The following is a 57,671-nucleotide window of genomic DNA, read 5'->3' as shown; positions in this document are numbered from 1 at the left end:
AAGCTTGCCTAGCGCAGACTCACCCACATTCGGGATATCTGCAGTGATCTCTTCTGGACCTAATTTAGTATCACGGGCAACACACTGTAGTTCTTGAATATGGATAGTCGTTAGACGATCTTCTTCAACTACGCGCTCTGATAACAAGATTGAATCTTCGAAGTTGTAACCGTTCCATGGCATGAATGCCACGCGAAGGTTTTGACCAAGGGCTAAGTCACCTAAGTCAGTCGAAGGACCATCTGCTAACACGTCACCACGAGTAACCGGTTCGCCAACCATACAAGTTGGTTTTTGGTTAATACATGTATTTTGGTTTGAACGTGTGTATTTGGTTAAGTTGTAGATGTCGATGCCCGCTTCACCAGGAATGCGTTCTTCTTCATGTACATTTACAACGATGCGACTTGCGTCAGCATACATTACTTCACCACCACGTTTAGCAACGATAGTTACACCAGAATCTTTCGCTAGTGTTAACTCAATACCAGTACCTACTAACGGCTTATCCGCTTTCAATGTTGGTACTGCTTGACGTTGCATGTTTGAACCCATCAATGCACGGTTAGCATCATCGTGTTCTAGGAACGGGATAAGTGCTGCCGCTACAGAGATCACCTGTTGTGGTGATACATCCATATACTGCTGGTCCATGCGACCCATAAAGGTAGATTCACCTTTGTGACGACATGGGATAAGTTCATCAACAAACTCATTGGTTTCAGTTAAGTTTGAGTTCGCCTGTGCGATAACAAACTGACCTTCTTCAATGGCTGATAAATAATCAACTTCATCAGTTACAACACCGTCTACCACTTTGCGGTAAGGTGTTTCTAAGAAACCGTAGTCATTTGTACGTGCGTACGTAGATAACGAGTTAATTAGACCGATGTTTGGACCCTCAGGAGTCTCGATTGGACATACGCGACCATAGTGAGTTACGTGAACGTCACGTACTTCAAAGCCTGCGCGTTCACGAGTTAGACCGCCCGGACCTAATGCAGAGATACGACGTTTATGCGTAACTTCTGATAGTGGGTTATTTTGGTCCATAAACTGTGATAACTGAGACGAGCCGAAGAACTCTTTAACAGCTGCCGAAATAGGCTTAGCGTTAATAAGATCTTGTGGCATTATCGCGTCAAGGTCACCTAAGCTTAAACGCTCACGTACAGCACGTTCAACACGTACTAGACCAACACGGAATTGGTTCTCAGCCATTTCGCCAACACTACGTATACGACGGTTGCCTAAGTGGTCGATATCATCAACATCGCCTTGACCGTTACGAATAGCAATTAATACTTTCATAACAGACACGATGTCTTCTTTGCTTAATGTGCCAGGGCCTGTGTCTGTATCGTAACCAACACGGCTATTGAACTTCATACGACCTACAGTAGATAAGTCGTAACGTTCTTCAGAGAAGAACAAGTTCTGGAATAAGGCTTCAGCCGCGTCTTTCGTCGGTGGCTCGCCTGGGCGCATCATGCGATAAATTTCTACTAGTGCTTCTAAACGGCTGCTTGCAGAGTCAATGTTCAAAGTATTTGACATGTAAGCACCGCTGTCCACTTCATTGATATATAACGTATCAATTTTAGTGTAACCAGCTTTAACCAATTCAGCCATTAGCTCTAGAGTTAGCTCGTCATTTGCATTTGCAATAACTTCACCAGTTGACTCATCAACATAGTTTTTAGCTACAATACGGCCAATGATGTACTCATGTGGTACTTCTAATTGCTTAATGCCTTTCTTCTCGATGCTCTTGATGTGGCGAGCCGTAACACGACGACCGCTTTCAACAAATACTTCACCGTCTTCGCTCTTGATATCAAAAGCGGCAGTTTCACCACGTAAACGCGAAGGTACAAGTTCCATAAGAACTTTACCGTTCGTTACTTCAAACGTAGTGTTATCGAAGAACATATCTAGGATTTGTTCGCTAGAATACTCTAGTGCACGTAGGATGATAGACGCCGGTAATTTACGACGACGGTCAATACGTACATATAAGTTATCTTTTGCATCAAATTCGAAGTCTAACCATGAACCACGGTAAGGTATAACGCGTGCGTTATATAATACTTTACCCGATGAATGGGTTTTACCGCGGTCGTTATCAAAGAATACACCAGGGCTACGGTGTAGCTGAGAAACGATAACACGCTCTGTACCATTGATTACAAAAGTACCGGTATCTGTCATGAGCGGAATTTCGCCCATGTAAACTTCTTGCTCTTTAATGTCTTTAACTGTGCCTGGTGCTTCTTTGTCCATAACAACAAGACGCAGTTTCACGCGAAGTGGAGCAGAATAAGTCACACCGCGAATTTGACATTCTTTTACATCGAAAACTGGCTCACCAATACGATAACTTACGTATTGAAGCTCAGAATTTCCCGAGTAGCTTTTAATAGGGAACACAGAACGGAAGGCAGCTTCCAAACCATGATCGCCATCAGCGTCCGGCACTAAGAATTTTTTAAACGATTCTAACTGTGTAGACAGTAAAAAAGGTATATCCAAAACTTGTGGACGTTTACCAAAATCCTTACGGATACGTTTCTTTTCAGAATAAGAGTAAGCCATGGGGTTCCTCAGCTTGCTGATCTTTGACCCGACCTGTTCTTGTAAGAACAGACTTAACTGGCAGCTATGCCAAGATTTTACAACATTTAACTGTTGTTCTAATTAGATCTCACTTTAACACTAGCAAACTATAAAGCGTTGAAAGTAAAGAAAAAATCAGATTTTATTTGAACTAAAAGAGTGCATCACTCTATAGCGCAAAAAGGCCGGTGATTAAATAATCACCAGCCCTTGCCTGATTTCTCAGGCAGCGAACTTAGCAAAAGCTAAATTACTTAACCTCAACTTCAGCACCAGCTTCAGTAAGATCTTTTGCAAGTGCTTCAGCTTCTTCTTTAGATACACCTTCTTTAACAGGTGTAGGAGCAGCTTCAACAAGAGCTTTCGCTTCTTTAAGGCCAAGGCCAGTTGCGCTACGAACAGCTTTGATTGCAGAAACCTTGTTAGCGCCAGCGCCAGTAAGGATTACGTCAAATTCTGTTTTCTCTTCAGCAGCTTCAGCAGCTGGACCAGCTACCATTGCAGCTGCAGCAGTTACGCCGAATTTTTCTTCCATTGCTTCGATAAGAGCAACAACGTCCATTACTGACATTTCAGCAATTGCGTCAAGGATTTGGTCTTTAGATACAGACATTACAAATTTCCTAATAATTAACGGACATTACGTCCAAATAAATTTTACACCGAAAGTGAGATTAAACAGCTTAAAATTAAGCAGCTTGCTCTTCTTTCTGTACACGTACTGCTTCAATTGTTTTACACAATTTGCCAGCAGACGCTTCTTTCATAGCACTCATTAAGCGTGCAACAGCTTCGTCGTATGTAGGTAATGTAGCAAGCATTGCTGCATCAACAACATTTCCTTCAAAAGCGGCCGTTTTAAGCTCGAATTTCTCATTCTTTTTCGCGAAATCTGAAAAGATACGCGCAGCAGCACCTGGGTGCTCTGATGAGAAAGCGATTAAGCTTGGACCAACAAATGAATCAGAAAGACACTCAAAATCTGTTCCTTCAAGAGCACGTTTTGCTAAAGTGTTACGGACAACTTTCATCCAAACACCATTTGCACGAGCTTCTTTACGAAGGGCAGTGATTGCGCCAACTGTTACACCACGAGAATCTGCAACAACTGCAGATAGAGCACCATTGGCTGCTTCGTTGACTTCAGCAACTATTGCTTTTTTGCCTTGAAGATTTAAAGCCATGGGTGTTACTCCTGGTTTAATGGGGATACCGATTATCGGATTCCCCTGTTCTACTCTTCCCTACCAAACAAGGTAGAGATGCTTTTTACGGCGAGAGCCAGAAGGATTAGGAAAAATCTATCTGGGGTCTACACCGTCTACGTAGGTGAATATTAAGGCCTAAGCCACCTACGGTCTTGGACGGAAGCCCAATTTATCGCTTTGCCAAAGGCTTAGCGAAATTATGGACTTCAACCCGAATTCTTTACTTTGCCAATTAATAAATTAATCAACAAAATGGCGCAAAATTATAGTACAAATTTCACGCCATGTAAACACTAATTAAGCTACAACAGTGCTTAAAGTGTTTTGGTCAACAGAAACGCCTGCGCCCATTGTTGTAGAGATAGTTACTTTCTTCAAGTAAACACCTTTAGCTTGAGAAGGCTTAGCCTTCTTAAGTGCAACAATTAGTGACTCAAGGTTTTGTTGTAATTGCTCAGCAGTGAAATCAACCTTACCAATAGTAGTATGGATGATGCCATTTTTGTCATTACGGTAACGTACTTGACCTGCTTTAGCATTTTTAACTGCTTCTGCAACGTTAGGCGTTACAGTACCAGTTTTAGGGTTTGGCATTAGACCACGTGGGCCTAAGATTTGACCTAGTTGACCAACAACACGCATAGCGTCTGGTGATGCAACAACAACGTCAAAGTTCATCTCGCCTTTTTTAACTAGCTCAGCAAGATCTTCCATGCCTACTAATTCAGCACCGGCTTCTTTTGCAGCTTCTGCATTAGCGCCTTGTGTGAATACAGCAACACGAACGTCACGACCAGTACCGTTAGGTAGTACAGTAGCACCACGAACGTTTTGATCAGATTTACGAGCATCGATACCAAGGTTAACGGCAACGTCAACACTTTCTACGAATTTAGCTGTCGCTAACTCTTTTAAAAGAGCAACTGCTTCATTGATTTCGTAATCTTTTGTTACTTCCACTTTTTCGCGGATAGTACGCATACGTTTAGTTAATTTAGCCATTTCTTAGTCCTCTACGTTCAAGCCCATCGCACGCGCAGAACCTGCGATAGTGCGAACCGCTGCGTCCATATCGGCAGCTGTAAGGTCAGTTCGTTTTGTCTCAACAATTTCTTCAAGTTGAGCACGAGTTACTGTGCCTACTTTATCAGTGTTAGGACGGCCTGAGCCTGACTTGATACCAGCAGCTTTCTTAAGTAAGTAAGCAGCAGGTGGCGTTTTCATGTCGAACGTAAATGAACGGTCACCGTAAACAGAGATCACTACAGGAACTGGAGCGCCTTTTTCGATAGACTCTGTACGTGCGTTAAACGCTTTACAGAATTCCATGATGTTTACACCGTGTTGACCTAGTGCAGGACCTACTGGAGGACTAGGATTAGCCATACCAGCGGCAACTTGTAGCTTGATTAGAGCTTCAACTTTTTTAGCCATTATAAATACCTCATTTGGTGGGTCTCAGCCTTGTGCGCGCGAGGACGCGTACTCTAACGGCTTCCCAGTTTAAAAATTGGTTTCGTACTTTTTGCACAGTAAAAATAAATTTTACCTTAATACAAAAAGGCCGCTGATTATAAGTTAATCAGCGGCCTTTTTCAAGCTTCATGCCAAAATTTAAATAAAAATTAGCGAAGCTTTTTTAATCAATTACTTATCTTGCTCAACTTGACCGAATTCAAGCTCAACTGGCGTAGAACGACCAAAAATAAGTACAGATACTTTTACGCGGCTCTTTTCGTAGTCAACTTCTTCAACTACACCACTGAAATCTGCAAATGGTCCATCAGTAACGCGAACAACTTCACCTGGTTCAAATAATGTAGCAGGTTTAGGTGCTTCTGCATTTTCTTGAAGGCGATTAAGAATGCGTTCTGCTTCTTTAGGACTGATTGGAGCAGGACGATCAGACGTTCCACCAATAAAGCCCATTACACGTTCAGTGCTGTTCACTAAGTGCCAGCTTGCGTCGTTCATATCCATTTGTACTAATACATAACCTGGAAAGAATTTACGCTCAGATTTACGCTTTTGGCCAGCGCGCATCTCAACAACTTCTTCAGTTGGTACTAGTATCTCACCAAAGCTCGATTCAAGACCTTCGATTTTAATGTGTTCAGTTAACGTTTGAGCTACACGCTTTTCGTAACCAGAAAAGGCTTGTACTACATACCAACGTAACTTAATTTCTTTGTTCTCGTTCTCATCCGACATGGGATCAGATCTCCAATCCAGTTAAAAAGCCTACAGCGCGGAATAAAATGCCATCTAATCCCCAAAGGATAAGTGCCATAATCACTGTTGCAACCATTACAATTAATGTCGTGTGGGTAGTTTCTTGGCGCGTTGGCCAAATAACTTTGCGTACTTCAATTCGAGCTTCTTTAGCGAAAGCAAGAAAGTTACGTCCCTTAAATGTTTGCGAGGCAATTGCTAATCCGGCCGCTATTGCAACAACAACGCCGATAGCACGTAGTAGTACAGATTGATCTGCATACATGTGATTACCAACAACTGCGCCTGCAAGTAGCGCGATTGCTACTAACCACTTTACTGACTCCATCGCACTTGATGGTGTTTCTACATTCGTGCTCATAATATTATTACCTTAACTACAGACACAACAACCCTACACTACGGTAAGGTTAATCCATTAAAATCTAAACTTAAAAACAGACTTAATTTAAACCGGTTTTTAATCTCAGACTACTCAAACTACAAGTAAAACTGGCAGGGGCGGAGAGATTCGAACTCCCAACCATCGGTTTTGGAGACCGCTGTTCTACCAATTGGAACTACGCCCCTGCAAAGTGGATGCCTATTATACTTACGCAGTCCATTAACACAAGCCTAAAAGATACCCACATTGGAAAATCTCGGCATTGCATTAAAAAATCAATCTTAACATTGATTAAAAAGCAGTTTATGATTGTCTAAATTATAGGGACTCATAATTAGATAGGAAATCTGTGAAAGCAATAAAAACAATCATAAGATATAAAATTATTAGCTTTTTATTATTATTTCATATTAGCTCTTATGCCCTGCCATTGTACTTAGATACATATACAAATGAACAAGGTTTATCACAAAATTCAATTACATGTAGTACCACTGATGAAAAAGGATTTCATTGGTTTGCTACCCAAGGTGGCTTAAATCGATTTGATGGGTATGAATTTAAGCACTATAAATTCAATCCTTCACACCCTAGTATTTCGGGGAATTGGATTACAGACTGCCTGAATTTAGGAAATGGCCACATTTGGTTTGCTACAACAAGTAATGGCCTCAACTTATTAAATACTGAAACAGGAAGTTTTAGTGTTTTTAACCAGTATTCAGCCCCTCCTATTACAAACGAACGTATTTCATCAATTTCTTCTAATTCGCCACAAATCATTTGGATTGGTCACGATAAAGGGCAACTTACTCGTTTAGATACATACACAGGTACTACCGAATTATTTTCTTATCAGGGCACGAATCACTTAAATGTTGTTTTTAAGGATGTGCTTTTTGATGATAAAAAAAACCTTTGGTTAGCAAGTAGTATCGGGCTGATTAAGTTCGATACACAAACACATCGGTTCGAACATATACCTAATAGCCCTAAACAGCTCTGGCAATTAAAAAAAGCAACAAATAGCAAATTTATTATAGGAGGTAAGACTGGTCTAAGTGTTTTTGACTCAAACACACTCGCATTTTATAACTTTGAGCAACTCAAAAATGTTTGGGTTACAGATATACTTTTTGATGATGAAAAAAAATTATGGGTAAGCACTTATGGTCATGGTCTTTATTACCAAGCTACAGATAATTTATTAAGTAGCGAGTTTCATCAACTTACTCACTCTCCAGATTTAAAACATGGCTTAGCTAACGATCACCTATTGTCACTTTACCAAGACCCTCAAGGCATTATTTGGATTGGTACAGACGGCTATGGGTTACATCGCTATGATAAAAGGCAGACTCAGTTTGGTCATCAAAAACATCAAAGTAATAACCCAGCTTCTATCTCGAATGACTTTGTAAGAGCAATACTCAAAGACAGTAACAACTTACTTTGGGTGGGCACGCGCGACGGACTTAATAAGCAAACTGACACAGGCTTTAAACGCTATAAAACAGATAAAAATAAAGATATAGGCTTAACTAATAACAATATATTTAGTCTTTATGAAGATGCTAATAAACGCGTATGGATAGGTACATACGGAGGTGGTTTACTGCTTTACAACCCAATTAATGATAACTTTTCGGCTTTTACTGTGCAAAGCCATCAACTCAGTAGTAACCGTATTTATGCAATCGAAGGTGATCTAAGTGGTAATTTATGGCTTGGCAGTAATGAAGGCTTAACACGATTTAATCCCGATACTTTACAGGTTACAAATTTTAAATACAGCGCAGATAAAAATAGCATCTCAAATAATACTGTTTTTAGTGTTACTTATGACAGCGACAACAACGCTATATGGGCAGGAACCCGCGCAGGGTTAAATAAACTTTCTTTACATGATGAAACATTCATTCATTACAAAAGCGATCTTAAAAAGCCTAATAGTTTAACGCACGACATGGTTACATCCTTGCATTTACAAGATAAAAACACTTTATGGGTAGGTACTTTTGGCGGGCTCAATAAGTTAAATATCCAAACAAACAAAGTAATAAACATTACAGAGTTTGATGGTTTACTTAACGATAATATTTTTGCAATTAAACAAGATACCAGCGGTTACTTGTGGCTAAGCAGCAACCAAGGCCTAACCCGTTACGCTCCTCAAACCCAACAAATGCAGCATTTTTTACCCGCAAACGGTATACAGCATCATTCTTTTATTTTAGGCGCTGCTTTTCAAGCAGATGACGGCGAGCTATTTTTTGGTGGTATTAACGGTTTTAATCAATTTGATCCGTTAAAACTGACTCTAGCAACTCAACCCCCAGAACCTGTTATTACAGACTTACTTATTTATAACCAGTCAGTCGCAACGCAGCAATATATAAAAAACAAGACTCAAACGCCTAAGCTTATAAGCTATACAGACAGACTATTTTTTAAAGAAGAAGATGGTGTTATCGGCTTTAAATTTTCTGCTTTAAACGGTGCAGAGCCCCCTTCTCAATACCAATATGCTTACAAGTTAGCTGGGTTAGATAAGCAGTTTTTATACGCAAGCAAAAACCAGAGGCAAGTTAGCTATTCTCAACTTCCCGCTGGAAGCTATCACTTTATTGTAAAAGTTAAAGATCAATACGGTCAATGGAGTGATGATAAAACAATGGTTGCGCTTACAGTTACTCCACCTTGGTGGAAGAACAATGTTGCCTATGTCACTTACATCATTATCGTATTATTTATAATGTGGTTAATTATAACAGCAAGATATAGGGCTAACGTTGCAGAGCAAGCAAACTTAAAAGAGAAAGAACTTAGCAACTTAAAAACTCAACTATTAGATAATGTTAGCCATGAACTTAAAACACCATTAAGCCTAATATTAGCGCCACTTGAGAGTTTACAAAAAAGCCATAAGGATTCAGACACTCAACAGAAACTAGCTATGATTCAACGTAATAGCTATAAGCTATTAGATCAAATAAACCAACTTTTACAGCTCAGCCAGCGCCCAAGCACTGCAGTGAAACACGTCACACCCTATGCTATAAATCCGGTAGTTGAACAATTAATTGAAGATTTCACCCCTTTATTTAAACAAAAAAATATTACGTTCGAGTTTGAAGATCTAACGCAAAAAACTATTCCCATTAAATTAGAGCTAAATCATACAATTTCTATTATCAGTAACTTATTGAGTAACGCCCAAAAATATACTCCAAACACTGGCAAAGTATTACTTCAGCTATTAACTCAAAAACAAACATTAATCATCACAGTCTCAGATACTGGTGTTGGTATAGATAAAGAGCACCTTGAGACCGTTTTTCAACGATTTACACGCATAGATACGAGAAATCAAAGTGGTAGCGGTATTGGCTTAGCGCTTGTGAAGCAGCTAGTTGAACAATATGGAGGAACTATTGTACTTAAAAGTGAATTAAACAAAGGAAGTTGTTTTACTGTTTCACTCCCAACAACTCAAATAGACGAAACCTCTAACCTTACTGCTCTTGCTGTGTCTAAAAACAATAATTTATGTGCAGTAAAAAGTAATAAGATTCTTATTATTGAAGACAACGATGAAATGCGTGATTTAATAACTTCACTATTTATTAGTAGCTTCACGTGTATAAGTGCAGCTAACGGAGAGCTAGGTTTAGCTTTATGTAAAAACGAAATGCCTGACTTGGTAATAAGTGATGTAATGATGCCTGTTATGGATGGCTATCAGTTTATTAAAGCACTGCGCAGCGACACGGCTATTAGCCATATTCCGGTGTTATTACTTTCAGCAAAGGCAGATACGCATAGTAAATTAAAGGGCCTAGACTTACTTGCTGATGACTATTTGAGTAAACCTTTTGAGCCGCAGCTGTTACTCAGCCGCGTTCAAGGGTTATTAACGATTAGAGAAGTACTTAATCAACATTTAAAACAACAACTACCTGCTTTATCACTAACAACCCAGCTCGACCCACAAGTGGCGCAAAGTAAAGATTATGTATTTACCGAGCGTGTAAAAACGACAGTAAAAGAGCATTATCAAGACGAAGCATTTAGCGTAGAAGAATTTGCAGCAGCGCTCTATCTTAGCCCTCGCGCTTTACAATTAAAAATGAAAGCCTTGTACAACCTAACACCAAGCGATTACATTCGAAATATTCGTTTAGAATTTGCACAAGAGCTTTTAAAAAATAGTGAGCTTGCAATTGGTCTAGTAGCACAGCAAGTTGGCTTTAATTCACAAAGCTACTTTGCCCGGTGCTTTAAAGCAAAATATAATATGTCCCCAAAACAGTTTCGTGAAAATCCTGATAAATTTCGCCTGTGTGACTAAACATTTCGTGCCAGTGCTATTATTAACCTACTGATTTAACTAAATTAACATGAATTTAAATATTAAGGGAAATGCACTGCATTTCCCTTGAGCATATTAATTAAGGACAGTCATATGTTAAAAGCACCACAAAAACTATTATTAACGGCACTATTAACTACCACCCTAAGCGCTTGTCAAAGCACCTCCACAAATGTTACGTCAGGTCAAAATTCACCAGACATAAACACTGTCGCCCAAGAACAATACAATGGGCCTAAAGCTCGTATTGCTGTTGCACGCTTTACGGACAAATCAAACAACTCAAAATGGTGGCGTAAAGAAATAGGCGACGGTATGGCTGATCAATTAACTACAGTTCTAGTATCAACAAATCGCTTTATTGTTTTAGAGCGCCAAGCGCTTGATGCTGTTTTATCAGAACAAGACCTAGCAGCCTCAGGTCGCGTTAGTGCATCATCGGGTGCCGCTTATGGTGAGATTGAAGGCGCTGAAATAGTCGTTATTGCAGCGGTAACTGAATTTGATGACGATAGCTCTGGTGCAAGTGTTGGCAGTGGCGGCTTTATGGGTGATGTATTTAGCTCTGTATCTGCTGGTTTCTCAGGCTCTCATATGGCGATTGATCTTCGTCTAATAGATACACGCACATCACGCATTTTAGCTGCAACAAGTGTTGAAGGTGGCAGTAAAGATTTTGACTTTACTGGAGCCGCAACCAACTTTGGTGGCGCACTTGTTGGCGGTAATATTAGTGGATGGTCTGATACCCCTAAAGAAAAAGCCCTGCGTGAAGTAATTATTAAAGCGGTTGAGTTTTTAGAAACTAAAATTCCAGATACTTACTATCGCTATAACAGTAACAACACTTTAGCACCGGGTTACACTGCGCCGCCACCGGCAGCTGTACAAGCAAAAACAGCCAGCAAGAGCGCTGTAACAGTTGATGTACCAACCCATAGAATGCCACATTATGAAAAAATGGATTTAGCAATGTCGCGCCTAAGCTTGGTTTGTTTGGGTTACCTAAGAAATCAGCCTGACTACGAAGAGTTTGAAACACAAGATGTTGAATATGATCGTAAAACAGTTATCGCGCTTCGTGAGTATCAGCAAGACAAAAAACTCAAAGTAACCGGTTTAGCTGATGAAACAACCAAAAAGTCACTTGATGACAGTGGTTGTATTGCTAAAACGAACAAATCAAGCCTCGAAAGTATAAGCAACATGTTTAAGTTTAATTAATGGCTTTGGCTTGGGTAGCTAATAAAAAGAGCTACCCAAGTACTCACTATTTAGTTAGCACCTTTAACAAGTGGTACTCCGTTATTGCCTACCGGAATATAAACAGTTGTATGATTAGGTGACTCAGCCATTTTTATTTGTGCATTAATAGCTTCATGTTGAATGTAATTAGCTGTTAGTGTTGCGTTAATGATCTTCTGAGCTTGAGCAATCCCTTTGGCTTCTTCAACCCTAATTTCAGCGTCTTTTTTGGCAATCTCTTTTTGTGTTTCTTTTTCCGATAATAGCTGCTGAGCTGCCAATTTTTTCTCAACTGCATTAGCAACAATATCGGGGTAATTAATATTGCCTACTACAACGTTTGCAAGTTTAAACGGCGTTGTCGATAAATAACTTTGCAGGCGCAGAGTCACTTCCTTCGCAATTTTCTCACGATTTGTTTTAAGCTCGCCACTATCGTATTTTTGTACTGTATCGCGCACATACGTTCTAAAAGTTTCACGTACAAAGCGTTTATACCAATTTTCGGCGCCGTACTGCTCTACCACAGTTTTAACAGAGCCACTCTCAATAGCAATAACAGCATGAAAATCAAATTTAATATTTAAATCATCATTCGCTAAGATTCTAAATGTCTCGGTATATGTATTAGGTCGCATATCGATGTTTACCACTTCATTTCGCAGTAATGACATACCGTAATTAGATGGGCCCTTCATTGTTCCTTGATAACCACCTTCACCAAATACACGCGGCTTTTCGAATACGTAACCTTCTTCACCTGCGGGTGTGCTTGGGTTAGTACATGCAGTTAATCCAAAACCAACGACTCCTACAACCAATGCACCTTTAAATAGGTTATTAAACAATGTTTGTGTCCCGGAGTTTCTTGCTCTCATCATCTTTCCTTTAATTACTTTTTAATATTGTATAAACGTCACTTAACAAGCTTGAAGCACCAAACCTAAATGTATTTGCTTGCAGGTAATCATCACCCGTTATCGCGCGTGCAAGCGCTAAATAATCACTGGCATCAGCCACTGTTTTAACACCACCGGCGGCTTTAAAGCCCACACGTTTATCCGAGTTCTTAATGGCTGTTAGCATAATTTTTGTTGATTCAAGGGTCGCATTAATGGCTACTTTACCCGTACTGGTTTTTACAAAATCAGCATCGCCTTCAATTGCAAGCTTCGTGGCCTGTGTTATGAGCGCTTCGGTTTTTAGCTCGCCGCTTTCTATTATTACTTTTAGCTGGGCACGCGACCCACACACTTTTTTACTTTCGCTTACATAGCTAAGTACTGTTTGAACATCGCCCGCTATTAACTTTTTATAAGGGATAACGAGGTCAATTTCGTCAGCGCCGCGCTCTATTGCAATAAGTGTTTCGTTAATTACATCACTCAGTGGCGCATCACCCGTTGGAAAGTTAGTGACCGTTGCAACTTTTACGTGGTTAAGCTCACGTGCTGCGAGTGCTATTTTTGCATCATCAACAAAGTCGCTATAAACACATACAGCGGCAGGTGTGCCCAGCATCGGGTTTATACTATCAACAAGCGCTTGAATGCTTTTGGTGGTATCGCTAGTGTTTAAGCTTGTTAAATCCATCAGTGCGACTGCTAATGCAGCATCTTTTTGGTGTTGTGTCATTAGAGCTCCGTTACTTATGTAATACCAATTTTATTAAAAACATAATCATTTTAGCGTATTAAATAACTCACTAACTACGTTAAAAATTATTTATATAGAACAACTATGTATCATAATTTTAGCCTTGTTATTGAGCTATTTTCTTGTCGCTATAATAGATCACTAATTTAATGCAATTGGTATAAGTACAAAATAGAATATGCTTCCATATTAACAAATTAAACCAAACTCGCTATAGCTCATAACCAAACACTATAAGCTGTATATTTTACTTGTAACTCGGCGCAATCCCTTGTTAACTAACTCTTAGGCCTAAAAAGCCCACCTATTATAACTTTTGGTTATATCAACTTGGTTTTAATTATTTTTTACTTATTGATAGCCGCTATATTCTGCTTATCAGAATAAAGCGTTTTCTTATATTTGAATTTGTTTAGGGGTCTTATTAACGTGCAGTATTTACCTATCTTTACCAAACTCGACAACAAACCAGTATTGGTTGTTGGCGGTGGAGAGGTCGCATTACGCAAATGTCGCGCGTTTTTAAAAGCGAGAGCGAGCGTTACTTTAGTAGCACCTTGGTTTTGCGACGAGCTAAAAGAGCATGCACATAATAATGAAGTAACGCTTATTGATGCTTATTTTGAGGAATCACATCTTGATGGCAAAATGCTAGTTATAGCAGCCACTGACCGTGATGACGTAAACAACAATGTATTTGAGCTGGCAAACGCACGAAATGTATTTGTGAATGTGGTTGATGACCAACCTAAGTGTACGTTTATATTCCCATCCATTGTTGACCGCGACCCAATTACAATTGCTATATCAAGTGCAGGCACAGCGCCGGTACTTGCACGTCGCTTACGCGAAAAACTCGAAACCCTTATTCCGCATCATATTGGGCCACTTGCAACACTTGTAGGCGGCTTTAGAGACAAAGTAAAAAAACGCTTTAAACATTTTTCAGACCGCCGCCAATTTTGGGAAGGCGTGTTCGACTCATCTGTCGTGAGTAAAGTACAAACCGGTGACACTCAAGCCGCACAGCAACAACTAGAGCAAATGTTAGATGCTAAAGCCGAGCCTGAAGGCGAAGTATATGTAGTAGGAGCAGGCCCTGGCGATCCTGAGCTTTTAACACTTAAAGCACTGCAACTTATGCAACAAGCCGATGTGGTTGTATACGACTTTTTAGTCTCTGACGAAATTATGGAATTAGTGCGCCGCGATGCTGACCTTATTTGTGTAGGCAAACGTTTAGGCGATCATAGTGTTGTTCAAGACGACACCAACCAAATGCTGGTCGACCTTGCTAAACAAGGCAAAAAAGTGTGCCGCATTAAAGGTGGCGACCCGTTTATTTATGGTCGTGGTGGCGAAGAAGTACAAGTACTGGCTGCTAACAACGTAAATTATCAAATTGTACCGGGTATTACAGCTGCTGCAGGTTGTAGTGCGTATGCGGGTATTCCGCTAACGCATCGTGACCATGCACAAGCCATTCAATTTGTAACGGGCCACTGTAAAAAAGACGGTCAAGAACTTGATTGGCAATCACTGGCAAAAGCAAATCAAACGCTTGCTATTTACATGGGCGTAATTAAATCGCCGCACATACAAAGCGAGCTTTTAAAGCATGGCCGCAAAGCCGACACACCTGTTGCCATTATCGAAAACGGTACACGTAAAAATCAGCGTGTAGTAACAGGCCAATTAGGCGAACTTGCCGACTTAATTGAACGCAACAGCATTATATCGCCTGCGCTACTCATTATTGGTGAAGTAGCCGCCCTGCACTCGCAACTAGCGTGGTTTGGGAAAAACGAACAAACAAGCAGCTTTGCACAGCCGCTAACAGATGTATCAAATACATAACCGAATTTTAAATTTGTAACTTTTAATCATTTTAGTAGGACGACTAACAATGGCTTTAACTCACCTTCAGCAACTTGAAGCTGAAAGTATCAAAATCATGCGCGAAGTCGCCGCTGAGTTTGAGAACCCAGTAATGCTTTACTCTATTGGTAAAGATTCGTCGGTACTTTTGCACTTAGCGCGTAAAGCATTTTACCCTGCAAAAATTCCGTTCCCGTTATTACACGTAGACACCAATTGGAAGTTTCGTGAAATGATTGAGTTTCGCGACCGTATAGCTAAAGAATACGGTTTTGACCTACTGGTACACAAAAATCCAGAAGGCATTGAAATGGGTGTAGGCCCGTTTACGCATGGCTCGGGTAAACATACCGATATAATGAAAACCCAAGGCTTAAAGCAGGCACTTAACAAATATGGTTTTGATGCTGCATTTGGTGGCGCACGCCGCGACGAAGAAAAGTCACGCGCAAAAGAACGTGTTTACTCGTTCCGCGACAAACACCACCGTTGGGACCCTAAAAACCAACGTCCTGAGCTTTGGAATACTTATAACAGCCAAGTTAATCCGGGCGAAAGCATTCGTGTTTTCCCGTTGTCTAACTGGACTGAGCTTGATATTTGGCAATACATTTACCAAGAAAACATCGACATGGTACCGCTTTACCTAGCAAAAGAGCGCCCTGTTGTTGATCGCGACGGCACCCTAATAATGGTTGACGATGAGCGTATGCCACTTAACGAAGGTGAAGTACCGCAAATGAAATCTGTACGTTTTCGTACATTAGGCTGCTACCCACTTACCGGTGCAGTTGAGTCAACAGCCAGTACTTTAACCGAAATTATTGAAGAAATGCTGCTATCTACGTCATCTGAACGTGAAGGTCGTGTTATCGACCATGATTCAGCCGGCTCAATGGAGAAGAAAAAACGTGAGGGGTATTTTTAATGTCTAGCCAAAATAACGATACATTTAACGAAGTAAAAGAAATAGGCATAGACGCCTACCTAGCACGCCAACAAGACAAAAGCTTATTGCGTATGCTTACGTGTGGCAGCGTAGATGACGGTAAATCAACATTGATTGGCCGCCTACTGCACGACAGCCACCAAATTTATGAAGATCAGCTAGCAGCCCTTCATAAAGATAACGAAAAAGTAGGTAATGCAGGTGAAGATCTTGACCTTGCATTATTAGTTGATGGCCTACAAGCTGAGCGCGAGCAAGGCATTACCATTGACGTAGCGTATCGTTACTTTTCAACGGCTAAGCGTAAATTTATTATTGCCGACACACCTGGGCACGAGCAATACACGCGCAACATGGTAACGGGTGCATCAACAAGCGATGTCGCCATTATTTTGGTTGATGCGCGTTACGGCGTACAAGTACAAACTAAGCGCCATAGCTTTATTTGTGACTCGCTGGGCATTAAGCAGTTTGTTGTTGCCGTTAATAAAATGGATATCGTTGATTTTGACGAAACCGTGTATGAAAAAATTAAGGCTGATTACCTTAAATTTGCTGAGCAACTTAACGTATCAAACATTAAGTTTGTACCTATGTCGGCGCTTAAAGGCGACAACGTAGTAACACGCTCTGCACATACACCGTATTACACCGACAAGCCGCTACTAGAATTACTAGAAGATTCGCCAGCAGCCGAAACAGATACAGGCTTTGAAGCGCGCCTACCAGTGCAATATGTAGTGCGTCCTAACTTAAACTTTCGTGGTTTTCAGGGCACACTTACATCAGGCAAGATACACGTAGGCGATGCAATAAAAGTATTACCGTCGGGTAAAACATCAAGCATTAAAGAAATTGTTACCTTTGATGGCAACCTAGACAGCGCCGAAGCAGGCCAAGCAATTACCGTTACCCTAAATAACGAAATTGATATTAGCCGAGGGGATGTAATAGTACCTGCAAATTCAACGGCCGTTGTTACTAACCAGCTGCAAGCTAAAATTGTGTGGATGCATGAGTCGCCATTAGTATTAGGTAAAAGCTATAACCTAAAACTAGGTAGTAAAAACACCTCAGCTATTGTTACAAAAATTGATTACACAATTGATGTGAATACGCTTGAACACGGCACTAGCGACTCACTGCAGTTAAACGAAATTGCAATTGTGACACTTGAACTAACCGAAACTATTTTGGCAGACGAGTACCACAGCAATCACGAAACAGGCTCGTTTATCCTAATCGATCGCTTATCAAACCTAACGGTTGCTGCGGGCATGATTGAACAAGTACTGCAAAGCCAAGCACAGCAAAGTAACTTTAGCGAATTTGAAGTTGAATTTAACACCTTAGTACGCAAGCACTTTCCGCATTGGCAAGCGCTTGATATTTCTAAGTTATAAGTTAACTTTAGCCTGTTAGGGATTTAAAAGCATGGTAGAACAGCTCGTTTTAACAGGCATTATGCTTACCTTAGTCGGGTGCCTTTTTGGCACCCGTATTAATCCAGCATGGTTATTTGTAAGCGCCATTGGCACCAGCTACTTAGCAGGGCTAATCGATCTTGAAAGCATGTTAATTAATTATGCTAACCCGTCGCTTATCACCTTAGTACTATTGGTGTTAGTGTCGACCGCAATAGAAAAAACCACCCTAATTCAAAAGTTAGCGCAATCGCTATCTAAAGGTAGTTTAGTAAAATCGGTAACAAAATTAGGGTTATCAACCGCCTTTTTATCGTCGTTTACTAACAATACCGCCGTTGTTGCATCGCTTATAACCGCGATAAAAGACAACCCTAATCACTCCCCTTCAAAGCTATTATTACCGCTGTCGTACACTGCTATTTTGGGCGGCACTATTACGCTTATTGGTACATCAACCAACTTAATCGTCAATGGCTTTGCAGTCGATGCGGGCATGAAACCGCTGGGCTTTTTTGACTTTACCTTAGTGGGTTTAGGCGCGCTAAGCGTAGGCCTAATTACCATTTTAGTAATGCTTAAATACTTACCCGACAACGGTAAAAGCGATCAAGAAGTCGTGCCTTTTTACCTAGAAGGCAAAGTACAAGCAAATTCAAAATTAATAGGCCAAACCGTTGAAGAAAACGGCCTGCGTGATTTAAAAGACTTATTCCTCGCGGAAATTATTCGCGATGGCAGCCGCATTTGCGCAGTCACCCCGCAGCAAATTATTCAAAAAGACGACGTGCTGCTTTTTGTAGGTGACATAAAATCGGTGCCATTACTTACCCGTTTCGACGGCCTAAAAGTAGTGCACGAGAATCATCAAAAAGACATAGAACACTTAGTAGAAGTAGTCGTAAGTCAGTCATCAAAATTTATTGGTAAAACCGTAAAAGAAGCCCGCTTTAGAGAGCAATTTCATGCTGCTGTTATTGCCATTCGCCGTGGGCACGACCGCTTACAAGGCGGCCTTGGGCAAGTACAACTACAAGCTGGCGACTCGCTAATACTCGCACCAGGCAAAAACTTTTACACCTTGCCTAATTTAAAGCGCGAATTTGTGTATATTTCAGGGTTTGACTTACAAGCCCACCTTGCACCTAAACAATCAAACATTGTGCTTCTAAGCTTTGCCGCAGTACTGGGTTTAAGCATTATTGGTATAGTCCCGCTGGTTAAAGGCTTATTAGTATTACTGATTGGCTTAATGCTAAGTGGCACCATAAAACTTAACGAAGTAAAACGCCGTTTTCCTATCGAGTTATTAGTGGTCGTAGGCAGCGCCATTGGCCTTGCCAAGTTAATGATAGGCACCGGACTTGCCGGGCAAATATCCGACGCCATGTTTATGGTACTTGGCGACTTTGGCCCGTACGGCGCATTTATAGCTATATTTTTAATGACCGTATTATTTACCGAGCTTATTACTAATAACGCAGCAGCTGCCTTGTCGTTTCCTGTTGCTTACTCGCTCGCGGTTGGTTTTAATGTAGACCCGCTACCGTTTATTATGGCGGTTGCCTTTGGCGCATCAGCCAGCTTTATATCGCCATTTGGGTATCAAACTAATCTAATGGTTTATAGCGCGGGTAACTATCGCTTAAAAGATTACATAGTGATGGGCTTACCCCTTTCTATTATTTATTCAATCACGGTATTAACCTTGATCCCGCTGGTATTTCCGTTTTAATACCTGCGCTCACAGCATAAGAGACTCTCACTATGGATGAAAATATAGTTTGGCATAACTACGCAACTACAAAAGCACAGCGTAGTGAGCAAAAAAAACATAAGCCCGCTATTTTATGGTTTACCGGCTTTTCAGGCTCTGGCAAAAGTACTGTAGCAAACGCATTAGAAGCAGCGCTTAATCAACAAGGTACGCACACTTACCTGCTCGATGGCGACAACGTACGCCACGGGTTATGTAAAGACCTAGGCTTTAGCGACGAAGACCGCATTGAAAACATACGTCGCGTAGGCGAAACCGCAAAACTAATGACCGACGCTGGCTTGTTAGTACTTACTGCGTTTATATCGCCCTTTAGAGCAGAACGTGACATGGTGCGCAGCTTAGTAGACGACGGCGAATTTATCGAAGTATTTATCGATACCCCGCTTGATGTATGCGAAAGCCGCGATCCAAAAGGCTTATACAAAAAAGCCCGTGCTGGGGAGATAAAACACTTCACCGGTATCGATTCAAGCTACGAAGTGCCAAACAATCCAGAAATAATTTTAGATACAAGTAAAAACACCCTAGACCAATCGGTTACACAACTGATAACGTATCTAAAACAAAAGCACATAATATAGGTTAACCCCATGAATCAAACCGAACTGCTAGAAGAAACTCTCATCCTTGCCCGCAAAGCAGGCCAAGCAATAATGGGAATTTACGAAAAGGATTTTAACGTTGAGTACAAAGCCGATGAAAGCCCCGTAACCGACGCCGATTTAGCAGCTCACAAACTGATTGTGGCAGGGCTTCAACAGCTCACACCCGACATTCCAATACTCAGTGAAGAAAACGCCGACATAAGCTGGGATGTACGCCAAACGTGGAAAAGCTACTGGTTAGTTGACCCAATCGACGGCACTAAAGAATTTATTAAAAAGAACGGTGAATTTACCGTAAACATCGCCCTAATTAAAAATGGTATTCCTATTTTAGCCGTAGTCGATGCACCTGCCCTTGGCGTATCGTACTTAGCCGCCGAAGCCATTGGCGCATTTAAAGATAAAGGCGATGAGCGAATTGAGCTTAAAGTAACGACTAAACCTAACAAAGGGTTAATACGTGTTGTTGGCAGTCGCTCGCATCCATCACCCGATTTAGCCGAGTTTGTAAAACGCTTTGACGATGTTGAAATGGTGTCTAAAGGCAGCTCTCTAAAGCTGTGTTTAGTGGCTGAGGGCAGCGCCGATATTTACCCGCGCTTGGGCCCAACGTGTGAATGGGATACAGGTGCAGGCCATGCAATTGCCGAAATAGCCGGTGCAAAAGTGACCCAAGTTGATGGCAGCCCGCTTATTTATAACAACAAAGACGAGTATTTAAATCCGTATTTTATTGTGAGTGCGATAGAAGAGTAAGGGCAGTTTTGAGTGGTTAGCTATCAGTTGTCAGTAAAACAAGTGATAGCTTAACGTTATTGTATATGATGAGGAAATGCTCACAAATTGACTTGTCAGCTGTCTTTTAAAGCCACGAGAACCCATTTGATAGTTTCATCGCCTGAAGATGACTTTGTTTCGATTAACTTCTTTAAGGTCACTATATAATTATTGTTAATTATCGCATGTTCGATATCACCGATTGCTTCTATTGAAACCTTACCTGAATAGCTGACATCTGTTTCAACTTCTGAAATTTCGTAGCGTTTAGTTCGGACATTAATGCCAATGAGCTTAGCTTTAATCTCTACTGATTCAGACATTTGTACATCAATTTTATCAACTATTGAATGAGCCTTTTCTACTTGCGCTTTTGTGAGTTCCAACCTTCCGCCGTGCGCGCTATTAGGTGAACCCCAATCAAATTTCACACCTGAGCCTAGCCTATTGATTTCTTTTAATAAACTTCTATATTTTGAAGCTACCCGACCTTTAAGGAGGTGTAATTTATTACTTAAGTTATCTTCATTATCTTGAGCTGATAATAGTCCTAGCAGCTCATTAATAGCTCTTCCAGACAAGGAATCATCAAACAAATCACTTACATGTGCAGATTTAAATTGAATCCCAAAAGAACCTTCAAATATTTGACTGGTATTTAGCCTAGTTTTTTGCAAAATATCTGCTGAGATGGCGCCCTTAAGTGGAGGTGTACCATTCTCACAAAATTGCCCTAAGGCATCAACTAGCTCCTGAGTAGAAAGTAAGATATTACCTAAACTACGTGAACTTAATTCAGGCAACTGAGTGTCCCAAGGGTAAAGATGGAAATTAAAGGTTTCTCTCACAGATGATACGGCAGCAATTTTTGGATCTACTTCCCCTAGACCATAATGCTTAACCTTGCATTCAATTTTTAATCTAGTTTCAGGAATCGGTAAGTCATCTGCTGTTAACTGCTCCGGTAGAATATACTCAAACCTTGTATCGCCATTTGTATTAGTATAAACCTTAAACAAGTATTCATTTTCAGGCTTCGAAAAGACTGTGTGTAAGCATAACCGCTGATTAATAAGCTCTTTAATGCGATCTGGAGAAATTGCAACATATAACCATTCAAACTCTTCATAATCATCGAAAATTGACAGTCCTAAATATAAAGCACCTGTTTTTGATTTAGCACTGAAGAGACGAGGGAACTCATAAAACTCAAACGTATCAAGTAATATCAATTCGCCCATAGGTGTTTTTTTAGGCAAATCAAACATTAGATAACTCACTTTCTTTAATAACTGCAAAGAGCTTTTCTGGTTCTAAAATTGATTTTGGCATCCACCATGTGCAGTGTCTTTTAGAAGAGGAAGAAGGAGTATCCCCTAACATACCAAAATTATCAGAAATACTGGCTTTTGATACTTTCTTTTTACGTAGAGCAGGAATTGCATTCCTCATTTCTAAGACCCCTAAGCTGCACTTTACTACAGAAAGGCCTCTAGCCTGACAAGCCTTATCTCCCCAATCTTTTGTAGGATTCGTGTCATAATATGATTCGAAATCCTTAGGAACTGGATTGCTACGATTAATAAATCGATACAAATCACCAGTGTGATAGTGAGCCATATTAGGCGGACACTGCTCTGGATAATGATCGGGGTACTGATCTAGTAAACTATTCATATTTCCCTATATTCTTTATAATTTTACAGATTGTATTTGCCGTCGTATTGTACAGTACAAATTTAGAGCTGTTAAGAAGAGAACCTATAGATACCTAACAGCTTTATCAGAGATCAATTTTTACTATTTTACGTAAAAAACCCATATTTCATGGGCTTCTATTATTAGCAAAAGTGTAAGTTATTGCCAATTATATTCTTTAGCATCCTTTATTGTCAGGGCTTGTTTTTAGTGTATGGCGAAAGTCAAAAAGAATGACCTGATCCAATTTGCTAATGATGGCTGTTACAAGTTTTTCTAAGTACTTGCCATTAATTGAATGCTTTTTAAAAGCGACAACCCTTAACGATTTTGCTGGGCGATAAAAGCAAGCGAGTGCTGATTGAATAAGTCAGGGCGCTCTACGTTACAAACATGGCCACATTGGTGAATAGTTTGCAGTACGCTATTTTTATGACGCTTAACCATTTCTTTAACAGGGCCAAGGAACATATGATCTTCCTTACCCATAATGTACAGAATGGGAATATCGATGTCTTTTTCTTTGAAATATTGCATTAAAGGGTTTACGTCCATAGCCAATTTAAACCATTTTATAAACTCTTTTTGGCACAAGCGTTTTGCTTCACGAACAAACAAAAGTCGAGATTCTTTATGGCGCTTTTTCGGCATCATAATAAAAGCAAATAAGCGATACAGCCACATATAAGGCAGGAAGTGTTTAAAAGTATTACCTAAATAAACCAATGTATTACTACGAGTATTAAAACGAGTAACCGCTCCACCTAGCACCATGCTAGAAACATATTGCGGCGCAATTTCAGCAATATTTCGAATAATAATTGTGCCCAATGAAATGCCAACAAAGTGCGCGCTGGTAATATTGTTATGATCTAACACATCGATAATGTCTTTAGAGACATTATTAAACGAATAATTATTATCAACAAAGTTTTGTACTAAGTTATTCGATTTACCGTGACCACGAAGATCAAGCAACAATACATTATATTCTTTTTTATAAGCCTTAAGCTGACGAAACCAAATTGCCGAACTACCACCTGCTCCATGGACAAATACAACCCATATTTTACTGGTTTCGTGCACAAAAATAGTATGGAAAAGAATGTCTTTGCTCATTGCAGTTAGTGGCCTATTTACTTCGTTTGGCGTATTCAATTGTAGGAAGTATAACGGAGTTTAGAAAAAATCTCTTATGAAGTTCTGATCAATGCCTTCTACTTAACAGCTTTTGGGAGCAAATTTTGATTTTAAATGAAAACCAATAAAAATGACCTTCCCCTGTTTTTACGTTATGAAAACCGCCTATCTTGGCTTTGCTGCTCGCGTGTCGCTATAGCGTGTTGGGTTTCGCTGCGCTCTAACCAACCTACTCTAAAATTATAATGTGGTGTTGTCATTTAAGGCTTTTGCTCACTTTTACACCGCTGTTTAGTATTCATGACACTTACCCTGCAATTGAGCCTAATTAATTAGCCTGCAAACCCCCTCAAAACATGAAATTTTAAGCTAAAAACTATACCCTTCGGCGCAGTTATTATTTAAATAATGGATGAGCACACACATGACAACATCTCAAGATGCAACACTTTCAAATGCATCGCCAAACACACACACAAGCACAAGCACAAGCACAAGTTCAGACTCAAAAACTAAATGGAACCTGCACGATACGCAGTGGACATTAAGTTTATTTGGTACCGCCGTTGGTGCGGGTATTTTATTTTTGCCTATTAACATTGGGATTGGCGGTTTTTGGCCATTAATTATTATGGCGTGCTTAGCGTTCCCAATGACCTTTTTTGCGCACCGTGGATTAGCGCGTTTTGTACTTTCATCAAAAAATAAAGATGCCGACTTTACCGATGTAGTTGAAGAGCACTTTGGTGTGACTGCGGGCCGGTTAATTTCCTTATTGTACTTTTTATCTATATTCCCAATTTTGCTTATTTACGGTGTGGGCTTAACCAATACTGTTGATAGTTTTATGGTTAATCAAATGGGGATGGAATCACCTTCTCGCGTGCTACTTTCGGGCGTATTAGTTGCAGGTATGATTAGCTTAATGATGGGCGGCGAGCGCTTAATGCTGCGTGCCTTTGCTATTTTAGTGTATCCGCTTGTGGGTATATTGTTCTTTTTATCACTTTATTTAATCCCAAGCTGGCAGATGCCAGATATGACGGTGCCTGAAATGGGCAGCTTTGGTAAAACGTTGTGGTTATCGATTCCTATTATTGTGTTTTCGTTTAGCCACGCAGCGGCTATCTCAAGCTTTGTAAATGTGCAACGCGGTCATTACGGCGAACAAGCTACACGTAAGTCTGAGGCGATTTTAAAGCGCACTAGCTTGCTACTTATTACCTTTGTACTGTTATTTGTATTCTCTTGCGTGCTGTCGCTTACAGGCGAACAAATGGCGGCGGCTAAAGCAGCTAACGTGTCGGTTTTATCCTACCTTGCTAATATTACTGATAACTCATTTATTGCCACACTAGGGCCGCTTGTTGCCTTTATTGCTATTACATCGTCGTTTTTGGGTCATTTTTTAGGTGCACGCGAAAGCTTTACAGGTTTAGTAACTAAGCAAACAAGCTTAAGCGCTGGCGTTACCGATAAAATTGGTGTGTTAATCATGTTTTTAGCTATTTGGTTTTGTGCAGTTAAAAACCCAAGTATTTTAGACATGATGGATCAGTTGTCAGGCCCTATCATTGCGATGATTTTATTCATCATGCCAATGATTGCAGTTTATAAAGTACCTGCACTTAATAAATACCGAAATCGCTTTAGCACGCTATTTATATTAGCGATTGGCTCACTTGCTGTATTTGCACTTTTATACAGTATGCTTAAGTAATAAAACTGTTTATACAAAAGCCCGGCTACTTATTAGCTGGGCTTTTTTGTGTGCAGTTTATCTCAAATTGTTTTTTTATAGTCGCTCTTCAGGCATGTTATAAATTAACTAGCCTAAAAATAAAACAATTATGCCCTTTACTAAACAACTCCTACTTTATGTAAGCTTGCTAACTACGCTTGTTTTAAGCCTCTTTGTTAAAGCCGATGACTCTCCCGCTATTTTATCGATGAAAGAGCGCGCTGCGTTTATAGATAAAATAACTGAGCTTAGAGTTAATACCTTAATGCCCTCGTTAATGAAGCAGCACAACACTGATATGTGGCTACTTATAAGTCGTGAATATAACGAAGATCCAATATTAAAAACAATGCTGCCTGCAACATGGCTTTCAGCCAGACGCACCACTATTTTGCTATTTGCACTTAATAAACAAGGTGGAGTTGATGCTTACGCTATTGCGCCTTATAAAATAGGTAACGTATTTAAGAAAGGGTGGGATAAACAAACGCAACCAAGCCAGTGGGAAGCACTCAATACACTTATTGAGCAATACAAACCTCGCAACATTGCGCTTAATACTTCTACCGACTGGGCACATGCCGATGGCCTTGTGCTAGGCGATTACAAAACCTTAATGGCTAACTTGCCCGCCGCTTATCACAATAAAATAATTTCTGCAGAGCCGCTTGCTGTTGCGTGGTTAGAGCAACGCATTCCTGAAGAAGTTAAAATGTATAAGCACATTGTTGCTATTGCCCACTCTATTATTGCAGAGGGGTTTTCGGGTAAAACAATTACGGTTGGTGAAACAACTAGCGATGACTTGGTATGGTGGTTTAGAGAGCGCGTAAAAGAGCTAAAACTACAAACATGGTTTCATCCAAGTATTGCTATTCAGCGCGCCGATGCGAAGTCGTTCGATCATGAAGAAAGCTTTACCAATGGCTACGATGATAACGTTATACAAGCCGGTGACTTGCTTCATGTAGATTTTGGGATTACTTATTTACGCTTAAATACCGACACGCAGCAGCATGCGTATGTGCTCAAAGAAAACGAAACGAGTGCGCCTAGTTACTTAGTTGAAGCACTAAAAAGCGGTAATAAACTACAAGACATATTTACCAATCAATTTGCGGTAGGTAAAACCGGTAATGAGGTTTTAGCTGCAGCACGAAAAGCCGCTATTGATCAAGGATTAAAACCCACTATTTATACTCATCCTCTTGGCTATCATGGCCACGCTGCTGGCACTACATTAGGTATGTGGGATTCTCAGCAAGGTGTACCGGGAGATGGTGACTATCCGCTACATTTAAATACAGCTTACTCAATTGAGCTTAACAATGCTGTGTTTATAAAACAGTGGAATAAAGAAATAAGAATAATGCTAGAGGAAGATGCTATTTTTGATAAAAGCGGTGTCTGGTATTTAAATGGCCGACAAACACAGCTATTGCTTGTAAAATAAAGCATAAAAAAATGGCGCTCATTGAGCGCCATTTTTAATTTAATTCGTTGCTATTACTCTGTATCTGGCAGGTTACGGCCATAGAATATTTCTTGCATTTCACGGGTCAGCTTTGAGCGAATTTCATCTTCTTCGCCCTCTGATAAATCTGCCGTAGAAAGGCCGAATAAATACGTGTTTAGATCGGTTTCTTTTAACATCATTTTGGTATGGAACAGGTTTTCTTGATACACGTTCACGTCCATCATTTGGTACGCTTCTTTTGTATCTTCTGTCATGAAGTTTTGAATCGAGCTAATAGCGTGATCAATGTAGTGCTTAACACCGTTTATGTCGCGGGTAAAACCACGAACGCGGTAGTCAATTGTTACTACGTCTGATTCAAGGCTATGAATTAAGAAGTTTAACGCTTTAAGTGGCGAAATAATGCCACAAGTAGACACTTCAATATCAGCACGGAAAGTACAAATACCATCATCAGGGTGAGCTTCTGGGTATGTGTGTACACAAATGTGGCTTTTATCTAGGTGCGCAACAACTGAATCAGGTAATGGGCCTGGTGCTTCGTCAGCATCGTAATTTTGCTGCTCTTCTACTGGTTCTTCTGAAACCAAAATAGTTACACTTGCGCCTTGCGGTTCATAATCTTGGCGCGCTACATTTAAAATGTTAGCACCAATAATATCAACAACTTCACCTAAAATGTCGGTTAGTCTATCTGCACTGTACTGCTCATCGATATATTCAATATATTCTTTACGTTGTTGCTCGGTCTTTGCGTAACAAATATCATAAATACTAAAGCTTAAACTTTTGGTTAAATTGTTAAAACCATGAAGTTTAAGTTTATCGAAGGGTTTGTTCATAATAAACCAACCTATAAATTAGTGGGTTCTGCACCTGCAGAATGAAAAGTTCGCGGATTTTATACGAATTTTCCTCGAGGAAAAAGCGTTATTTTGCTTGTTCTTGCACAACTTCGTGGCTATGCGTAATTTCTACTGTTTTATCAAGCATTAATGCAACCGAGCAATACTTTTCAGCAGAGAGTGAAACGGCGCGTGCAAGGTGCTTTTCAGACACATTATTGCCTTTAACAACAAAGTGTAAGTTGATTTTGGTAAACACGCGAGGGGCTGTTTCGGCGCGCTCTGCACTTAGTTGTACTTGTACATCTGAAAAATCTTGTTTGGCTTTTTTTAAAATACTAACCACATCAACTGATGAACAACAGCCAACTGACATTAAAACCATTTCCATTGGGCTTGGTGCTGCACTATCGCTGCCGCCATCAAACACAACATTGTGGTTAGAATTAGAACGACCAATAAACGTATCGCCTTCAACCCATTTTACATTTGCTTGCATTGTTATATCTCAAAAAATATTTTCTTGATTGTAAGCAAGTTAGCCGTAGTTGCAAATGAAAATGCAACGCAGGACTATAAAATGACTAAGATTGTTGCGTTAAAGCGCTATCAAAGAGGTTTTTTACTAAACCTGCAAATTCGTCTATAAAGGCATGCTGTTCAACCGTGACAGGCTGTGAGGTGATGCTGCTGAGGACTTCTTCTAAATCGTAAACTATGCCATCAACTTCACGTACAATTTGACTACGCTGCTCTGTGTTGAGGTTTGTGTGCTGCTCGCAAATAAGCATCACATTTTGTGCAATCACGTCTTCGATTAATTCCATTACTGTTGGGGCACCTGGTTTTATTTCGCCTGGCTTCTCAAACAATGCTAAATTTTGAGTTAGATACATGATCAAATCATCGTACCCTTGCCTATCTAAAACCATTTTTGTACCACCTTTGTATAATTAATTATTTTTGATTTAAGCAGAAAGCGCTGTTGATTGCTAGCTTTGCGCGTTAGCAATACAAAAAAAGCAGCCGAAGCTGCTTTTATAATAATTAAGTAGTATTACTACTTAATCTATTTTTAAGCCTGGGCTAAGTGTTGCTGGCATCACTACTTTTTCAAGCTCTACCGAAGCAACTGGGTATGCACAGTAATCAGCTGCATAATACGCGCTTGCTCTGTGGTTGCCCGATGCACCAATACCACCAAACGGTGCTGCGCTAGATGCGCCAGTAATTGGGCGATTCCAGTTAACAATACCTGCACGAATACGACGTAAGAAGTGGTCGTAATCTGCTGCACTATCACTTAATAAACCAGCCGATAAACCAAAGGTTGTATCGTTTGCTTTATCAATGGCTTGGTCAAAGTCGTCAAAGCGGAATACTTTTAAAAGTGGTCCAAAATGCTCTTCATCTGGGAAGTCACTAATATTTGTACACTCAATAATACCTGGTGTTACAAAGCCGGTATTGGCTGTGTGCTCAAGTTCTACTAATACTTGAGCGCCAAGCTCAACAAGCTCGTTTTGCGCTTTAACCATGCCTGCTGCTGCAGCTGATGAGATCATAGAACCCATAAATGGCTGGTCTGCATCGTCATAGTTACCTACTTTAATCGCTTTAGTTGCAGTGATAAGGCGCTCTAAAATCACATCGCCTTTACTACCTGTTGGTAAAAACAGTTTACGTGCACACGTACAACGCTGGCCACTTGAAATAAACGCTGATTGAATAATGTCGTGTACAACAGCTTTAGTGTCTTCAACGTCAGTAATAATAAGTGGGTTATTACCACCCATTTCTAATGCTAAAATTTTACCAGGTTGGCCTGCAAACTGTTCATGTAAAATATGACCAGTGCGCGAAGAACCCGTAAAGAACAAGCCATCAATACCTTTGTGAGCAGCAAGGGCTTTACCCGTTTCTACTTCACCTTGTACAAGGTTAATTACACCTGCTGGTAAACCTGCTTTTTCCCACAGCTTAAGCGTAAGCTCAGCAACTTTAGGAGTAAGTTCAGACGGTTTAAACACAACTGTGTTACCCGCTAAAAGCGCTGGAACAATATGCCCATTAGGTAAGTGACCCGGAAAGTTATACGGACCAAATACGGCTACAACACCATGTGGCTTATGGCGAATCATCGCACGGCCAAGTGGCATTGCGTTTTCTACGTCGCCAGTGCGCTCTAAAAATGCTTTTTCAGAAATGGCAATTTTACCAACCATAGCACCCGCTTCTGTGCGAGTTTCCCACAGTGGCTTACCTGTTTCTTGTGCGATAGTAATAGCGAGCTCTTCGCTGTTTTCTTTTAATTGCGCTGCGAATGCTTTAATTATTTCTAAACGCTCAGTAAAGCTTTTATCAGCCCATGCATAAAACGCTTCGCGCGCTGCATTTACTGCGGTGTCTACTTGCGCCGCAGTTGCCGATGAAGCCTGCCAAATAACGTCGTTATTTGCAGGGTTTACTGAATTAAATTCTGTGCCTTGGCCTTGTGACCATTGACCATTTATAAATTGTGCAGGATGAGTCATATACTTTCTCCTAAATTAAACTGGGGTTGCGCTAACAATATCGCCAGCTTGCAAATGCAGTGCATCTGCTATTTCTTGCGATAAAATAAGGCTTTTAGCTCGATCGTCAAACGACATTGGCGCAACAGTCGCTCTAAAGTCATTCAGCTTTTCGTTAGCTAGTAACACCATGGTGTCGCCAGTCATTTGGCCTATTTCAACTTTAAAGTTATGCGCATTTCGAATAGTCGCAATGTTATCTACTTTGGCTTCAACAGTTGGGCCCGCGTCAAAAATATCTACGTAGCCATTAAACGTAAAGCCTTCGCTTTTTAATAATTCAATTGCTGGGCGTGTGTTGTCGTGTACCTTACCTATTACAGCTTGCGCATCTTTACTTAGCAAATTTACGTAAATTGGATATTTAGGCATTAGTTCAGCAATGAAAACCTTTTGGCCAATACCTGTTAGGTAATCGGCTGTTGGAAAATCCATTGAGAAAAAATGCTCTTCTAGCCACTGCCAAAAAGGGCTACTGCCGTTTTGGTCAGACACACCGCGCATTTCTGCAATCACTGTTTGTGCAAAACGCTCTTGATGCTGTTTTATAAACATAAAGCGCGCTTTTGAAAGTAGTTTACCGTTACAGTTTTTACGATAACCATCTTTTAAAAACAATGTGCAAAGCTCTGTAGCACCTGTGTAGTCGTTACATAGCGTTAGAATATCAACCGCTTTGTATACGTCTAATGTGCGCGAAGAGTGAATCACTTTACTTAAGTGATAATGATAAAATGCATCATCAAGCCCTACAGCCGCTTCAATTGCAGACGTTCCTACAACTTCACCGGTTTCGCTATCTTCAAGAACAAACAGGTAGCCTTCGTCACCAGGTTGTGACGTTTGTTTAGCAAAAGAGCTTACTGAATGGTCGATCTTTTTTTGCAATAGTTCTTCGTTTAATGGCAAAGACGTAAAACCATGCCCTGATTCGTGGGCAATTTTCAGTAATGCTGAATAATCATTTTGCTGGATTGGGCGAAGGATCATCATGAGTCCGCTTGCTCCCTTATAAATAACGGTAAATAGGAATTGCAGGGCAAGCAGTGCTTGCCCTTAATTGGTTGGCTTAAGTCGCTTATGCGTTTACTACGCTTGCTACTGCTTTTTCAAAGCGTGCCATACCTTCGCGAATGTCCGCTTCAGGAATTACTAAAGATGGAGTGAAACGTATTACGTCTGCACCAGCAACTAATGACATAAGGCCTTGCTCAGTACCCGCCACTAAAAACTCTTTTGCACGACCTTTATATTGCTCGTTCACTACTGCACCAATTAATAAACCTTGGCCACGGATTTCGCTAAATACGTTGTATTTTTCGTTAACCGCAGTCAGTAGTTCATTAAATAATGCTGCTTTAGCTTTTACGCCAGCAAGTACTTCTGGGGTATTTACTGTATCAAATGCAGCTTCTGCAACAGCACACGCAAGCGGGTTGCCGCCATAAGTAGAACCATGAGTACCTACTTTAAGATGCTGTGCAATTTCAGTTGTTGTGATCATAGCGCCAATAGGGAAACCGCCGCCAAGTGCTTTAGCTGAAGTTAAAATATCAGGTACTATGTTTAAGCCTTGGTATGCGTATAAATCGCCAGTACGGCCAACACCAGTTTGAACTTCATCAAAAATAAGCAGTGCGTTATGTTTAGTACATAAATCGCGAACGCCTTGAGCAAACTCGTCAGTTGGTGAAACAATACCGCCTTCACCTTGAAGAGGTTCCATCATTACGGCACATGTTTTGTCGCTGATAAGCGCTTCAAAAGCAGCTAGGTCGTTGTAATCACAATGTACAATGTCGCCAGGCTTAGGACCAAAACCATCTGAATATGCAGCTTGGCCACCAACAGTTACGGTAAAGAATGTACGACCGTGGAAACCTTTGTTGAACGCGATGATTTGTGATTTTTCTGCGCCAAACTTATCAAGTGCAAAACGACGCGCTAATTTAAGCGCTGCTTCGTTTGCTTCTGCGCCTGAGTTGGCAAAGTAAACTTTTTCAGCAAATGTAGCATCAACCATTTTTTTAGCTAGGCGAAGTGCCGGCTCATTGGTCATTACATTTGATAGATGCCAGATTTTTTCGCCTTGCTCTTTTAATGCGCCTACTAATGCAGGGTGGCAATGGCCAAGACAGTTAACTGCAATACCACCAGCAAAGTCGATAAACTCTCGACCTTGTTGATCCCATACGCGAGAACCTTCGCCTCGAACAGGAATTACGCTTGAAGGTGCGTAGTTAGGAACCATTACGTGATCAAATAATTCGCGATTGACTGTCATTTTATTTCCTCTTAATTGTGAGCAACACAAAACATCAAAATAGGTGTTTGGTTAATATTTGTAACCAACTTTATAGGCAAGATCAGTAACCTGATAATTGCGCAAAATTGCTTTGTGGTTCAATTTTCAGACGCACATTATTTCAGAATTACTTATATCTGTCTCGTTAAAAACTTTCATGTATCCCTTGAAAATAAAGGGCTAAAGATATTATTTCATAGATAGTGAATAACTATTTGCATAACTATTTATGCTTATTTTTAGGCAACTAACCGCATGAGCACCGAGGCGCGGACGCTTTAATCGGCAAATATGCAATATAACAATAGAGTGAGAATGAATGGTTAGTCGCAAAAAAATTAACAAAAAATTCAGATTTTTAGTCAATTTGAATAGCTAAATTGGTAAAATTACTCGATTGGAGGGTTTTTAGTTCCGTTTTAGTGAACTTAAAGTACGAAAACCAGCTTAGAGTTTCGTCAGGCTCAATAAGTTGATGCTCTTTTAAATTAAGATATTGAGAGTAGCAACGTGCCTTTAGCATTACTTGTGTTAACGGCAGTAATGTATCGCCCTTATCTACCCCATTTACTAGCTGCTGCATTACACCTTTAAACGGTAAATATTTAAAAGCCATTTTGTCTATTACTTTGGCGCTTACTTCTATCGACTTATTGCTAAGTAGAGTGGTTAAAAAGAGCGGGTCTGGCTGTAGCTCTAATAATGCGGTGTGCAAATCTTTTTGGTTTTCATTTCGGGCTAACTGCACTTTACGTTGCCATACTTTCTCAAACGTTTTTAAGTACAAACGCACCAATGCAATTCGCCCTACATCTAAAAGCATACCAAGGGTAAATGCATGAACGTCGTTCACATTATTAATTTGTGCAATTTTTTGCGCTGCAATCGCGTTTGCCATCGCGCTGTCGCGTAGCCGGCGTTTTAATAATGAAAATGGCTCGGTGCTATGTGGCATCCAATGACGGGCAGCAAATGTAGGTATAACTAGCTGTAAGTTATCAAGGCCAATATAACGAAGGGCGAGCGATGGCTTATCTACTTTTACAGACGTGTTTTTACTACGTTGATTACGATAGTAAGGTAAATTAACGAGCGTTACTAACTCCCTACCCAACCAGCTTAAATCATTAACCAATGGCTCTAAACGCCCTACCGATGCCGACTTTACAGCTAATATATCGAGTATATTGGCAATGCCATCTTCAATGCCTATGGTGCTATGAATTACGCCATCTATATCTTCGAGCTGCTTATATATAGCTGTTTCAATTGTTTTGTGTAGTTGCTCACTCGCTTGAGCGCGATACTTATGATGTGCAGTACTGCTTTGCTGGCGTTTATTCTGTGCGGCCACTTCAACCTGAAGCAAAGTACGTTGCTTCATCGGTTCGCCGTAATCTATATCTAATGTATGAATGAAACCAATTTGCTGATGCGCAAAGCTGTGCCCAAGCAATAAGTCATGAGCCCGTTGGCTTAATATTTTGGCAGTACGCTGTTGCGCTTCAAGTTCAGTCATGACATCCATTAATAAAGTATTAAATGCTCTGTGTATTATAACATTAGAAGCGAGTTAAAAAGTTATCAAGCAGTTCTAAGCCTTGATCAGTTAGAATAGCTTCGGGGTGAAACTGCACACCTTCAATTGCTAGTTCTTTATGAAGTAACCCCATAATTTCGTCAAACTCGCCTTGCTCAGTCTGAGTCCATGCGGTTACTTCAAGTTCTTTAGGTAGAGTTTGCTCTTTAACCACTAAAGAATGATAACGACATACTGTTAACGGGTTAGCTAAGCCTTTAAACACCCCTTTATTAGTGTGAACTATGGGTGATGTTTTACCGTGCATTACTTTTTTAGCACGTATTACATCTCCTCCTAAAGCTTGCGCGATAGTTTGATGCCCCAAGCAAATCCCTAAAATAGGATATTGCCCTTTTAGTTGCTCAACAATATTTAACGAAATACCCGCTTCGTTAGGCGTGCATGGCCCAGGCGATAACACGATGTGCTGCGGGTTTAACTGTTTTATTTGTGCAATGCTTAGCTCGTCATTACGTTTCACTAAAACGTCTTGATCTAAACGCTGAAAATATTGCACTAAGTTGTAAGTAAACGAATCGTAGTTATCGATCATTAACAGCATTACACAACAGACCTTATAAATTATTGACCACTACTTCACACAAGTGGTACTAAGCGCTGCATTCTACCACTATTAATTAGTCAATATAAATGAGGTTTGTTTTTCTTACGTTAGGGCTATATTTTGAAGGAATATGAGGATTATAAAGAAGCCGGCTAAAAAGCCGACCTTAATACATTATTGTACGTTTATAACAACTTTGCCCATTGCTTGACCGCTAGCTAAACGGTCGTGTGCTTTAGCTGTGCCGGCAAGTGTAAAATCTTGCTCATCAAGTACTGGGCGCATACCGCCTGCTTCTACAATTTGTGCAAGCTTTGCTAGTTTGTCGCCATGATCTTGACGATTAAAGTCGTGGATCATCGGGATAAGCATAAAGATTACGTTTAACGATAACCCTTTAAAGTGTACTGGACTTAAGTCTACTTCTAATAAAGAAAGCGTTGTAGATACCTGTGCATTTAGCTTTGCTGCTGCAAACGAGTTAGTAAGGTTACCACCACCTACAGTGTCAAATACCATGTCAAAGCCAATATTACTGGTGTGTTTTTCAACGTATTGCTCTACGGTTTCGTCTTTAAAGTTAATGCCTGTAGCGCCAAAGCTTTCTATTAGTGCTAGTTGCTCTGCGTTACCGCCAGTTGAGTAAACATCAGCGCCAAAGTGTTTAGCTAGTTGTACAGCTAAATGGCCTACACCACCTGCGCCACCGTGCACTAACACTTTTTGACCTGCTTTTACATTTGCACGTGTTAAGCCTTCAAGTGCAGTAATACCTACAAGTGGAATAGCGGCTGCTTCTTTCATGGTTAGATTTTTAGGTTTGTGAGCAATTAAGCGCTTATCAGCAAGCATAAACTCAGCAAGTGCACCTGGTAAATCGCCTAGGCCACCAGCACAACCGTAAATTTCGTCACCAACAGTAAACTCTGTTACACCGTCTCCCACAGCTTCAATAGTGCCCGCAAAGTCCATACCTAAAATGCCTGGTAACTTTGGAGCAAATGGTAAATCGGCACCCATTTGACGAATCATCATATCAATTGTATTAACGCTCGTTGCAGCAATGCGAACCAATACGTTACCTGCAGTTACTTGTGGTTTTGCAACCTCCGCTGCTACAAACTCTTCAGTGCCACCAAAATTATTAATTGTCATTGCTTTCATGAGTGTTGCCTCTATTAGCTGTTTATAGTTAATGTGTAATGAAGTTTCATTGTAGCTTTGCTTTTAATAAATGATAATAAGGCTAAATACACAATCTGTTTCAACATAATATTGAGAATAGAGTATGAATAACGACCATCTTGCTTTGTTTGTACGCATTGCTAATACGTATAATATAAGCCTTGCAGGAAGAGAGCTTGACTTATCACCAGCAGTAGCGAGTGCCTATATTAGTAAGCTTGAGGAAAACTTAGGAGTACGGCTTATTCATCGTACTACGCGCAAAGTATCGCTGACCGAAGAAGGTGAGGCATTTTTACCTCATGCACAAGAGGTGCTAGCAACATTAGAAACGGCCCGCGCATCGGTTGGTGCAGGAAGTTTAGTGCCCCAAGGTACATTACGTATCACTGCGCCTGCTTCTTTTGGGCGCATGCATATAGTCCCTGCCTTAAAAAGCTTTATGCAAAAATACCCAGGGCTGACTATAGATTGTCGCTTTAGCGATACTATTGTTGATTTAGTAGAAGGCGGTTTTGATATTGCAATTCGTGATGCGGCACTTAAAGATTCAAACCTAATTGCTCGAAAACTAGCAACAGACAACCGCATTTTGTGCGCATCGCCCGAGTATATAGCTAAAAACGGCTTGCCTAAAACACCGCAAGATTTAGTTAATCATCAAACTATTAACTTAGCTAGTATAGAGAGCTGGGGTTTTAAATCAGGTAGGGACACTCTTAATATTAAAACCAGAGGCGCACTACGTTTTGATAATGGTGAAGCCGTTCGTGATGCATGTGTACAAGGGTTAGGTATTACTATTAGTTCAAATTGGTGTAGCTATAAATATTTAGAAGATGGCAGCCTAGTTGAAGTGTTAAAAGACTTCCCCCTAGTAGCTGATGTCGATATTTGGGCAGTTTACCCAAGCAACCGACTTTTAGCGCCTAAAGTACGTGCGTTTATCGATCACTTTATTGAGTACTTTGGTGAAACCCCTTATTGGGAAAAAACAACAACTGCTAAAAAGTAAAAGCGGTTGTTTGAGTTATATCAAATTAAGTTGGCAATGGTTGATTTATGATTGTTTGAACCCCAGTGTATTATATGAAGGCAGTAATTCACTTAAACAACTCATTTATATCCTATTAAGGAGCGAATATGTTAGGCGAAGACCACTCATTAACAAATGACTTTCCAGAGTACTTAAAGACCATTGCCGAATTAAATGAAAGCGATACTGAATTTGCAAAAAAAGCAGATAAGTACGACAAACTAGATAAAGAAATAAGAGTGTTAGAACTCAAAGATGCGCCCATAAGCGATGAACAAATGCATCAGCTAAAGCATGACCGTTCTGAGTTAAAAGATTGGCTCTACGAACGTTTACAACAAGAATAGCATTGTATAAATGAAAAAAGAGCTCACTGATGAGGTGAGCTCTTTAGATCAACAAAGGGTAAAACGTTTACTACTTTCTAATTTACAAACCCACCTATTGGCTTCATAAATACAGTGCTTGGACCTGCAAAGGCTTTGGCAAATTCTTCACTAAGCTGGCTGTAAACAGTCACTCGCTGCATATCAACCATACTTAAAAATAACGGGCCACTTTCGCCCCACCCTTGCAGATGTAACTTTGCTGCGGCTTCATTTTGGTAACGCTCATAAATATGTACGCTGCGGTTATTCTCGCTAATCGTCCACTCATACATAACCGTACCTTCTTCATTTTTAGCTGAGGTAATAAGCTGCTGCATTACCTAACTTAAGCTGCGCTAATACAGAATCTAAGGTATCAACAAGCTGCTGGTTTTTAGCGTTATTAAGTGCATCTGGGTGTGGAGGTGCAAAGCGCTCTGCGTCATTATCAAAGTAAAGGCCTGTTGAGTCTTTAAATTCATCGCTTAAAGCTGCACGACAAAAAATATCAGCCCCTAATTTTAGGTCACCGCCATCAAGCCCATAAGCATCTTTTACCATTTTACTACCTAGTAACGATTTAGGGTTTACCGATATAACTAGTGGCCCCGCGCCTTTAAGCGCAAGCCCTAAATGACGTGACCACATAGTAATAGCCAACTTACTTTGTGCATAGGCTGCGCTATCTGAAAGTGGCTTATTACCTACTAAGGACTCAAAGTTAACGCTTGATTGCGCAGCAGATGATACGTTTACAACGCGCGATTGCACATTCATAACAGGCAATAGCAATTTAGTAAGCAAATAAGGGGCAATAGTATTTACCGCAAAACGTGCATCGAGCCCTTCTTTTGTCGTTATATCAGCAAGTTTGTATACACCTGCATTGTTAATAAGTACATCAAGTACTTTATCTGCTTGTTGTAAATCGCTCAGAACGCTTTGCGCTAATGTTTGTACTTGCGCCATATCACTTAAATCAGCGACGTAAGTTACAGTGCTTGCCTGCGGGTATTGCTCATTTAAGGCACTTTGTACGTTATTTAATTTATCTTGATTGCGGCCATGCAATAATACGGTGTGGCCTTGGGCTAATAACATCTTTGCAGTTTCTAGCCCAATGCCATCGGTAGCACCGGTAAGTAAAATTGTTTTGTTCATGTTGATCTCTCCTTACTTTATTTTCGCTATATTAGCACCCCGACTTACTGCTGATAATTAGGCCAATAGTTGAATCAGTTTATAGAATTAATTGATAAAGCTAAGCCTATGTTAGTTAATATAAAAGCATTCCTTTAAAAGGCAGATGAGTGTTTAAGCTGAATGTTTTTTATGCTTTTATTTGAATTACTCAACAATCATAACTATTGTTTTTAAATCACCTTAATAGTAGTATTTATCATATAAATACCCTTTTCGAGAAATAACATGAAAGTTTTAGTTACTGGCGGCATGGGTTACATAGGTAGCCACACATGTATTGCATTGCATGAAGCAGGTATTACACCTGTTATTTATGATAACTTGTCTAATGCAAGTGCGCGGGTGCTTGACCAACTCGAAAAGATTACGGGTACTCGGTTTGAGTTTATTTTGGGCGACATACAAGACGAGCAACAGTTTAAGCTCGCTCTAAAACATACTAAAGCCGAAGCTGTTTTTCATTTTGCAGCTTTAAAAGCTGTTGGCGAATCAACTGAGCAGCCACTTCGTTATTATCAAAATAATGTGTCGGGCACATTAAGTATGTTACAGAGCATGCAAGAGGCAGACGTTAACCACATTATATTTAGCTCATCAGCTACTGTGTACGGCGAACCCGACTACCTCCCTATTGACGAAAAGCACCCTATACGCGCAACTAACCCTTATGGTTGGACTAAAGTCATGGTTGAACAAGCCATGCAAGACGTATGTAATGCCAACAGTAAATTTATGGGCATTGCGCTTCGTTACTTTAACCCAGTAGGTGCACACCCAAGTGGTTTATTAGGTGAGAGCCCTAATGGCATTCCTAACAACTTAATGCCATTTATTGCTCAAACAGCGGTAGGTAAACGCGACGTGGTTAATATTTTTGGTGACGACTATGACACCGAAGATGGCACAGGCGTACGCGACTATATTCACGTTTTAGATTTAGCTAAAGGCCACGTTGCCGCTTTTATGCAGCATAAAACAGATACCGCCTTTCATGCTTATAACCTAGGCACCGGGCAAGGCTATTCAGTGCTCGATATGATCAAAGCATTTAGCGCATCAGCCAATAAAGATATTCCTTATAAAAGTGCACCGCGCCGAGCAGGCGATATTGCCTGTAATTACGCCGATGCTACAAAAGCGCAAAACACACTTAACTGGCACGCAGAACTAACACTTAGCGACATGACCAACGATACATGGCGCTGGCAAACTAATTACCCAAGTGGGTTGGAGAGTTAACATGGCTTTATTAGAAAGTACTCACAGACGTAAAAACCCGCTAACGGGTCGTTGGGTATTAGTTTCACCACATCGTAATAACCGCCCATGGTTAGGCGCAACAGAAGCCGTTAACGAAAACGTATTACCAAAACACGATGAAAGCTGCCCACTTTGCCCAAGTAATACCCGTGCAAATGGCGACAGTAACCCAGATTATAAATACACACACGTATTTAGAAATGACTTTGGTGCACTCACACCTAATGCCAGCGAGCAATTACAAAGCTTAGAATCAGACAGCGATTTATTTATTGCCGACGAAGCCAGTGGCGAATGCCGCGTAATTTGTTTTTCGCCAGAGCATAATAAAACACTACCAGAGCTTAGCCAAAACGCATTGCACGAAGTAGTAAAAACCTGGAAACAAAATTACACAGAGCTTGCACAGCAGTACGAATGCGTACAAGTTTTTGAAAATAAAGGCGAGATAATGGGTTGTTCGCAACCTCATCCTCACGGCCAAGTATGGGCTCACTCGCATTTATCAACCGAAATAGAAGCAGAAGATAACCAGCAGCTTAGCTATTATAAAAAGCATGGCACAGCCATGCTTGCCGATTACGCGCAAAAAGAGCAAGCAGATCAAACACGTGTTGTATTTGAAAACGAACATTGGCTTGTTGTTGTGCCATTTTGGGCAGCGTGGCCGTTTGAAACAATGCTAGTAACTAAAGATAACATTCAAAACTTTAGCCAGCTAAACGATGCGCAAACCGACTCTTTGGCTCAGGCACTTAAAGTATTAACCACTAAGTACGACAACGTATTTAATTGCAGCTTTCCCTACTCAATGGGTTGGCACAATGCACCGGCTAATAGAGGCTCTGATGAGCAACATTGGCGTTTGCATGCCCATTTTTATCCGCCGCTACTTCGCTCTGCTACTGTTAAAAAACACATGGTAGGCTACGAAATGCTAGGCGAAAGCCAACGCGATTTAAGCGCAGAAACCGCTGCTTCTATTTTAAAAGCAGCCAGTACAACACACTATAAAGATACAGCAGGACACACAGATGAAGCTTAACGAATTCCAACAACAATTTTTGTCACTGTATGGCGCGCCTGCTCAAGGTATTGCAGCAGCACCGGGCCGTGTAAACCTCATTGGCGAATTTACCGACTACAACGACGGTTTTGTTTTACCGTGTTCGTTAGAGTTTCGTACCCAAGTAATGTTTAAAGAGCGCGACGACAATATTATTACTGTGCATTCTTTAAATTACCCAGGCGAAAAAGACAGCTTTAGTGTTGATGAAGAAATCACTGAAGGCCAATCGCAATGGGGTAACTACATTCGTGCTGTTACCTATGTTCTTAAAAGAGCGGGCTACACACTACGTGGCGCCGACCTACTAATTGACAGCAACTTACCGCAAGGTAGTGGCTTGTCGTCATCGGCCGCACTAGAAGTTGCAGTTGGCGGTATGTTTAACCATATTGCACAGCTTGGTTTACCGCCAGAGCAAATTGCGCTATTTGGCCAAGAAGCCGAAAACGACTTTATGCATTGCCAATGCGGCATTATGGATCAGCTTATTTCAGCTAAAGGCGAAAACGGTCATGCGCTACTAATTGATTGTGAAAACCTAGCAACTAAATCAGTTAAAGTTCCTGATGATTTAAATATTGTTATTGTTAACTCTAACTACCCGCGTAAATTAGTTGATAGCGAATACAACCAGCGCCGTATTGACTGCGAACAAGCAGCTGTAAAAATGGGTGTAGAAACACTTCGCCAAGCAACCATGGCTGGCCTGCAAGCAGTAAAAGCGACATTAAGCGAAAACGAATATAAACGTGCACACCACGTAATTAGCGAAAACGACCGCGTAATTGCAGCAACAACTGCACTACAGAATAACGATATGGATGCACTTCGCACCCTAATGGCAGCATCGCATCAATCACTTAAACACGACTTTGAAGTAACCGTACCTGCAACCGATGGCCTAGTAGAGATTTGTAAAGAAGCCATGGGCGATCGCGGTGCAGTACGTATGACGGGTGGTGGTTTTGGTGGTGCTATTGTATGTTTATGTCGTGATGCGGAAGTACCTCTTATTAAAGCAGCGGTTGAGCAGCACTACTTTGAACGCTTTAACTTAAATGCTGATATTTATGTATGTTCAGCGGGCTCAGGATTACAAATTACGTCTTTTTAAATAAAACTAAGGAATAAGCATGGCAAAGGTTAATTGGGGAATTATTGGGTGTGGCAATATAGCTCACACCTTTGCTAAAAGCATTGCGCATTGTAGTGATGCACAGCTTATTGGCGCGGCATCAACGAGTATGCAGCGCGCTAAAGAATTTGCCACACCGTACAATATTCAAGGCTATGAGAGCTATCAAGCTCTTATGCAGTGCCCAAATATAGATGCCATATATATTGCTAATACGCACGATCAACACTTTAAAACTATCGCCCAATGCTTAAAACACAATAAGCACGTGCTAAGCGAAAAACCAATTACCGTTAATGCTAAGCAGTTGCAAAACCTCACTAAGCTTGCCAAGCAACAAAACTGCTTTTTAATGGAAGGCGTTTGGATGCGGTTTTTACCAGCCATAGTAAAATTACAACAACTCCTAAGAGAAGATGTTATTGGTAATGTGCACAGTGTTAATGCCAACTTTAGTTTACCTGGCAGCTTTGCAGACACTCACCGATTAATGAACCCTGTAACAGCGGGTGGCGCCCTGCTCGATTTAGGTATTTACCCTATTTCGATTGCTGATGTGGTATTTAATAAAGCCCCTGAACACATCAAATCTTTTGTACATAAAAGCACAACCGGTATTGATGAGCGAAGCACTGCTTTAATTGATTACGGTAACGGGCAATTTGCATCTCTTGCCAGCGCACTGCAGCAAAATGGCCCAACAGAAGCATGTATAAACGGTGAGCTTGGCTATATTCGAATACCTCAATTTGTAGGCGCGCAATCTATAGAGCTACATATAAGTGGCCAAGACCCTAAATACTTTGAATACAACTTTAGCGACGATGAAAACTTTAAGTTTGAAATTGCACATGTCACGCAGTGTATATTACAAAAACAAACCCAAAGCAGCGTGTTGCCACTAAGTACTAGCTTACGAGTTATGAATATAATGGATACCTTGCGAGCACAATGGCAACTGCAATATAGCAATGCCGTCGAGTCGGCTGAACTGACTAATTAAAAAATAAAAATACAACAAGGACACACAATGACACACACACTCAAGGCGCTTTCAAAAGCCATATTACTTGCTACGTGCAGTTTATCTGTCAGTGTAGCTGTTGCTGAATCTAATAAACCAGAGCAGCTATATCCGCCAATCACTAGCGAAGTACTCCCAGAGCTTGCAGCTAAAGGTAGCTACAATGTAGGTGTGCAAACACTTGATTTAGTTAACCCTGCGCAATTTGACCCCGCTACACAAGGTCAAAAAGATCGTCCTTTAAAAGTAGAGGTGTGGTATCCGGCTGCAAATACAGCAAAAGCGCCACTTACCAGCTACACAGATGAAACTCGCTCAGGTAAAGAGTTTACTTTGCAAGCCGATGCAATGCGTGATGTCGCCATTAATAATAAAGAGCACTACCCTGTCATTGTGCTTTCGCACGGTTATACCGGTTACCGTACAATTATGTACTACCTTGGCGAGCATTTAGCATCGCACGGTTACATTGTTGTTGCACTTGATCATACCGATTCGACCAATGCCGATGTTGATTTTAAAAACGCACCATTCTCTGGCTTTTTTAGTACGCTAATAAATCGTTCACGCGATCAGCAGTTTGTTATTAATTACTTTAATGAGCAAAACAACTTTGCAAGCAAACAAGTAGATAACAAAAGCGCAGGCGTAATTGGTTACTCAATGGGTGGCTATGGCGCTGTAAATACGATAGGTGGCTGTTACGCTTTTAATGAGCAAACTACGGCTATGTTTACGGGTATGAAAGACCCTGCTCAAATTGAAAAAGTACAGCAATTACTAAACAGCTGCGCTGGTGGGCAATACCAAAACCCAAAAGTAGACCCACGTATAAAAGCGATGGTGGCCTTTGCCCCATGGGGCGGACAGCACGCTATATTTGATGCCAAAGCAATGGAAAACATTAAAGTACCTTCGCTTTATATAGCCGGTAACCTAGATGACATTTCAGGCTATGAAGGCATTAAAAACCTTTATGAACAAACAGGCAGCAAAGATAAGTACATGCTTACTTACAAAAATGCACGCCATAATATTGCACCACACCCAGCCCCTGCTATTGCACAAAGCAGCAGTGAGCTAGATATAGGCCATTACTACGAGCCTTCGTGGTCTATGCGCACACTAAACGAAATCAACAAACACTTTGTACTTGCCATGATGGATTGCCACGTAAAAGGCATAGCCAGCGAGTGTAAATACTTAGATTTACCACAAAACGGCGACCAAGCTGTTGTTGACGGTAAACCGCTGCCACAGTGGCGCGGGTTTGATAATCGCTTTTCTACCGGTATGGATTGGCAACAAGCTAAACCTCACACCAAGTAATAATAAGCTTTAAGCGGCTGTTTTTAATCAATAGCCGCGTACGCCCTTAAAATAATGCAAAAATAAAACGCCTTTTATATAAAAGAGTTACCAACAAATATTAGCGTGTTTATTTTTTAATCTGCTATTTTAAGAAAAAACCATTGCCATTAACTTCGGTTAAAGGCAATCTAGTCATATATAAGATAAGATAAATAACACAAATATCATGTCCAAATACATACTCTCAATTGATCAAGGAACCACAAGCTCTCGGGCCATCTTGTTTACAAAAGATGCAGACGTTTTTGGTACAGCACAACAAGAATTTTCGCAGCATTTTCCACAAAATGGTTGGGTAGAACACGACCCTAACGATATTTGGCAAACAGTGCTTAGTACTAGCCGCGAAGTCTTAACTAAAAACGATGTAAAGCCTGAAGAAATTATTGCCATTGGTATCACCAACCAACGCGAAACCACGTTAGTGTGGAACAAAAAAACAGGCAAAACAATTTATAACGCAATTGTTTGGCAAGACCGTCGCACAAGTGACTATTGCGAAAGCCTAACAACTGATGAGCTTTGCCAAACGATAAGCGAAAAAACAGGCTTATTGCTCGACCCTTATTTTTCGGCCACTAAAATTCGTTGGATTTTAGATAACGTTGAAGGCGCACGCGAACAAGCTCTTGCAGGTGAGCTCGCTTTTGGTACGGTTGACACCTACCTGCTTTGGCAGCTAACAGGCGGCAAAGAGCACCGCACCGATGCAACCAATGCATCGCGCACCATGTTATTTAATATACATACCCAGCAATGGGATCAAGAGCTTTTAGAGTTATTCGATATTCCAGAATCTATGCTTCCAGAAGTAATGGATTCAGCTGACGAGTTTGGCTCAACCAGTGCTGACATTTTTGGTGCGCCAATTCGTGTTTGTGGTATTGCAGGCGATCAGCAAGCTGCGCTTGTTGGTCACGCATGTTTTGAACAAGGCATGGCAAAAAGTACTTACGGTACAGGCTGTTTTTTAATGCTTAATACTGGCGAAAAAGCACTGACCTCAGAAAATCGCCTACTGACCACTGTTGCCTATAGATTAAACGGCAAACCAACTTACGCCATTGAAGGCAGCATATTTATGGCTGGCGCAACGATGCAGTGGATTGTTGAAGGCTTAAAACTACTTAGCCATGCTGGCGAAAGTGAATCGATGGTTAAAGATGTACCGCTCGATCATGGTGTATTTTTAGTGCCTTCGTTTACGGGTTTAGGTGCTCCTTATTGGGATCCTAATGCACGTGGCGCTATTTTAGGTCTAACACGCGATTCAGGTATTAGCACTATTGTTGCGGCTGCTCTGCAATCAGTTGGTTACCAGACCAAAGATTTACAAAAAGCGATGGAGCGTGATGGTCTTCGCCCAAGTGTGCTTCGTGTAGATGGCGGTATGGTAAAAAATAACTGGGTTATGACCTTCTTATCAAATATTTTAGGCGCAACAGTTGAGCGCCCAACTGTGACCGAAACGACCTCTTTAGGCGTAGCATATTTAGCTGGCTTACAAACAGGTGTGTACGAGTCAACCGAGCAGTTATCTAAAATGTGGACATGCGACCGTCGTTTTGAGCCAACTATGAGCGCCGACGAACGTAACGATTTATATGCAAAATGGCAGCACTGCGTTGCTCAAGTATGTTTAACGAATAAAAACTGTCCGGAGTAAGTACTAAGTGGCTAAGCAAATACTTTAGCCACTTCGCCTTTTTAACTTAGCCAATAGCTAGATTTAAAAGGGATGCTTTACTGCTTTAAATTGAAAATGGATCAGCGTCAAAATTAACAAATAAAAAACTGGGTTTTCTATTGTCAAATGAAAACAGCAGCTTTATGATGCTTATATCTTATTTATATTACAAATAAAAAGGTTAGCTCGGTGGAATTAGCAGATAACGAATATGACTTACTAGTCATCGGTGGCGGTGTAAACGGCACTGGAATAGCAGCTGATGCAGCAGGCAGAGGATTAAAAGTACTCTTGTGCGAACAATCAGACCTTGCTTGTGCAACATCTTCAAACAGTTCTAAGCTGATCCACGGTGGTCTGCGCTACCTTGAGCACTACGAATTTAGATTAGTAAAAGAAGCCTTAGCCGAGCGTGAAGTGCTACTTAAAAATGCACCTCATATTATGTGGCCACTTACTTTTAGATTGCCGCATCAAAAGCATTTACGCCCTGCATGGATGATTCGCATTGGTTTGTTTATGTATGACAACCTAGCAAAGCGCGAAACACTAGCGGGTTCTCGAAGCATCAAGTTTGGCGAAAATAGCGTACTAGAACCTTCTATTACCAAAGGTTTTGAATACTCAGATGGCTGGGTTGATGACTCTCGCTTAGTCGTTTTAAACGCCCTAGCAGCACAGCAAAAAGGCGCCGTTATTACCACGCAAACTAAGTGTGTAAATGCCAAACGCGAGCAAGGTAAGTGGCAGGTAACGCTTGAGCAGCAAAAAAGTAAAGCTAAATACAGCATTTCTGCTAAAGGTATTGTTAACGCTGCGGGCCCTTGGGTTGCTAAATTATTTGATGAAGCGCTAGCAGAAAAGTCGCCACAAAATATTCGCCTTGTGAAAGGCAGCCACATTGTGGTGCCGCGCATTCACGATGAGAAGCAAGCTTACATTTTACAAAATAAAGATCAGCGTATTGTATTTGTTATTCCGTTTGAAGATGACTTCTCACTTGTTGGCACAACCGATGTAGAACACACAGGTGAAGCGCAAGACGTTAAAATTAGTGATGAAGAAATCGATTACTTAATTGATATTACTAACAGTTACTTTAAAAACCATATTAAACGCGAAGATATAGTACATACCTTCTCGGGTGTGCGCCCATTACTTGATGACGAATCAGTTAATGCACAAGCCGTTACTCGCGATTATAAATTAGAGCTTTCGAGTGACGCCAAGCAAACACCACTATTGAGTGTGTTTGGTGGGAAAATTACTACTTATCGTAAACTCGCCGAAGCTGCAGTTAATAAGCTTGAAGAATTTTACCCACAAATGAGCGAAGCGTGGACTAAGCACAGCTCACTCCCTGGTGGCGATTTTAGCTCTGTAGAAGCTCTTAAATCAGAACTCAAAGCGAAATATGAATGGCTACCTGAAATAACACTTAAACGCTTTGTGCGCACTTACGGTACTCGCGCTAAAATTATACTAGGTAGTGCAACTGGACTGAGTGATTTAGGCCAAGATTTTGGCCATGGTTTATTTGCAGCAGAAGTAAATTACTTGCTAAATGAAGAGTGGGCAGAAAACGCATACAATATTTTATGGCGTCGTAGTAAATTAGGACTACGTTTTAATGAGGCACAAGTTGCTACGCTTAATGATTATATTGAGCAAAGCAAAGCGGCTAAAATTGCTTAATAACCGCTAAAGTAATAGGCTGTTGTAGTCCTAAAAACTTCCCATGCAACCCCTTTATAATTGATTATTATAGAGGGGTTTATTTTTTGACTCTAAATTAAATAAATAATTAAAGCCACTTAGCGTGGCAGTTTTAATATCAAACTCAACACACTTAACACCAATTTGCTTAAGTGCTGTGGTAAAACACATATTAAGTTGCTTTGTACCAATCACCACAACTTGTGTATCACTCAATAATTGCCACTCGCTTGCATGGCGAGCTGCTCGTACATCGCTCCCTATTAATACGCCCGACAAATAGGCTTTTGCTTGTACTGGTGTTAGCTCCTTTGAAAGCTGGCGGGTACGCACACTAAAAATACCATGTGCCAAGTTACCGCTATCACTACCTAAAGTTAGCTCGCAGCCTTGCTCAAATGCTTTAAAGTCAAACTCACCTTCTGCGCAGTCGTTAGGAATTAAAATACTTTGATGACATAACAAATCATATAACTCGCCGGTCATGGCTGTTTTAAAGCAAATGATTTCGCCATTATTTATAAGCACCCATTTGGTATGTGTGCCAGGCAAACATAATAATATTTTACCTTGTTGATACTCTGGATTTTGTTTTAAAAACCCTAAAATTTGCAGCTCTTCGCCGCGCATTACATCAAATAAGCTATTTTGCAGCGTACACTTTGTGCCGGGTAACGCTTTAATAGTATGCCCATTGCAATCAAAACTAACCGCAGCATTAAGTAACCCCTCAGGATTAATTGGGCACTCTAAATAAGGCGTTTCGTGCCAGCCAATACTTGAGGTAATTTGCCCGGCAATATAAACGGGTAAACTACCATATTCTTGCTTCCACACCGCAATGGTGTCAATTAAGGTTTGCTCAAAATTTTGATTCGCCTTAACAACTCCTGGGCCATCACGCTGTGCTAGTAATTTAAGTGTTGATTGCGCATGTACTTCGCACAAATAAGCACGTAAATGGCTCGTGCCCCAGTCAACAGCAATAAAAAGAGATGAATTAGCCAAGCTTTAAAGCCTCCCACCGTCGATTTTAATACTCTGCCCGGTGATCATACTGCTTTCATCGGCGGCTAAAAAGAGTGCCAAATTAGCAACATCTTCAGGTGTTACTAATTTTTTAAGCGCCATGGCTTCCATCCACTTAACTTGCTCTTCTTCGGTAAACCAACTTGCTAGTTGACGGTCGGTAGCAACCCATCCAGGTAAAATAGCGTTAACGCGAATACCAAACTCGCCGTAATCGCGAGCCAATGCCTTAGTCATACCTATTAAGCCTGCTTTTGCGGTTACATAGCCTGCCATTTGTGGCTGGCCCATAATCGCGTTAATAGAGCTAAAGTTAATGATACTGCCGGCTCCATCGCCTTTCATAAAAGACATAGCAACTTGAGAAGCAAAAAATGCAGGGTTTAAGTTTATTTGTAAGCACTGATCCCAATCTTGCACGGTAACGTCTTCGCTCGCTTGGCGGCGGTCGTTCGCTACATTATTAACTAGTACATTAATGGCACCAAAAGCGGCGCATGCATCCACAAGTGATTGCTGAAGTGCATGAGAGTCAGTTACATCAACTTGCCTATACCATAGTTTTGCATTGGGTAAATCACGAATAAGCGATTGCGCTGCCTTATCATCAATATCTATAAATGCTACTTTTGCATTTTGGTTTACAAAGGACTTAACCATTGCTCTGCCGATGCCTGATGCACCACCAGTAATAAAAATAACTTTACCAGAAAGACTATGATATTGAGCGAGGGTGTTCAAATTCAACTCTCCATACAGCGCATTTTCAATTTCATTTAAACTCTTTATAAACTTATACTTACACTATAAAGAGCCAAACTAAGCTGTTATTGCTGTGTTAAAATATTTAGCTAATTAAAAGTTTATATCATATCCTTGAGTACATTAATATGATATATGATATATAATAAAGCAATATATCAACTCGGAATCCTGCGCAATGAAAAGCCAACCCCGTCAAAATTTAACACAACAATTAACCCACGATTTGGGTTTTGCTATTGTGCGTGGTGTTTACCCTGTAAGCGAAGGCCTGCCTTCTGAAGCCGATTTATGTATAAAATATGATGTAAGTCGCAGCGCCACCCGCGAAGCGGTAAAAATGCTCTCAGCTAAAGGATTAATTTCTTCTCGTCCTAAGCAAGGTATTCGTGTATTACCTGAAAGCAGCTGGAACATGTTTGATACCGACGTACTACGTTGGATTTTAAGCAGTAAGCCATCACTGTCATTATTAAAAGAGTTTACTCAAGTACGTGTCGCGCTTGAACCACAAGCGGCCGCGCTTGCTGCACTAAATGCAACTGCAGAACAACTCGCTGAAATTGATAACGCTTTAGCCCGTATGGCTGAAGCAGACGAAGGCTTAGACGATCCACTAGAAGCTGACATTGCTTTTCATACCAGCATATTAGTTGCCAGTAACAATCGCTTTTTTGTGCAGTTAACTGAGTTTATTAGTACAGCCCTTAGAGTAAGTATTCGTTATACAAACCACATTAAAGGTGTACCGGGCGCAGACGTTGCTAAGCACGCTGATATTTTAGAGACCATAAAGTCACGCGACCCTGAACGCGCTAAAAAAGCAGTAGAAACAATTTTAGAAGAAGCACTGCAGTTAATTGAATCTAAATTAGTTTAATGTTATTTCAAGATATTGTATAAATATTGAGTCCATCGAATTTACTCTTTGCAGTATATTTTATGGACTTTTTTATTGTCTATAAGGCTTAATACCAATCCGCAATAATACTTAATCATTTTGCGGGGCTAAACGCGTCGCTACCTGCGTTAAAAAATTCTCATTTAAAACAACTAAATAGCGAATTTTTTGCCTAGCTAGCAACACGTTTTTCCGCCCTCAAAATAGATCATTTAATTAAGCGAATTGATATAAATTACAGGCATTAAAAAATCCGATATCAGTCTCCTGATATCGGATTTTTAATTATTTAAATCAGATTAATAACTCTGGTTATTAACTGAGATAAAACGCCTTTTGCAGGCTAGAATTACAATCCTAATTTCTTCTCAAGATAGTGGATGTTAGTACCACCATTTTGGAAGTTTTCATCTGCAAGAATTCTCTTATGCAAAGGAGTATTAGTTTTAATTCCGTCAATTACTAGCTCGTTAAGTGCATTGCGCGCGCGGGCAATAGCTACGTCACGGTTTTCACCGTAAGTAATTAACTTACCAATCATTGAATCATAATGTGGTGGAACCGTGTAGTCAGCGTAAATATGGCTGTCCCAACGAATACCTAAACCACCTGCTGGATGGAAACGTGTAATTTTACCCGGTGACGGGATAAACGTTTCAGGATCTTCAGCATTAATACGACACTCAATAGCATGACCACGAATAACAACGTCGTCTTGAGTGAATGATAACGGCTGACCCGCTGCAATTTTTAACTGCTCTTTCACTAAATCGATACCAGTAACCATTTCAGTTACAGGGTGTTCAACCTGAATACGTGTATTCATTTCAATGAAGTAAAACTCGCCGTTTTCGTATAAAAACTCAAACGTACCTGCACCGCGGTATCCAATTTCAATACATGCACGTGTACAGCGCTCGCCAATGAATTTACGCGTTTCAGCAGTAATTCCTGGTGCTGGTGCTTCTTCAACTACTTTTTGGTGACGACGTTGCATAGAACAATCACGTTCACCTAAATGCACTGCATTACCTTGACCGTCTGCTAATACTTGGACTTCGATATGGCGTGGATTTTCAAGGAATTTTTCCATGTAAACCATGCTATTACCAAAGAATTGCTTAGCTTCTTGCTGTGTTAATGCAATTGAATCAATAAGTTCAGATTCGCTGCGAACAACACGCATACCACGACCACCACCGCCACCAGCGGCTTTGATGATTACCGGGTAACCGATACGCTTAGCGATTTGCATGTTACGTTCTTTATCATCTGATACCGGACCGTCTGAGCCTGGTACACATGGTACACCTGCTTTACGCATTGCTGCGATAGCAGACACTTTGTCACCCATAAGGCGAATAGTGTCGCCACGAGGACCGATAAATACAAATCCACTTTGCTCAACTTGGTCGGCAAAATCAGCATTTTCTGCAAGGAAACCGTAACCAGGATGAATCGCTACAGCGTCAGTTATTTCAGCCGCAGCAATAATGCGCGGAATATCTAAATAACTTTCAGTTGCTGATGGTCTACCAATACAGATGGTTTCATCTGCAAGCAATACATGCTTAAGATCGCGATCTGCCGTTGAATGCACAGCAACCGTTTTGATCCCAAGCTCTTTGCAGGCGCGCAATATACGAAGTGCAATTTCACCTCGGTTTGCAATGACTACTTTATCTAACATTAGAGTTGGCCTTTTAGGTTACGCTATTATTCAATGATGAATAGAGGTTGATCAAATTCTATTGGCTCGCCATTTTCAGCTAAGATAGCTCTTACTGTACCGGCTTTATCTGATTCAATTTGGTTCATCATTTTCATAGCTTCGATAATACAAAGTGTATCGCCAACTTTAACTTGCTGACCAACTTCTACATATGCTGGAGCTTCAGGAGACGCAGCAGAGTAAAAAGAACCAACCATTGGTGATTTAACTTGATGACCCGTAGGCTCAGCTGGTGCTGCTGGTGCTGCTGCTTCAACAGCTACAGGAGCCGCTGCAACTGGTGCTGCTGGCGCTGGTGCATATTGCTGTGGAGCAAATTGTGGGTAACCTGGGCCTGCACTCATGTTGTTACGGTTAATACGTACTGATTCTTCACCTTCAGTGATTTCTAGCTCAGCAATACCTGATTCTTCTACTAATTCGATAAGCTTCTTTATCTTGCGAATATCCATTACACGACCCGCCTGTAAGTTGTTTGTGTGTTAATTTAAATTAAATTGCGCTTTGCAACCGGTTAACAGCGGCGTTTAATGCTGCGTGATAACCCATTGCACCTAATCCACATATTACGCCTTGTGCCACATCAGAAAAATACGAATGATGACGAAAGGCTTCACGTGCGTGCACATTACTTAAGTGCACCTCAAAAAACGGAATATCAACACTCAACAGTGCATCACGTAATGCGACGCTAGTATGCGTAAATGCAGCTGGATTGATAATTATGTAATCAACCGCTTGCCAAGCATTGTGAATGCGTTCAATGAGTGCTTGCTCACTATTACTTTGAAAATGCGTTAACTCAACATCTAGACTATCAGCGGCACTTGTTAGTTCGCTCATAATTTCACTTAGCGTTTGAAAACCGTATTTATCCGGTTCACGTTTGCCCAGCATGTTTAAATTTGGACCATTTATAACTAAAAGGTTAAATTTTGCAGCCATAATACGCGATATATCCTATAAGTAATGAGTTAAGCGGTTACTAACTAATTTTTCACTTTTAAGTAAGCAGAAAAAGCAATGTAGCAACAATTTCTCACGTTAACCAACTATTATAGTGATTTCGACGTAAATAGCAGCAAAATACTGGTCTTATCAGTGTCGTGGGTACAAATATAAGGGGAATTATGAAGGTGCCACTTAGACAATTCAAGTGGCACTATTGCACTATTATTGTGCGCTGGCGCGCACAACTGCTAGGTGTTTAGCAAAGTCCTCAGCATTTAAAAAGCCCGTTACGCGCTGCATACTAAGCTCTTGTCCTTGAGTGTTAAAAAACAAAATACTAGGTAAACCAAACACAGTGTACTCTTCCATTAGCTCAATTGTTTTATTATCACTTTCAGTTAGATCAATTTGAATAAGCTGATAATGGCTAAACTCACTTTGCACTTTGGCATCAGGAAAGGTGTAATGCTCAAACTCTTTACATGCCACACACCAGTCGGCATATAAATCGACCATAACCATTCGACCTTCGTCGTTTGCTTGTGCAACTGCTTCTTTTAATTCTGCTAAATCAGCAACCTGTTTAAACTCATTATTTTGTGAGCTTACCTGTACTGTTTGTACTTGTACCGGCCAAAAGTAGTTTTTAGTTAACGTAAAGCCAGTAATAACTAATAGAGTTGCTGCAAACCATAATGCAGTTTTTAACTTGCTTTGTGTTTGGCTACTTTGCCAATGATGTAAGTACAGTGCTGTTGCTAATGCAAGCACACCTGCCATTAATAATATAATGTCGGCGCTTACTAGTCGCTCAAGTAATATAAGCGGCACAACGAGCATCACAAAACCAAATAAGGTTTTAACTTGCTCCATCCAACCACCCGCTTTAGGCAGTAGTTTACCGCCAGATGTGCCAAGTAATAACAATGGTAATCCCATACCTAAACTAAGCACGTACAGTGTTAAACCACCTACTAAGTAATCACCACTTTGCGCTACAAATAACAGTGCCGCCGACAGTGGCGCCGTAGTACAAGGTGATGCTATTAAGCCCGAAAGTACACCCATTAAAAATACGCCAACGTAGTTGCCGCCTTTTTGGTTGTTACTTACTTGAGTTAGCTTGCTCATCATACTGCTTGGCAGTTTAATTTCGTACCAACCAAACATCGACATAGCCAATAATACAAACAACAAACTAAAGCTGATTAACACAAATGGATGCTGTAAATATCCCTGCACTTGCCCACCAAGAGCAGCAACAACTAAACCAAGCGCTGCATAGGTAACTGCCATGCCTTGTATATATACAAACGATAACGCGAAGGCTTTTTTAGTTGAAAGGTTTTGCTGACCCGCAATTAAGCTCGACAAAATAGGAAACATAGGGAATACGCAAGGCGTAAAAGCAAGGCCTACACCAACAGCAAAAAATATGAGTAAATTAGTTATTAAGCTCTGACTTGCTAATTGCTCAGTAAAAGTAAGCTCTTTTTTGGTGTCATCTGAATTTGTTGTGGGTTCAGTAGTTGGCTCATTAAGTGCTGCAAACGTATTTGCTGCGGCTGCCGTTTCATCGGTAGCGCTATTTTGATCTACATTTTTAATCTGTGCGCCACTAATAACACTAAGTGGAATGCTAATTACCTCTGGCGGATAACAAAGCCCTGCTTTTGCACAGCCCTGATAGCGAACTTTAACAACCGCTCCCTCAGTGATATTACTTAACTTACTAACAACGCTCGCGGTATTAAAAAAGACTTCTGTTTTACCAAAAAATTCATCTTCAATAGTTTCGCCACTGCCGGAGTCGCCTACTTGAATGTTTGCACCTTTGGCGATAATTTCTATTTTCTTTTTATATAAATAATAGTCTGGCGCTATATCCCAACCTACAAACAAGGTACTGCCTTGTTGGTCAAAATCAAAAACAAACGCTTGGTCTACAGGTAAAAAAGTCTGTTGCGGAGGCCCAAGTAGATCACCAAGCACATTATTAGTCGCAGCCTTTACGGGTACGGTTAATAATGTAACCAACAATAAAAAGAAAAAACGCATTAATTCAGTACCTCGTCCATCCAATTAAAATACGCCAAATTACCTGTTGAAACTTCTACAACCTGAATCTCCGGCACTTCGTAGCTATGTAGCTCTTTTATTGTTAAAAACACATCGTTCATTTTATCTGCTTTTGTTTTTATAAGTAGCTTGGCTTCAGTTGCTTCTGCCACTTCGCCTTCCCACATATAAATAGAGCCCATGTTAGGTAAAATATTTACACAAGCTGCTAGCTTTTTTTCTACCAACGCCCTTGCTAGGCTGCGTGCTTCTGCTTCATCTTTGCAGGTCGTAAAAATCATTTTAAAATGCGTAGTCATTATGAACCTATTCTTATTGGACAGTGTCTAGCTTCATAGTATCTGATAGCCGATACAATGTGTAGACGCTTAAATATCAGTAAAATGACGATACCTATGCCCTAACCTTGAAAAGAGACCTAGTCACCCTCATTTATATTTCATCAACTCTTTTGAGTGTCATTATTTAGAGAGCGCTATGTTTAGATTTTTATTTGTGTTGTTTATTATCATCCCTATTATCGAAATCGCTTTGCTGATTCAAGTAAGCGACGTGATTGGCGGATTTGCAACAATTGCACTTGTGGTTATTACTGCGATTTTAGGTGCCAAAATGGTTAAAACACAGGGTATGGGTGCGCTGCAAAACGTACAAGCGCAAATGGCGCAAGGGCAAATGCCAGCCAAAGAATTATTTACCGGAATATGCGTTGTAATTGCAGGTGTATTACTCCTTACTCCTGGCATTATGACTGACGTATTTGGGCTACTATTATTAACCCCTGCAATTCGTAACAAACTGGCTGCAGGCCTTGCTAGCCAAGCAACTGTTAGAATGAGCGCTGGCATGCAACAAGGGCCATCGCCGTTTGCCGGGCAGCAACATGCTGAACGAGAGCAAGGGCAAATGGAACGACCAACCACTATTGATGGTGAATATGAGAGAAAAGATTAAAAATTTATCGTTTTTTCTCTTGGAATTTTTCACTCTACCCCCATTAATGAATGCAAATTAGAAAAGCTTTTTTCTGTACTGTTCAGAAACTGTTAGGAGAACTAAAAAACATGAACATTCGTCCTTTACAAGATCGCGTAATCGTTAAACGTCTAGAAGAAGAAACAAAATCTGCTGGCGGTATTGTATTAACTGGCTCTGCAGCTGAAAAATCAACTCGCGGAGAAGTTGTAGCCGTAGGTAATGGTCGCGTTTTAGAAAACGGTGACGTGAGAGCGTTAGAAGTTAAAGCCGGTGACACTGTGTTATTTGGCTCATATGTTGAAAAAGTTGAAAAGATCGAAGGTCAAGAGTACCTGATCATGCGTGAAGATAATATTTTAGGCATTGTAGGCTAAACCTACTTTTCGTTTATAAACATTTAAGAATTTAGAGGAATTTAAAACATGGCAGCAAAAGAAGTACTTTTTGCAGGTGACGCACGCGCTAAAATGCTAACTGGCGTAAACATCCTAGCAAACGCAGTAAAAGTTACATTAGGTCCTAAAGGCCGTAACGTTGTACTAGATAAATCATTTGGCTCACCAGTTATCACTAAAGATGGTGTATCTGTAGCAAAAGAAATCGAACTTGAAGACAAGTTTGAAAACATGGGCGCACAAATGGTTAAAGAAGTTGCATCTAAAGCAAATGATGCAGCCGGCGATGGTACAACTACCGCTACAGTACTTGCACAGTCTATTGTTAATGAAGGCCTTAAAGCGGTTGCAGCGGGCATGAACCCAATGGATCTTAAGCGCGGCATCGACAAAGCAGTTATTGCTGCTGTTGCAGAGCTTAAAGCGTTATCTGTTCCTTGTTCTGATACTAAAGCAATTGCACAAGTAGGTACTATTTCAGCTAACTCTGATAAAGAGATTGGCGACATCATTGCACAAGCAATGGAAAAAGTAGGCCGCAACAGTGGTGTTATTACTGTAGAAGAAGGTCAATCACTTGAAAACGAACTAGATGTTGTTGAAGGCATGCAGTTTGACCGTGGTTACTTATCTCCTTACTTTATCAACAGCCCAGAAAAAGGCACCGTTGAACTAGATAACCCATTTATTCTACTTGTAGATAAAAAAATATCTAACATCCGCGAATTATTACCAAC

Annotated in this window: 53 protein-coding genes and 1 tRNA gene (2 of these 54 running past the window's edge); 23 read left to right on the top strand and 31 right to left on the bottom strand. The window is 40.6% G+C overall.

The features are described from left to right. From rpoB to WNY79_RS11620, 8 genes are all read right to left on the bottom strand, one after another. Positions 1-2,595: the 5' portion of a DNA-directed RNA polymerase subunit beta gene (rpoB, locus tag WNY79_RS11655; RefSeq protein WP_024600087.1), read on the bottom strand. The gene continues 1,431 nt to the left of window position 1, outside the view; only the first 2,595 of its 4,026 coding nucleotides appear in the window; it begins with the start codon at positions 2,593-2,595; its stop codon lies off the left edge, out of view. Positions 2,596-2,866: 271 nt separating this feature from the next. After that, positions 2,867-3,229 carry a 50S ribosomal protein L7/L12 gene (gene rplL / locus WNY79_RS11650; RefSeq protein ID WP_002958882.1) on the bottom strand — a complete coding sequence of 121 codons (363 nt, stop codon included), beginning with the start codon at positions 3,227-3,229 and terminating at the stop codon, positions 2,867-2,869. A 76-nt stretch (positions 3,230-3,305) separates the two neighbouring features. Further along, a complete protein-coding gene (rplJ, locus tag WNY79_RS11645; RefSeq protein ID WP_002958881.1) occupies positions 3,306-3,800 on the bottom strand; it encodes a 50S ribosomal protein L10 in 495 nt (164 codons plus the stop codon). A 321-nt stretch (positions 3,801-4,121) separates the two neighbouring features. Then, positions 4,122-4,826: a 50S ribosomal protein L1 gene (gene rplA / locus WNY79_RS11640; RefSeq protein ID WP_024600086.1), complete on the bottom strand. Its 705-nt coding sequence runs from the start codon at positions 4,824-4,826 to the stop codon at positions 4,122-4,124. A gap of 3 nt (positions 4,827-4,829) precedes the next feature. Continuing rightward, positions 4,830-5,258 (bottom strand): 50S ribosomal protein L11, encoded by a 429-nt coding sequence (rplK, locus tag WNY79_RS11635; RefSeq protein ID WP_002958879.1) that lies wholly within the window; start codon positions 5,256-5,258, stop codon positions 4,830-4,832. A gap of 213 nt (positions 5,259-5,471) precedes the next feature. Further along, entirely contained in the window at positions 5,472-6,035 is a 564-nt protein-coding gene (gene nusG, locus WNY79_RS11630) for a transcription termination/antitermination protein NusG (protein ID WP_024600085.1), read from the bottom strand. A 4-nt stretch (positions 6,036-6,039) separates the two neighbouring features. After that, the gene (gene secE, locus WNY79_RS11625) at positions 6,040-6,417 is read right to left on the bottom strand and encodes a preprotein translocase subunit SecE (RefSeq protein ID WP_002958877.1); all 378 of its coding nucleotides are present in this window, start codon (positions 6,415-6,417) and stop codon (positions 6,040-6,042) included. Positions 6,418-6,549: 132 nt separating this feature from the next. Continuing rightward, positions 6,550-6,626, bottom strand: a tRNA-Trp gene (locus WNY79_RS11620). A 164-nt stretch (positions 6,627-6,790) separates the two neighbouring features. Here WNY79_RS11620 and WNY79_RS11615 point away from each other — a divergent pair. Together WNY79_RS11615 and WNY79_RS11610 are read left to right on the top strand one after the other, a co-directional pair. Then, the gene (locus WNY79_RS11615) at positions 6,791-10,792 is read left to right on the top strand and encodes a two-component regulator propeller domain-containing protein (RefSeq protein WP_342875931.1); all 4,002 of its coding nucleotides are present in this window, start codon (positions 6,791-6,793) and stop codon (positions 10,790-10,792) included. A 114-nt stretch (positions 10,793-10,906) separates the two neighbouring features. After that, a complete protein-coding gene (locus tag WNY79_RS11610) occupies positions 10,907-12,037 on the top strand; it encodes a CsgG/HfaB family protein (RefSeq protein WP_342875930.1) in 1,131 nt (376 codons plus the stop codon). 50 nt (positions 12,038-12,087) lie between these two features. On the opposite strand, the gene WNY79_RS11605 is transcribed toward WNY79_RS11610, so the two are convergent. After that, positions 12,088-12,936 (bottom strand): SPFH domain-containing protein, encoded by an 849-nt coding sequence (locus WNY79_RS11605; protein WP_007580116.1) that lies wholly within the window; start codon positions 12,934-12,936, stop codon positions 12,088-12,090. Positions 12,937-12,946: 10 nt separating this feature from the next. Further along, positions 12,947-13,693 carry a deoxyribose-phosphate aldolase gene (deoC, locus tag WNY79_RS11600; protein WP_342875929.1) on the bottom strand — a complete coding sequence of 249 codons (747 nt, stop codon included), beginning with the start codon at positions 13,691-13,693 and terminating at the stop codon, positions 12,947-12,949. Positions 13,694-14,143: 450 nt separating this feature from the next. Between deoC and cysG the strand changes: the two genes are divergently transcribed. From cysG to cysQ, 6 genes are read left to right on the top strand one after another with little or no spacing between them, the layout of a single operon-like run. Continuing rightward, on the top strand, positions 14,144-15,571 hold the full coding sequence (gene cysG, locus WNY79_RS11595; RefSeq protein WP_197185963.1) for a siroheme synthase CysG: 1,428 nt from the start codon (positions 14,144-14,146) through the stop codon (positions 15,569-15,571). A 49-nt stretch (positions 15,572-15,620) separates the two neighbouring features. Continuing rightward, positions 15,621-16,520 (top strand): sulfate adenylyltransferase subunit CysD, encoded by a 900-nt coding sequence (gene cysD / locus WNY79_RS11590; protein ID WP_008133447.1) that lies wholly within the window; start codon positions 15,621-15,623, stop codon positions 16,518-16,520. Further along, on the top strand, positions 16,520-17,944 hold the full coding sequence (gene cysN, locus WNY79_RS11585; protein ID WP_197209078.1) for a sulfate adenylyltransferase subunit CysN: 1,425 nt from the start codon (positions 16,520-16,522) through the stop codon (positions 17,942-17,944). Before cysD ends, cysN begins: the two co-directional genes overlap by 1 nt. A 31-nt stretch (positions 17,945-17,975) precedes the next feature. Continuing rightward, positions 17,976-19,700, top strand: coding sequence for an SLC13 family permease (locus tag WNY79_RS11580; RefSeq protein WP_342875928.1), 1,725 nt, complete (start codon positions 17,976-17,978; stop codon positions 19,698-19,700). A gap of 32 nt (positions 19,701-19,732) precedes the next feature. After that, positions 19,733-20,326, top strand: coding sequence for an adenylyl-sulfate kinase (gene cysC / locus WNY79_RS11575; protein WP_010555008.1), 594 nt, complete (start codon positions 19,733-19,735; stop codon positions 20,324-20,326). A 9-nt stretch (positions 20,327-20,335) separates the two neighbouring features. Continuing rightward, a complete protein-coding gene (gene cysQ / locus WNY79_RS11570; protein ID WP_342875927.1) occupies positions 20,336-21,106 on the top strand; it encodes a 3'(2'),5'-bisphosphate nucleotidase CysQ in 771 nt (256 codons plus the stop codon). A 95-nt stretch (positions 21,107-21,201) separates the two neighbouring features. Here cysQ and WNY79_RS11565 read toward each other — a convergent pair whose 3' ends face one another. The 3 genes from WNY79_RS11565 to WNY79_RS11555 all read right to left on the bottom strand — a co-directional run bounded on the left by WNY79_RS11565 (position 21,202) and on the right by WNY79_RS11555 (position 23,944). Continuing rightward, positions 21,202-22,395 carry a DUF6575 domain-containing protein gene (locus WNY79_RS11565; protein ID WP_342875926.1) on the bottom strand — a complete coding sequence of 398 codons (1,194 nt, stop codon included), beginning with the start codon at positions 22,393-22,395 and terminating at the stop codon, positions 21,202-21,204. After that, positions 22,388-22,804: a hypothetical protein gene (locus WNY79_RS11560; RefSeq protein WP_342875925.1), complete on the bottom strand. Its 417-nt coding sequence runs from the start codon at positions 22,802-22,804 to the stop codon at positions 22,388-22,390. Before WNY79_RS11560 ends, WNY79_RS11565 begins: the two co-directional genes overlap by 8 nt. Before the next feature lie 342 nt (positions 22,805-23,146). After that, a complete protein-coding gene (locus WNY79_RS11555) occupies positions 23,147-23,944 on the bottom strand; it encodes an alpha/beta hydrolase (protein ID WP_342875924.1) in 798 nt (265 codons plus the stop codon). 445 nt (positions 23,945-24,389) lie between these two features. Here WNY79_RS11555 and WNY79_RS11550 point away from each other — a divergent pair, with 445 nt between their 5' ends. Continuing rightward, a complete protein-coding gene (locus WNY79_RS11550; protein WP_342875923.1) occupies positions 24,390-25,685 on the top strand; it encodes an HAAAP family serine/threonine permease in 1,296 nt (431 codons plus the stop codon). A 130-nt stretch (positions 25,686-25,815) separates the two neighbouring features. After that, a complete protein-coding gene (locus WNY79_RS11545; protein WP_342875922.1) occupies positions 25,816-27,159 on the top strand; it encodes a M24 family metallopeptidase in 1,344 nt (447 codons plus the stop codon). A 53-nt stretch (positions 27,160-27,212) separates the two neighbouring features. Here the strand turns inward: WNY79_RS11545 and speD are convergent, their stop codons facing one another. The 9 genes from speD to WNY79_RS11500 all read right to left on the bottom strand — a co-directional run bounded on the left by speD (position 27,213) and on the right by WNY79_RS11500 (position 36,217). Then, positions 27,213-28,025 (bottom strand): adenosylmethionine decarboxylase, encoded by an 813-nt coding sequence (speD, locus tag WNY79_RS11540; RefSeq protein ID WP_007376266.1) that lies wholly within the window; start codon positions 28,023-28,025, stop codon positions 27,213-27,215. An 88-nt stretch (positions 28,026-28,113) separates the two neighbouring features. Beyond that, entirely contained in the window at positions 28,114-28,527 is a 414-nt protein-coding gene (locus tag WNY79_RS11535) for an OsmC family protein (protein WP_024600073.1), read from the bottom strand. 85 nt (positions 28,528-28,612) lie between these two features. Beyond that, on the bottom strand, positions 28,613-28,960 hold the full coding sequence (locus tag WNY79_RS11530) for a DUF3802 family protein (RefSeq protein WP_007580087.1): 348 nt from the start codon (positions 28,958-28,960) through the stop codon (positions 28,613-28,615). A 132-nt stretch (positions 28,961-29,092) separates the two neighbouring features. Continuing rightward, positions 29,093-30,562 (bottom strand): succinylglutamate-semialdehyde dehydrogenase, encoded by a 1,470-nt coding sequence (gene astD / locus WNY79_RS11525; RefSeq protein ID WP_342875921.1) that lies wholly within the window; start codon positions 30,560-30,562, stop codon positions 29,093-29,095. A 15-nt stretch (positions 30,563-30,577) separates the two neighbouring features. Then, a complete protein-coding gene (gene astA, locus WNY79_RS11520; RefSeq protein WP_342875920.1) occupies positions 30,578-31,594 on the bottom strand; it encodes an arginine N-succinyltransferase in 1,017 nt (338 codons plus the stop codon). An 85-nt stretch (positions 31,595-31,679) separates the two neighbouring features. Beyond that, positions 31,680-32,885 carry an aspartate aminotransferase family protein gene (locus WNY79_RS11515; protein WP_169044608.1) on the bottom strand — a complete coding sequence of 402 codons (1,206 nt, stop codon included), beginning with the start codon at positions 32,883-32,885 and terminating at the stop codon, positions 31,680-31,682. 379 nt (positions 32,886-33,264) lie between these two features. Further along, positions 33,265-34,425, bottom strand: coding sequence for an HDOD domain-containing protein (locus WNY79_RS11510; RefSeq protein ID WP_170072859.1), 1,161 nt, complete (start codon positions 34,423-34,425; stop codon positions 33,265-33,267). Between the two features lie 43 nt (positions 34,426-34,468). Next, complete coding sequence (locus WNY79_RS11505; protein ID WP_342875919.1) at positions 34,469-35,050, bottom strand: aminodeoxychorismate/anthranilate synthase component II; 582 nt, start codon at positions 35,048-35,050, stop codon at positions 34,469-34,471. Between the two features lie 177 nt (positions 35,051-35,227). Then, complete coding sequence (locus tag WNY79_RS11500; protein ID WP_342875918.1) at positions 35,228-36,217, bottom strand: zinc-dependent alcohol dehydrogenase family protein; 990 nt, start codon at positions 36,215-36,217, stop codon at positions 35,228-35,230. A gap of 124 nt (positions 36,218-36,341) precedes the next feature. Between WNY79_RS11500 and WNY79_RS11495 the strand changes: the two genes are divergently transcribed. Together WNY79_RS11495 and WNY79_RS11490 are read left to right on the top strand one after the other, a co-directional pair. Then, positions 36,342-37,253 carry a LysR family transcriptional regulator gene (locus WNY79_RS11495; protein ID WP_342875917.1) on the top strand — a complete coding sequence of 304 codons (912 nt, stop codon included), beginning with the start codon at positions 36,342-36,344 and terminating at the stop codon, positions 37,251-37,253. 128 nt (positions 37,254-37,381) lie between these two features. Continuing rightward, positions 37,382-37,621 carry a YdcH family protein gene (locus tag WNY79_RS11490; protein WP_149594490.1) on the top strand — a complete coding sequence of 80 codons (240 nt, stop codon included), beginning with the start codon at positions 37,382-37,384 and terminating at the stop codon, positions 37,619-37,621. Between the two features lie 77 nt (positions 37,622-37,698). Here the strand turns inward: WNY79_RS11490 and WNY79_RS11485 are convergent, their stop codons facing one another. Beyond that, positions 37,699-37,980, bottom strand: coding sequence for an antibiotic biosynthesis monooxygenase (locus WNY79_RS11485; protein ID WP_342875916.1), 282 nt, complete (start codon positions 37,978-37,980; stop codon positions 37,699-37,701). Further along, complete coding sequence (locus WNY79_RS11480; protein ID WP_342875915.1) at positions 37,955-38,803, bottom strand: SDR family NAD(P)-dependent oxidoreductase; 849 nt, start codon at positions 38,801-38,803, stop codon at positions 37,955-37,957. Before WNY79_RS11480 ends, WNY79_RS11485 begins: the two co-directional genes overlap by 26 nt. A 267-nt stretch (positions 38,804-39,070) precedes the next feature. On the opposite strand from WNY79_RS11480, the gene galE reads away from it, so the two are divergent. From galE to glpD, 7 genes are all read left to right on the top strand, one after another. After that, positions 39,071-40,084 carry a UDP-glucose 4-epimerase GalE gene (gene galE, locus WNY79_RS11475; RefSeq protein WP_342875914.1) on the top strand — a complete coding sequence of 338 codons (1,014 nt, stop codon included), beginning with the start codon at positions 39,071-39,073 and terminating at the stop codon, positions 40,082-40,084. 1 nt (position 40,085) lies between these two features. Then, positions 40,086-41,150, top strand: a complete 1,065-nt coding sequence (locus tag WNY79_RS11470; RefSeq protein WP_182769395.1) for a UDP-glucose--hexose-1-phosphate uridylyltransferase — start codon at positions 40,086-40,088, stop codon at positions 41,148-41,150. Next, complete coding sequence (galK, locus tag WNY79_RS11465) at positions 41,140-42,288, top strand: galactokinase (protein WP_342875913.1); 1,149 nt, start codon at positions 41,140-41,142, stop codon at positions 42,286-42,288. Before WNY79_RS11470 ends, galK begins: the two co-directional genes overlap by 11 nt. Positions 42,289-42,307: 19 nt before the next feature. Beyond that, the gene (locus WNY79_RS11460; protein ID WP_342875912.1) at positions 42,308-43,312 is read left to right on the top strand and encodes a Gfo/Idh/MocA family oxidoreductase; all 1,005 of its coding nucleotides are present in this window, start codon (positions 42,308-42,310) and stop codon (positions 43,310-43,312) included. A 27-nt stretch (positions 43,313-43,339) separates the two neighbouring features. Then, entirely contained in the window at positions 43,340-44,662 is a 1,323-nt protein-coding gene (locus WNY79_RS11455) for a dienelactone hydrolase family protein (protein WP_076925772.1), read from the top strand. 208 nt (positions 44,663-44,870) lie between these two features. Continuing rightward, positions 44,871-46,370, top strand: a complete 1,500-nt coding sequence (gene glpK, locus WNY79_RS11450; protein WP_033037088.1) for a glycerol kinase GlpK — start codon at positions 44,871-44,873, stop codon at positions 46,368-46,370. 210 nt (positions 46,371-46,580) lie between these two features. Beyond that, on the top strand, positions 46,581-48,086 hold the full coding sequence (gene glpD, locus WNY79_RS11445) for a glycerol-3-phosphate dehydrogenase (protein WP_024600060.1): 1,506 nt from the start codon (positions 46,581-46,583) through the stop codon (positions 48,084-48,086). Positions 48,087-48,140: 54 nt separating this feature from the next. On the opposite strand, the gene WNY79_RS11440 is transcribed toward glpD, so the two are convergent. Together WNY79_RS11440 and WNY79_RS11435 are read right to left on the bottom strand one after the other, a co-directional pair. After that, the gene (locus tag WNY79_RS11440) at positions 48,141-49,115 is read right to left on the bottom strand and encodes a 2-dehydro-3-deoxygalactonokinase (protein ID WP_342875911.1); all 975 of its coding nucleotides are present in this window, start codon (positions 49,113-49,115) and stop codon (positions 48,141-48,143) included. Positions 49,116-49,118: 3 nt separating this feature from the next. Then, the gene (locus tag WNY79_RS11435) at positions 49,119-49,877 is read right to left on the bottom strand and encodes an SDR family NAD(P)-dependent oxidoreductase (RefSeq protein ID WP_002958845.1); all 759 of its coding nucleotides are present in this window, start codon (positions 49,875-49,877) and stop codon (positions 49,119-49,121) included. A gap of 199 nt (positions 49,878-50,076) precedes the next feature. On the opposite strand from WNY79_RS11435, the gene WNY79_RS11430 reads away from it, so the two are divergent. Then, positions 50,077-50,778, top strand: coding sequence for a FadR/GntR family transcriptional regulator (locus tag WNY79_RS11430; RefSeq protein WP_007580047.1), 702 nt, complete (start codon positions 50,077-50,079; stop codon positions 50,776-50,778). A 370-nt stretch (positions 50,779-51,148) separates the two neighbouring features. On the opposite strand, the gene accC is transcribed toward WNY79_RS11430, so the two are convergent. From accC to cutA, 5 genes are all read right to left on the bottom strand, one after another. Continuing rightward, entirely contained in the window at positions 51,149-52,489 is a 1,341-nt protein-coding gene (gene accC / locus WNY79_RS11425; RefSeq protein ID WP_007580045.1) for an acetyl-CoA carboxylase biotin carboxylase subunit, read from the bottom strand. A 26-nt stretch (positions 52,490-52,515) separates the two neighbouring features. Continuing rightward, positions 52,516-52,983, bottom strand: coding sequence for an acetyl-CoA carboxylase biotin carboxyl carrier protein (accB, locus tag WNY79_RS11420; protein ID WP_342875910.1), 468 nt, complete (start codon positions 52,981-52,983; stop codon positions 52,516-52,518). A gap of 40 nt (positions 52,984-53,023) precedes the next feature. Then, a complete protein-coding gene (gene aroQ / locus WNY79_RS11415) occupies positions 53,024-53,476 on the bottom strand; it encodes a type II 3-dehydroquinate dehydratase (RefSeq protein ID WP_024600056.1) in 453 nt (150 codons plus the stop codon). 228 nt (positions 53,477-53,704) lie between these two features. Next, positions 53,705-55,540: a protein-disulfide reductase DsbD gene (locus WNY79_RS11410; protein WP_342875909.1), complete on the bottom strand. Its 1,836-nt coding sequence runs from the start codon at positions 55,538-55,540 to the stop codon at positions 53,705-53,707. Further along, the gene (gene cutA, locus WNY79_RS11405) at positions 55,540-55,860 is read right to left on the bottom strand and encodes a divalent cation tolerance protein CutA (RefSeq protein ID WP_002958839.1); all 321 of its coding nucleotides are present in this window, start codon (positions 55,858-55,860) and stop codon (positions 55,540-55,542) included. The genes WNY79_RS11410 and cutA overlap by 1 nt, the downstream gene beginning before the upstream one ends. Before the next feature lie 178 nt (positions 55,861-56,038). On the opposite strand from cutA, the gene WNY79_RS11400 reads away from it, so the two are divergent. From WNY79_RS11400 to groL, 3 genes are all read left to right on the top strand, one after another. Continuing rightward, positions 56,039-56,515, top strand: a complete 477-nt coding sequence (locus WNY79_RS11400) for an FxsA family protein (protein WP_007580034.1) — start codon at positions 56,039-56,041, stop codon at positions 56,513-56,515. 110 nt (positions 56,516-56,625) lie between these two features. Beyond that, a complete protein-coding gene (locus WNY79_RS11395; protein ID WP_007580032.1) occupies positions 56,626-56,913 on the top strand; it encodes a co-chaperone GroES in 288 nt (95 codons plus the stop codon). A gap of 48 nt (positions 56,914-56,961) precedes the next feature. Next, positions 56,962-57,671 carry the 5' end (the start) of a chaperonin GroEL gene (groL, locus tag WNY79_RS11390; RefSeq protein ID WP_076925777.1) on the top strand. Its footprint extends 937 nt past the window's final position, so the window shows 710 of its 1,647 coding nt (coding positions 1-710); the start codon lies at positions 56,962-56,964; its stop codon lies off the right edge, out of view.

It is taken from the genome of Pseudoalteromonas sp. AS84 (assembly GCF_038900255.1).
Lineage (GTDB): Bacteria > Pseudomonadota > Gammaproteobacteria > Enterobacterales > Alteromonadaceae > Pseudoalteromonas.
This window is presented reverse-complemented; position numbering and strand designations above follow the sequence as displayed.

Excerpts from the sequence above, each read along its gene's own strand:
- WNY79_RS11610 (WP_342875930.1), top strand. The coding sequence starts at position 10,907 with ATGTTAAAAGCACCACAAAAACTATTATTAACGGCACTATTAACTACC.
- secE (WP_002958877.1), bottom strand. The coding sequence starts at position 6,417 with ATGAGCACGAATGTAGAAACACCATCAAGTGCGATGGAGTCAGTAAAG.
- rplL (WP_002958882.1), bottom strand. The coding sequence starts at position 3,229 with ATGTCTGTATCTAAAGACCAAATCCTTGACGCAATTGCTGAAATGTCA.
- cysQ (WP_342875927.1), top strand. The coding sequence starts at position 20,336 with ATGAATCAAACCGAACTGCTAGAAGAAACTCTCATCCTTGCCCGCAAA.
- WNY79_RS11495 (WP_342875917.1), top strand. The coding sequence starts at position 36,342 with ATGAATAACGACCATCTTGCTTTGTTTGTACGCATTGCTAATACGTAT.
- WNY79_RS11545 (WP_342875922.1), top strand. The coding sequence starts at position 25,816 with ATGCCCTTTACTAAACAACTCCTACTTTATGTAAGCTTGCTAACTACG.
- accC (WP_007580045.1), bottom strand. The coding sequence starts at position 52,489 with ATGTTAGATAAAGTAGTCATTGCAAACCGAGGTGAAATTGCACTTCGT.
- WNY79_RS11580 (WP_342875928.1), top strand. The coding sequence starts at position 17,976 with ATGGTAGAACAGCTCGTTTTAACAGGCATTATGCTTACCTTAGTCGGG.
- WNY79_RS11490 (WP_149594490.1), top strand. The coding sequence starts at position 37,382 with ATGTTAGGCGAAGACCACTCATTAACAAATGACTTTCCAGAGTACTTA.
- glpK (WP_033037088.1), top strand. The coding sequence starts at position 44,871 with ATGTCCAAATACATACTCTCAATTGATCAAGGAACCACAAGCTCTCGG.
- astA (WP_342875920.1), bottom strand. The coding sequence starts at position 31,594 with ATGATGATCCTTCGCCCAATCCAGCAAAATGATTATTCAGCATTACTG.
- cutA (WP_002958839.1), bottom strand. The coding sequence starts at position 55,860 with ATGACTACGCATTTTAAAATGATTTTTACGACCTGCAAAGATGAAGCA.
- galE (WP_342875914.1), top strand. The coding sequence starts at position 39,071 with ATGAAAGTTTTAGTTACTGGCGGCATGGGTTACATAGGTAGCCACACA.
- galK (WP_342875913.1), top strand. The coding sequence starts at position 41,140 with ATGAAGCTTAACGAATTCCAACAACAATTTTTGTCACTGTATGGCGCG.
- WNY79_RS11470 (WP_182769395.1), top strand. The coding sequence starts at position 40,086 with ATGGCTTTATTAGAAAGTACTCACAGACGTAAAAACCCGCTAACGGGT.
- rplA (WP_024600086.1), bottom strand. The coding sequence starts at position 4,826 with ATGGCTAAATTAACTAAACGTATGCGTACTATCCGCGAAAAAGTGGAA.
- cysC (WP_010555008.1), top strand. The coding sequence starts at position 19,733 with ATGGATGAAAATATAGTTTGGCATAACTACGCAACTACAAAAGCACAG.
- aroQ (WP_024600056.1), bottom strand. The coding sequence starts at position 53,476 with ATGGCTGCAAAATTTAACCTTTTAGTTATAAATGGTCCAAATTTAAAC.
- WNY79_RS11565 (WP_342875926.1), bottom strand. The coding sequence starts at position 22,395 with ATGTTTGATTTGCCTAAAAAAACACCTATGGGCGAATTGATATTACTT.
- WNY79_RS11510 (WP_170072859.1), bottom strand. The coding sequence starts at position 34,425 with ATGACTGAACTTGAAGCGCAACAGCGTACTGCCAAAATATTAAGCCAA.
- cysN (WP_197209078.1), top strand. The coding sequence starts at position 16,520 with ATGTCTAGCCAAAATAACGATACATTTAACGAAGTAAAAGAAATAGGC.
- WNY79_RS11455 (WP_076925772.1), top strand. The coding sequence starts at position 43,340 with ATGACACACACACTCAAGGCGCTTTCAAAAGCCATATTACTTGCTACG.
- WNY79_RS11550 (WP_342875923.1), top strand. The coding sequence starts at position 24,390 with ATGACAACATCTCAAGATGCAACACTTTCAAATGCATCGCCAAACACA.
- WNY79_RS11505 (WP_342875919.1), bottom strand. The coding sequence starts at position 35,050 with ATGCTGTTAATGATCGATAACTACGATTCGTTTACTTACAACTTAGTG.
- nusG (WP_024600085.1), bottom strand. The coding sequence starts at position 6,035 with ATGTCGGATGAGAACGAGAACAAAGAAATTAAGTTACGTTGGTATGTA.
- speD (WP_007376266.1), bottom strand. The coding sequence starts at position 28,025 with ATGAACAAACCCTTCGATAAACTTAAACTTCATGGTTTTAACAATTTA.
- cysD (WP_008133447.1), top strand. The coding sequence starts at position 15,621 with ATGGCTTTAACTCACCTTCAGCAACTTGAAGCTGAAAGTATCAAAATC.
- WNY79_RS11460 (WP_342875912.1), top strand. The coding sequence starts at position 42,308 with ATGGCAAAGGTTAATTGGGGAATTATTGGGTGTGGCAATATAGCTCAC.
- rplJ (WP_002958881.1), bottom strand. The coding sequence starts at position 3,800 with ATGGCTTTAAATCTTCAAGGCAAAAAAGCAATAGTTGCTGAAGTCAAC.
- WNY79_RS11515 (WP_169044608.1), bottom strand. The coding sequence starts at position 32,885 with ATGACAGTCAATCGCGAATTATTTGATCACGTAATGGTTCCTAACTAC.
- WNY79_RS11480 (WP_342875915.1), bottom strand. The coding sequence starts at position 38,803 with ATGAACAAAACAATTTTACTTACCGGTGCTACCGATGGCATTGGGCTA.
- WNY79_RS11395 (WP_007580032.1), top strand. The coding sequence starts at position 56,626 with ATGAACATTCGTCCTTTACAAGATCGCGTAATCGTTAAACGTCTAGAA.
- deoC (WP_342875929.1), bottom strand. The coding sequence starts at position 13,693 with ATGACACAACACCAAAAAGATGCTGCATTAGCAGTCGCACTGATGGAT.
- WNY79_RS11605 (WP_007580116.1), bottom strand. The coding sequence starts at position 12,936 with ATGAGAGCAAGAAACTCCGGGACACAAACATTGTTTAATAACCTATTT.
- WNY79_RS11400 (WP_007580034.1), top strand. The coding sequence starts at position 56,039 with ATGTTTAGATTTTTATTTGTGTTGTTTATTATCATCCCTATTATCGAA.
- WNY79_RS11500 (WP_342875918.1), bottom strand. The coding sequence starts at position 36,217 with ATGAAAGCAATGACAATTAATAATTTTGGTGGCACTGAAGAGTTTGTA.
- accB (WP_342875910.1), bottom strand. The coding sequence starts at position 52,983 with ATGGATATTCGCAAGATAAAGAAGCTTATCGAATTAGTAGAAGAATCA.
- WNY79_RS11410 (WP_342875909.1), bottom strand. The coding sequence starts at position 55,540 with ATGCGTTTTTTCTTTTTATTGTTGGTTACATTATTAACCGTACCCGTA.
- WNY79_RS11560 (WP_342875925.1), bottom strand. The coding sequence starts at position 22,804 with ATGAATAGTTTACTAGATCAGTACCCCGATCATTATCCAGAGCAGTGT.
- WNY79_RS11535 (WP_024600073.1), bottom strand. The coding sequence starts at position 28,527 with ATGCAAGCAAATGTAAAATGGGTTGAAGGCGATACGTTTATTGGTCGT.
- rplK (WP_002958879.1), bottom strand. The coding sequence starts at position 5,258 with ATGGCTAAAAAAGTTGAAGCTCTAATCAAGCTACAAGTTGCCGCTGGT.
- WNY79_RS11430 (WP_007580047.1), top strand. The coding sequence starts at position 50,077 with ATGAAAAGCCAACCCCGTCAAAATTTAACACAACAATTAACCCACGAT.
- WNY79_RS11555 (WP_342875924.1), bottom strand. The coding sequence starts at position 23,944 with ATGAGCAAAGACATTCTTTTCCATACTATTTTTGTGCACGAAACCAGT.
- astD (WP_342875921.1), bottom strand. The coding sequence starts at position 30,562 with ATGACTCATCCTGCACAATTTATAAATGGTCAATGGTCACAAGGCCAA.
- WNY79_RS11530 (WP_007580087.1), bottom strand. The coding sequence starts at position 28,960 with ATGGTTTTAGATAGGCAAGGGTACGATGATTTGATCATGTATCTAACT.
- WNY79_RS11485 (WP_342875916.1), bottom strand. The coding sequence starts at position 37,980 with ATGCAGCAGCTTATTACCTCAGCTAAAAATGAAGAAGGTACGGTTATG.